Source organism: Pseudarthrobacter sp. C4D7 (genome assembly GCF_013359725.1).
Lineage (GTDB): Bacteria > Actinomycetota > Actinomycetes > Actinomycetales > Micrococcaceae > Arthrobacter.
Window position 1 is genome coordinate 113,817 of sequence record NZ_JABFMW010000007.1, and the last position, 41,035, is coordinate 154,851.

At 66.4% G+C, this 41,035-nt stretch carries 40 protein-coding genes, 4 tRNA genes and 1 other RNA gene (1 of these 45 running past the window's edge); 20 read left to right on the top strand and 25 right to left on the bottom strand.

What is annotated here, in order from left to right; translation table 11 throughout:
• The 3 genes from HNO81_RS07660 to HNO81_RS07670 all read right to left on the bottom strand — a co-directional run.
• Window positions 1–255: the 5' portion of an ATP-dependent Clp protease proteolytic subunit gene (locus HNO81_RS07660; RefSeq protein WP_305791421.1), read on the bottom strand. It extends 366 nt beyond the left edge of the window; only the first 255 of its 621 coding nucleotides appear in the window; its start codon is at window positions 253–255; its stop codon lies off the left edge, out of view.
• 233 nt (window positions 256–488) lie between these two features.
• Window positions 489–1,871, bottom strand: coding sequence for a trigger factor (gene tig, locus HNO81_RS07665; RefSeq protein ID WP_175317525.1), 1,383 nt, complete (start codon window positions 1,869–1,871; stop codon window positions 489–491).
• Between the two features lie 81 nt (window positions 1,872–1,952).
• Window positions 1,953–2,027, bottom strand: a tRNA-Pro gene (locus tag HNO81_RS07670).
• Window positions 2,028–2,159: 132 nt separating this feature from the next.
• Here HNO81_RS07670 and HNO81_RS07675 point away from each other — a divergent pair.
• Window positions 2,160–2,233: transfer RNA gene (locus HNO81_RS07675), tRNA-Gly, on the top strand.
• Window positions 2,234–2,283: 50 nt separating this feature from the next.
• Here the strand turns inward: HNO81_RS07675 and HNO81_RS07680 are convergent.
• From HNO81_RS07680 to HNO81_RS07690, 3 genes are all read right to left on the bottom strand, one after another.
• Complete coding sequence (locus tag HNO81_RS07680; protein ID WP_175317526.1) at window positions 2,284–3,243, bottom strand: Fpg/Nei family DNA glycosylase; 960 nt, start codon at window positions 3,241–3,243, stop codon at window positions 2,284–2,286.
• Entirely contained in the window at window positions 3,243–3,737 is a 495-nt protein-coding gene (locus tag HNO81_RS07685; RefSeq protein ID WP_175317527.1) for a ribose-5-phosphate isomerase, read from the bottom strand. The genes HNO81_RS07680 and HNO81_RS07685 overlap by 1 nt, the downstream gene beginning before the upstream one ends.
• A 71-nt stretch (window positions 3,738–3,808) precedes the next feature.
• Entirely contained in the window at window positions 3,809–4,843 is a 1,035-nt protein-coding gene (locus HNO81_RS07690) for a hypothetical protein (RefSeq protein WP_175317528.1), read from the bottom strand.
• Window positions 4,844–5,015: 172 nt separating this feature from the next.
• On the opposite strand from HNO81_RS07690, the gene pepN reads away from it, so the two are divergent.
• Together pepN and HNO81_RS07700 are read left to right on the top strand one after the other, a co-directional pair.
• Window positions 5,016–7,589 (top strand): aminopeptidase N, encoded by a 2,574-nt coding sequence (gene pepN, locus HNO81_RS07695; RefSeq protein ID WP_175317529.1) that lies wholly within the window; start codon window positions 5,016–5,018, stop codon window positions 7,587–7,589.
• The gene (locus HNO81_RS07700) at window positions 7,586–8,059 is read left to right on the top strand and encodes an OsmC family protein (protein ID WP_175317530.1); all 474 of its coding nucleotides are present in this window, start codon (window positions 7,586–7,588) and stop codon (window positions 8,057–8,059) included. Before pepN ends, HNO81_RS07700 begins: the two co-directional genes overlap by 4 nt.
• Window positions 8,060–8,075: 16 nt before the next feature.
• On the opposite strand, the gene HNO81_RS07705 is transcribed toward HNO81_RS07700, so the two are convergent.
• Window positions 8,076–9,065: an epimerase gene (locus HNO81_RS07705; RefSeq protein WP_175317531.1), complete on the bottom strand. Its 990-nt coding sequence runs from the start codon at window positions 9,063–9,065 to the stop codon at window positions 8,076–8,078.
• Between the two features lie 66 nt (window positions 9,066–9,131).
• Between HNO81_RS07705 and HNO81_RS07710 the strand changes: the two genes are divergently transcribed.
• The gene (locus HNO81_RS07710; protein WP_175317532.1) at window positions 9,132–9,812 is read left to right on the top strand and encodes a mechanosensitive ion channel family protein; all 681 of its coding nucleotides are present in this window, start codon (window positions 9,132–9,134) and stop codon (window positions 9,810–9,812) included.
• 1 nt (window position 9,813) lies between these two features.
• Complete coding sequence (locus HNO81_RS07715; protein WP_305791420.1) at window positions 9,814–10,272, top strand: globin; 459 nt, start codon at window positions 9,814–9,816, stop codon at window positions 10,270–10,272.
• A 27-nt stretch (window positions 10,273–10,299) separates the two neighbouring features.
• Here HNO81_RS07715 and HNO81_RS07720 read toward each other — a convergent pair whose 3' ends face one another.
• Window positions 10,300–10,959, bottom strand: a complete 660-nt coding sequence (locus HNO81_RS07720) for a hypothetical protein (RefSeq protein WP_175317533.1) — start codon at window positions 10,957–10,959, stop codon at window positions 10,300–10,302.
• 64 nt (window positions 10,960–11,023) lie between these two features.
• Here HNO81_RS07720 and HNO81_RS07725 point away from each other — a divergent pair, with 64 nt between their 5' ends.
• The gene (locus HNO81_RS07725; protein WP_175317534.1) at window positions 11,024–11,944 is read left to right on the top strand and encodes an acyl-CoA thioesterase II; all 921 of its coding nucleotides are present in this window, start codon (window positions 11,024–11,026) and stop codon (window positions 11,942–11,944) included.
• Between the two features lie 122 nt (window positions 11,945–12,066).
• Here the strand turns inward: HNO81_RS07725 and ettA are convergent, their stop codons facing one another.
• The 3 genes from ettA to HNO81_RS07740 all read right to left on the bottom strand — a co-directional run bounded on the left by ettA (window position 12,067) and on the right by HNO81_RS07740 (window position 15,091).
• Window positions 12,067–13,749: an energy-dependent translational throttle protein EttA gene (gene ettA, locus HNO81_RS07730; protein WP_175317535.1), complete on the bottom strand. Its 1,683-nt coding sequence runs from the start codon at window positions 13,747–13,749 to the stop codon at window positions 12,067–12,069.
• Between the two features lie 60 nt (window positions 13,750–13,809).
• Window positions 13,810–14,376 (bottom strand): hypothetical protein, encoded by a 567-nt coding sequence (locus HNO81_RS07735; RefSeq protein WP_175317536.1) that lies wholly within the window; start codon window positions 14,374–14,376, stop codon window positions 13,810–13,812.
• Between the two features lie 163 nt (window positions 14,377–14,539).
• Window positions 14,540–15,091 carry a single-stranded DNA-binding protein gene (locus tag HNO81_RS07740; protein WP_175317537.1) on the bottom strand — a complete coding sequence of 184 codons (552 nt, stop codon included), beginning with the start codon at window positions 15,089–15,091 and terminating at the stop codon, window positions 14,540–14,542.
• Window positions 15,092–15,298: 207 nt separating this feature from the next.
• Between HNO81_RS07740 and HNO81_RS07745 the strand changes: the two genes are divergently transcribed.
• A tRNA-Arg gene (locus tag HNO81_RS07745) sits at window positions 15,299–15,371 on the top strand.
• A 52-nt stretch (window positions 15,372–15,423) separates the two neighbouring features.
• Here HNO81_RS07745 and HNO81_RS07750 read toward each other — a convergent pair.
• Complete coding sequence (locus tag HNO81_RS07750; protein ID WP_175317538.1) at window positions 15,424–16,650, bottom strand: ROK family protein; 1,227 nt, start codon at window positions 16,648–16,650, stop codon at window positions 15,424–15,426.
• A 149-nt stretch (window positions 16,651–16,799) separates the two neighbouring features.
• Between HNO81_RS07750 and xylA the strand changes: the two genes are divergently transcribed.
• Together xylA and xylB are read left to right on the top strand one after the other, a co-directional pair.
• Entirely contained in the window at window positions 16,800–17,987 is a 1,188-nt protein-coding gene (xylA, locus tag HNO81_RS07755) for a xylose isomerase (protein ID WP_175317539.1), read from the top strand.
• 3 nt (window positions 17,988–17,990) lie between these two features.
• The gene (gene xylB / locus HNO81_RS07760; protein ID WP_175317540.1) at window positions 17,991–19,409 is read left to right on the top strand and encodes a xylulokinase; all 1,419 of its coding nucleotides are present in this window, start codon (window positions 17,991–17,993) and stop codon (window positions 19,407–19,409) included.
• Window positions 19,410–19,539: 130 nt separating this feature from the next.
• Here the strand turns inward: xylB and HNO81_RS07765 are convergent, their stop codons facing one another.
• The 3 genes from HNO81_RS07765 to HNO81_RS07775 are packed head-to-tail and all read right to left on the bottom strand — an operon-like array spanning window position 19,540 to window position 22,759.
• Entirely contained in the window at window positions 19,540–20,379 is an 840-nt protein-coding gene (locus tag HNO81_RS07765) for a sugar phosphate isomerase/epimerase (protein ID WP_175317541.1), read from the bottom strand.
• Window positions 20,376–21,590 (bottom strand): dihydrodipicolinate synthase family protein, encoded by a 1,215-nt coding sequence (locus HNO81_RS07770; RefSeq protein WP_175317542.1) that lies wholly within the window; start codon window positions 21,588–21,590, stop codon window positions 20,376–20,378. The genes HNO81_RS07765 and HNO81_RS07770 overlap by 4 nt, the downstream gene beginning before the upstream one ends.
• On the bottom strand, window positions 21,590–22,759 hold the full coding sequence (locus tag HNO81_RS07775; protein ID WP_175317543.1) for a Gfo/Idh/MocA family protein: 1,170 nt from the start codon (window positions 22,757–22,759) through the stop codon (window positions 21,590–21,592). The genes HNO81_RS07770 and HNO81_RS07775 overlap by 1 nt, the downstream gene beginning before the upstream one ends.
• Window positions 22,760–22,924: 165 nt before the next feature.
• Between HNO81_RS07775 and HNO81_RS07780 the strand changes: the two genes are divergently transcribed.
• Together HNO81_RS07780 and HNO81_RS07785 are read left to right on the top strand one after the other, a co-directional pair.
• On the top strand, window positions 22,925–24,010 hold the full coding sequence (locus tag HNO81_RS07780; RefSeq protein ID WP_175317544.1) for a LacI family DNA-binding transcriptional regulator: 1,086 nt from the start codon (window positions 22,925–22,927) through the stop codon (window positions 24,008–24,010).
• Entirely contained in the window at window positions 24,010–24,765 is a 756-nt protein-coding gene (locus HNO81_RS07785) for an alpha/beta hydrolase (protein WP_175317545.1), read from the top strand. Before HNO81_RS07780 ends, HNO81_RS07785 begins: the two co-directional genes overlap by 1 nt.
• On the opposite strand, the gene HNO81_RS07790 is transcribed toward HNO81_RS07785, so the two are convergent.
• Window positions 24,762–25,664 carry an aldose 1-epimerase family protein gene (locus tag HNO81_RS07790; RefSeq protein WP_175317546.1) on the bottom strand — a complete coding sequence of 301 codons (903 nt, stop codon included), beginning with the start codon at window positions 25,662–25,664 and terminating at the stop codon, window positions 24,762–24,764. The genes HNO81_RS07785 and HNO81_RS07790 overlap by 4 nt on opposite strands.
• Before the next feature lie 81 nt (window positions 25,665–25,745).
• Between HNO81_RS07790 and HNO81_RS07795 the strand changes: the two genes are divergently transcribed.
• Window positions 25,746–26,462, top strand: a complete 717-nt coding sequence (locus HNO81_RS07795) for a DNA alkylation repair protein (RefSeq protein ID WP_175317547.1) — start codon at window positions 25,746–25,748, stop codon at window positions 26,460–26,462.
• Here HNO81_RS07795 and mptB read toward each other — a convergent pair.
• Window positions 26,459–28,015, bottom strand: a complete 1,557-nt coding sequence (mptB, locus tag HNO81_RS07800; RefSeq protein ID WP_175317548.1) for a polyprenol phosphomannose-dependent alpha 1,6 mannosyltransferase MptB — start codon at window positions 28,013–28,015, stop codon at window positions 26,459–26,461. The two genes, HNO81_RS07795 and mptB, sit on opposite strands and share 4 nt — an antisense overlap.
• Before the next feature lie 155 nt (window positions 28,016–28,170).
• Here mptB and orn point away from each other — a divergent pair, with 155 nt between their 5' ends.
• From orn to def, 3 genes are all read left to right on the top strand, one after another.
• Window positions 28,171–28,800 (top strand): oligoribonuclease, encoded by a 630-nt coding sequence (orn, locus tag HNO81_RS07805; protein WP_175317549.1) that lies wholly within the window; start codon window positions 28,171–28,173, stop codon window positions 28,798–28,800.
• Between the two features lie 130 nt (window positions 28,801–28,930).
• Window positions 28,931–29,003 (top strand) — tRNA-His (locus tag HNO81_RS07810).
• A gap of 130 nt (window positions 29,004–29,133) precedes the next feature.
• Window positions 29,134–29,706 carry a peptide deformylase gene (gene def, locus HNO81_RS07815; protein ID WP_175317550.1) on the top strand — a complete coding sequence of 191 codons (573 nt, stop codon included), beginning with the start codon at window positions 29,134–29,136 and terminating at the stop codon, window positions 29,704–29,706.
• A 45-nt stretch (window positions 29,707–29,751) separates the two neighbouring features.
• Here the strand turns inward: def and HNO81_RS07820 are convergent, their stop codons facing one another.
• The 5 genes from HNO81_RS07820 to rnpB all read right to left on the bottom strand — a co-directional run bounded on the left by HNO81_RS07820 (window position 29,752) and on the right by rnpB (window position 33,664).
• Window positions 29,752–30,549, bottom strand: coding sequence for an HNH endonuclease family protein (locus HNO81_RS07820; RefSeq protein ID WP_175317551.1), 798 nt, complete (start codon window positions 30,547–30,549; stop codon window positions 29,752–29,754).
• 126 nt (window positions 30,550–30,675) lie between these two features.
• On the bottom strand, window positions 30,676–30,885 hold the full coding sequence (locus tag HNO81_RS07825) for a hypothetical protein (RefSeq protein ID WP_175317552.1): 210 nt from the start codon (window positions 30,883–30,885) through the stop codon (window positions 30,676–30,678).
• A gap of 74 nt (window positions 30,886–30,959) precedes the next feature.
• Window positions 30,960–32,438 (bottom strand): glyceraldehyde-3-phosphate dehydrogenase, encoded by a 1,479-nt coding sequence (locus tag HNO81_RS07830; protein WP_175317553.1) that lies wholly within the window; start codon window positions 32,436–32,438, stop codon window positions 30,960–30,962.
• Between the two features lie 259 nt (window positions 32,439–32,697).
• Entirely contained in the window at window positions 32,698–33,231 is a 534-nt protein-coding gene (locus HNO81_RS07835) for a TspO/MBR family protein (protein ID WP_175317554.1), read from the bottom strand.
• Window positions 33,232–33,276: 45 nt separating this feature from the next.
• Window positions 33,277–33,664: RNase P RNA component class A (gene rnpB / locus HNO81_RS07840), an RNA gene on the bottom strand.
• Between the two features lie 58 nt (window positions 33,665–33,722).
• Here rnpB and HNO81_RS07845 point away from each other — a divergent pair.
• Window positions 33,723–34,487 carry a peroxide stress protein YaaA gene (locus HNO81_RS07845; RefSeq protein WP_175317555.1) on the top strand — a complete coding sequence of 255 codons (765 nt, stop codon included), beginning with the start codon at window positions 33,723–33,725 and terminating at the stop codon, window positions 34,485–34,487.
• Window positions 34,488–34,514: 27 nt separating this feature from the next.
• Here the strand turns inward: HNO81_RS07845 and HNO81_RS07850 are convergent, their stop codons facing one another.
• Together HNO81_RS07850 and HNO81_RS07855 are read right to left on the bottom strand one after the other, a co-directional pair.
• Window positions 34,515–35,252 (bottom strand): C4-type zinc ribbon domain-containing protein, encoded by a 738-nt coding sequence (locus HNO81_RS07850; RefSeq protein ID WP_175317556.1) that lies wholly within the window; start codon window positions 35,250–35,252, stop codon window positions 34,515–34,517.
• A gap of 61 nt (window positions 35,253–35,313) precedes the next feature.
• Complete coding sequence (locus HNO81_RS07855) at window positions 35,314–36,237, bottom strand: Nif3-like dinuclear metal center hexameric protein (RefSeq protein ID WP_175317557.1); 924 nt, start codon at window positions 36,235–36,237, stop codon at window positions 35,314–35,316.
• A gap of 99 nt (window positions 36,238–36,336) precedes the next feature.
• Here HNO81_RS07855 and msrA point away from each other — a divergent pair, with 99 nt between their 5' ends.
• From msrA to epsC, 3 genes are all read left to right on the top strand, one after another.
• Window positions 36,337–36,861 carry a peptide-methionine (S)-S-oxide reductase MsrA gene (gene msrA / locus HNO81_RS07860; protein WP_175317558.1) on the top strand — a complete coding sequence of 175 codons (525 nt, stop codon included), beginning with the start codon at window positions 36,337–36,339 and terminating at the stop codon, window positions 36,859–36,861.
• 65 nt (window positions 36,862–36,926) lie between these two features.
• Window positions 36,927–37,862, top strand: a complete 936-nt coding sequence (cysK, locus tag HNO81_RS07865) for a cysteine synthase A (RefSeq protein ID WP_175317559.1) — start codon at window positions 36,927–36,929, stop codon at window positions 37,860–37,862.
• 39 nt (window positions 37,863–37,901) lie between these two features.
• Window positions 37,902–38,486: a serine O-acetyltransferase EpsC gene (epsC, locus tag HNO81_RS07870; RefSeq protein WP_175317560.1), complete on the top strand. Its 585-nt coding sequence runs from the start codon at window positions 37,902–37,904 to the stop codon at window positions 38,484–38,486.
• A gap of 80 nt (window positions 38,487–38,566) precedes the next feature.
• Here epsC and gndA read toward each other — a convergent pair whose 3' ends face one another.
• Window positions 38,567–40,003 carry an NADP-dependent phosphogluconate dehydrogenase gene (gndA, locus tag HNO81_RS07875; RefSeq protein WP_175317561.1) on the bottom strand — a complete coding sequence of 479 codons (1,437 nt, stop codon included), beginning with the start codon at window positions 40,001–40,003 and terminating at the stop codon, window positions 38,567–38,569.
• A gap of 199 nt (window positions 40,004–40,202) precedes the next feature.
• On the opposite strand from gndA, the gene HNO81_RS07880 reads away from it, so the two are divergent.
• Window positions 40,203–40,928 carry a FadR/GntR family transcriptional regulator gene (locus HNO81_RS07880; protein ID WP_175317562.1) on the top strand — a complete coding sequence of 242 codons (726 nt, stop codon included), beginning with the start codon at window positions 40,203–40,205 and terminating at the stop codon, window positions 40,926–40,928.
• Window positions 40,929–41,035 lie beyond the last annotated feature (107 nt).

The following is a 41,035-nucleotide window of genomic DNA, read 5'->3' on the forward strand; positions in this document are numbered from 1 at the left end:
GGCGACGGTGACGACGTCGTTGGGGATGAACTGCATGGTGTCATAGATGGCCATGCCCGCCGTGACGGAGCCGCCGGGCGAGTTGATGTAGAGGTAGATGTCCTTCTCGGGGTTCTCGGCCGAGAGCAGGAGCAGCTGCGAGCAGATCGCGTTGGCGTTGTCGTCACGCACCTCCGAGCCCAGCCAGATGATCCGCTCCTTGAGAAGGCGGTTGTAAATGTAGTTGTCCTGGGCTGCAGGATCGACGGTCGCCATCCGGGGGGCCTCTGAGTGCTGTGACATGTTTACTTACCTCTCACTGGTGACGGTGACATCACTGAAAATCACTACTTGGACACTAACCGGTTTCACGGGTGTTTTGTTCGCGCACCGACGGCTGTTCGCTGACGGCGCACGATCATCGAACCGGAAGCGGACAACTTCCGCTCCAACGCGAACGGCCCCCGGATCCAGGGGATCCAGGGGCCGTTGCTGCGGTTCAGTAAGGACTATGCCTTGGCGTCTTCGGCGTCGACAACCTCTGCCTCGGCGGCTTCGGTTGCGTCAGCGTCGGCTGCTTCCGCGGCGGGTGCTTCCTCGCCGGCGGGGCGGACGAAGTCGCTCAGGTCAACAGCCTTGCCGTCGGTGTCGGTCACGGTGGCCTGGCCCAGGACGACGGCCAGTGCCTTGCGGCGGCGGACCTCGGAAACCATCATGGGGACCTGGCCGCTCTGATCGATGATCTGGGCGAACTGGTTCGGGTCCATGCCGTACTGGCTGGCCGTGGTGACGATGTAGTCGATCAGCTCGTTCTGGCTGACGTTGACTTCTTCCTTCTCCGCGATGGCGTCGAGGATGATCTCGTTCTGGAAGGCGCGGGCCGTGTTGGCGCGGACCTCTTCGCGGTGCTCCTCGGTGTCGTGCTCGCCGTCGCCGTGGCCGTTGCCCTCCTGGAAGTGGGCTTCGAGCTGCTCTTCGACGACGGAGTCCGGAACGGGAACCTCGACGAGTTCCACCAGCTTGTCCAGGACCTTGTCGCGGGCTTCAACGCCCTGCTCCACGATCTTGGATTCAGCGGCCTGCTTGGCCAGGTCTTCGCGGAGTTCGGCGAGGGTGTCGAACTCGGAGGCCAGCTGGGCGAAGTCGTCGTTCGCTTCGGGCAGTTCGCGTTCCTTGACGGCCTTCACCACAACCTTGACCTGGGCGGCTTCGCCGGCGTGGTCGCCACCAACCAGGGTGGTGTCGAAGATGGCGTCCTCGTCGGCGCTGAGGCCGGTCACGGCTTCGTCCATGCCCTCAAGCATGGTGCCGGCGCCAACCTGGTAGGACAGGCCGGCAGCGGAGTCGACCTCTTCGCCGTCGATCGTGGCGGTGATGTCGATGGTGAGGAAGTCACCATCGGCGGCGGGACGGTCAACGGACTTCAGGGTGCCGAAGCGTCCGCGGAGTTCGTCCAGGGCCTTGTCCACGTCGGCGTCGGAGGATTCCGCAGCTGCAACCTGGACCTCGATGCCGGCGTAGTCCGGGAGTTCGATTTCGGGGCGGACGTCAACCTCGGCAGCGAACTTCAGGCCACCGTCGGTAGCGGAGGGATCGGGGACCTCGGTGATCTCCACCTCGGGACGGCTCAGCGGGCGGATGCCGGATTCCTGCACGGCAGCCTGGTACCAGCCATTGAGGCCGTCGTTGATCGCGGTTTCCAGGACGTAGCCACGGCCGACGCGCTGGTCGATCAGCTTGGCGGGAACCTTGCCCTTGCGGAACCCGGGGACCTGGATCTGCGACGCAACAGTCTTGTAGGCCGAGTCGATGCTGGGCTTCAGTTCCTCAAAGGGGACCTCAACATTGAGCTTGACCCGCGTGGGGGTGAGGTTCTCGACAGCGCTCTTCACGGTCTAAGTACTCCTGGGTTGTGGGATGGGGTTTTCTGCAAACGCAATGTGTGTCCAGGCCTGCTGGTCCTGGCCGCAGAGTCGGGGTGACAGGATTTGAACCTGCGACTTCCTGCTCCCAAAGCAGGCGCTCTAGCCAAGCTGAGCTACACCCCGTAAGTGCACAGGCAAGTCTACGGTGATACGCGCCGTGATTGCACATTTGACACGTAGGCCATGGATTAGGTTTAGTTGTATCCGGCTTGAACAGCCAGCCCGGAGTTTCCGCTGATAAACGGATCTTCCTTCGGGGACGTAGCTTAATGGTAAAGCCTCAGTCTTCCAAACTGATTACGCGGGTTCGATTCCCGTCGTCCCCTCCAGGACAACAAAAAAGGCCCCTCAGCTTGAGGGGCCTTTTTTGTCTGTCAGCCTAGGCCTGCGGTTGCTGGCAGAACGGGCACCAGTAGAGGTTCCGGCCGGCGAGGTCGGCCATGAGCACGATGGTGCGGCATACCCTGCAGGGCAGCCCGTGCCGTTTGTAGACGTAGTGGACGTCGTCGCGGCGCGGGAAACGGGCACTCTTGGCCGGCACCGGCTTCCCGGACGCGGCAGCCTTGGCGGCCGTGGTGCCACTGAGCGTCCAATACTTTGGCGGGGTGGTGATGATCCGGCCGTCCGCCAAGCCGTCGTTCATCACAGCAACAATGTCGCGCCACAGCTTCCGGGCATCACTGTCCGGAAGTGCGCTGCCCGGCAGCAACGGATCGAGCCGGCGGCGGAACAGGACCTCGGCGCGGTAGACATTCCCAACGCCGGCAATCACCTTCTGGTCCATGAGCAGCGCTGCCAGCGGCGTCTTCCGGGCCCGGATGTTGGCGGCGAACCGGCCGGCATCCCCGCGAAGGTTGCGCAGCGGATCAGGTCCCAGCCGGGCAAGGACGGCGTCCACCTCCGCGGCAGTAATGGTCTCGCAGGTGGTGGCCCCGCGAAGGTCCGCCCAGCCGTGGCTGCCTGCCAGCCGGACGCGCACGGCCCCGACGGGTGCCGGCGGACCCGCATAGGGCGTCCCGGCGTCGACGTCGCCGTCGGCGGACGTTTCCTGCTCCCCTACGCGCCGGGGAGCACCAATGCTGGACGCCCCGGCGAACGTGCTGTCACCCCCGAAGCTCCAGGCCCCATAGAGGCCAAGGTGCACATGCAGCACCAGCGCGTTGTCGAAGTGGAGGAACAGGTGCTTGCCGTGCGCCTCGGCGGCGACCATGGTGTGGCCGTCCAGCAGCGCCGCTCCCCCGGTGAACCGGCCCTGGGGACTGGACACAGCCAGCGCCTCGCCGGTGAACACATCGCCGAACTGGCGTGCGAGCCTGCGGACAGAATGGCCTTCGGGCACTACTCGATGACCTCGCCGGTTGCTTCAAAAAGGGCGATCTTTTCAATCCTGCGGATGTGGCGTTCATCGTTGCTGAAGGGTTCGGCCAGGAATGCCTCCACCAGCTCGGTGGCCTCTTCCACCGTGTGCTGGCGTCCGCCCAGTGCCACCACGTTGGCGTCATTGTGTTCGCGGGCGAGTGTTGCCGTGGAGAGGTTCCAGGCCAGGGCGGCGCGGATCCCCCGCACCTTGTTGGCGGCAATCTGTTCGCCGTTGCCGGACCCGCCCAGCACGATGCCCAGGGCGTGGACGCCGGCCTCCCGGTCCGCGACGACAGCGAGGGCGGCGTTGATGCAGAACGAGGGGTAGTCGTCTTGGGCGTCGTAGACCTTGGGCCCGTGGTCCACCACCTCGTACCCCTTCCCGGTCAGGTGGGACACCAGGTGGGCGCTGAGTTCCATGCCGGCGTGGTCGGTGGCGATGTGGACCCGCGGGAAGGCAGGGGTAGTGGTCACGTGCTAAGTCCGTTCGGTTGTGGGAGCTGGCGGCCACCGGGCTTGGGGCCGGAACGACACGGATAAGGATACTAGGGCGGCCCGGGGTCCGGGCTTCGGCCCTCCGCCGGGGGCTGGGGGTTGCTGCCGCGCCTGGCCCTGGCGGCTACTCGGGTGAGCACGTCGGCAAGCCGCGCGGCCGAGGCCTGGCTGCCGCCGCTGATGGCGAGGCGGCCCCCGTCGGTCCTGCTGACGACGACGGCGGGCCCGCTGCTGACGAGCATCGCTGCGGTTCCCTGGTGGTGGCGGTAGCCCCACCCGCCATAGTCGGCGGCCTTCACGTCGGCGGCGCTGGCCGCGGAAATGGCACCGGCGGGCACGTCCATGACGGGCACCACCCCGGCCAGCAGGACCCTCAACCCGCGCCGGTCCGCGCTGACGCGAGCGAACAGGAAACCGGCGCCAACGATGGCCAGGGCCACGAGGAGGATCCCGAGCCAGGGCACCACGACGGCAAGGAGTGCGGCCGGAAACAGGAACGCTATGCCGATCATGACGAACACCGAACTCCGGGCGTGGACCCAGAGCCTGATGGTGTCCCGGGCAAGGTCGGGGTCCAGCTCCGTCACGATGGCGGACCGGAGCGCGCGGTCGTCATCCGGCGACCATTGCCGGTCGGCTTTGTACACCATGGCCATGGTCACGCCGAGCGATACCGCGGCGCCGCTGCCGAGGGCCAGGACGGTCATGTCCACGTGCGACTGCCGGGCGTCGGCCAGTCCGGTCTGGCCGATCAGGCCCGCGGCGAGGACGGAGGTGATGAACAGGCTGAGGAAGAAACCGATGCCCATCATGATCCGGCGCATCAGGACGGGCCTGCCCAACGGCGCCGCCTGGAGCAGGACCAGCCAGCCGGTCAGGACGATCCCCGCTGCGCCGCCGCCCACGTAGGCCCAGAACGGGGCGAAGGCGGCACCGCCGTCGTTCGTCCAAAGAATCGCGAGCGGCTCCGGAAGGTCCGGGCGCAGCAGCGACGCGCAGTAAACGAAGGCGGCGGCCAGGAGAACGGGAAACCCGACAGCGAATCGCAGGGCCTTGACGTCCACCAAATCCAGCAGCTTTCCCATGCTTTTAACGCTACCCCTGTGGCTGCCCGGCGTGGCGGCCGGCCGGCTCCGGCCCGGCTGTGAGCTGCGCAACTTGCCAAGGCCGCGAGGGATGAAAGAATGCATCACAGTGCCGGAACCGGGACCACCGGCCGGCAGCCGCAACTTCTCTGGAGGCCCCCTTTTGCCAGGCATGAACCTGACGCGCGCCGAAGCCCGTGAGCGCGCCGAGCTGATTACCGTCGAGTCCTACGATGTCAGCCTGGACCTGACCCGCGGCGAAGACGTTTTCGGCAGCACCACCACCGTGAAGTTCACGGCATCGCCCGGATCTGCCACCTTCATCGACGCCGTCACCCGGACCGTGCACAGCGTGAGCCTGAACGGCCGCGCCCTTGATCCAGCGGCGGTGGCCGACGGCGTGCGGATCCAGCTGCCGGACCTCGCCGAGGACAACGAGCTGACGGTCGTGGCCGACATGCCCTACATGAACACGGGGGAAGGACTGCACCGGTTCGTGGATCCGGTGGACGGCGAGGTCTACCTGTATACGCAGTTCGAGGTTCCGGATTCCCGCAGGATGTTCTCCGTCTTTGAGCAGCCGGACCTGAAGGCCACCTTCGCCTTCACCGTAACGGCGCCTTCCCACTGGGATGTCATTTCCAACTCGCCCACTCCTGAACCGGCGCCGGCGCTGCCCGCCGGAGACGGTTCCGCCAGGTCTGTGTGGACCTTCGAGCCCACACCCCGGCTGTCCTCCTATGTCACGGCCCTGATCGCGGGGCCGTACCAGTCCGTCCGCAGCGAGGTCACCAGCTCGGACGGCCGGGTCATCCCGCTGGGCGTGTTCGCCCGCAAGTCCCTGATGCAGTATCTCGATGCGGACAACATCTTCGAGCTGACGCGCCAGGGGTTCGGGTTCTTTGAGGCGCAATTCGGCTGCCCGTACCCGTTCGCGAAGTACGACCAGCTGTTCGTTCCGGAATTCAACGCCGGCGCCATGGAGAACGCCGGGGCCGTGACCATCCTGGAAGGCTACGTCTTCCGCAGCAAGGTCACCGGCGCCCAGATCGAACGGCGTGCCATCACCGTGCTCCACGAACTGGCGCATATGTGGTTCGGCGACCTGGTAACCATGCGCTGGTGGAACGACCTGTGGCTTAATGAATCCTTCGCCGAGTACATGTCGCACCTGGCGGCGGTGGAGGCCACGTCCTTCACCAGCGCGTGGACCACCTTTGCCTCCGTGGAGAAGTCCTGGGCCTACCGGCAGGACCAGCTGCCCACCACGCACCCCATTTTCGCGGAGATCAACGACCTGCAGGACGTGGAGGTCAACTTCGACGGCATCACCTACGCCAAGGGCGCCTCGGTCCTGCGGCAGCTGGTGGCCTGGGTTGGACCTGAGCAGTTCATGGCCGGTGTCCGGGAGTACTTCGCCAAGCACTCCTGGCACAACACGGAGCTGCAGGATCTGCTGGTTGAGCTGGAAAAGGCCAGCGGCCGTGACCTGGACCGCTGGGGCCAGCAGTGGCTGGAGACCGCGGGCGTGAACACGCTTGCGCCCGAGCTGGACGTGGACGCCGACGGGACACTGCGCTCTTTCGCCATCCTGCAGTCCGCTGTTCCGGAGTGGCCCACCATCCGTCCGCACCGCCTGGCCGTCGGGTTCTACAACCTGGACGACGCCGGCAAGCTCACCCGGGTGCACCGCGAGGAGCTGGATGTCGACGGCGAACGCACCGAGGTGCCGGCGCTGGCCGGCCTGGCGCAGCCGGACCTGATCCTCATCAACGACGACGACCTTGCCTACGCGAAGGTGCGCCTCGATCCTAAGTCCCTGGCGACTGCCACCGCGCACCTGAAGGATTTCGGTGAGAGCCTGCCAAGGACACTCGTCTGGAACTCCGCGTGGGACGCTGCCCGCGACGGCGAGTCCCCGGCACGGACGTACGTGGATTTGATCCTTAGCAACGTCGGCGCGGAGACGGATTCCTCGGTGATCCTGGTCCAGCTCCGGCAGCTGGCCACCACCCTGAACTTCTACGTGGCCGAGGAACACCGCGAAGCCACCGCGGTCGCCGCCGTGGACCGGTTGTGGGAGCTGGCATCGACCGTGCCGGCCGGCTCCGACGGCCAGCTGCAGTTCATCAAGTCCTTCGCACTCCTGGCCCGCAGCAGCGGGCAGCTGGACCGGGTGGCGGCCCTGCTGGACGGGACGGTGGTGCTGGAGGGCCTGGTTGTTGACCAGGACCTCCGCTGGGAGCTGGTGGCCTCGCTGGTTTCCGGCGGCCGGATGGGGCAGGACGGCATCGACGCCGAACTGGAGCGGGACAACACCTCCAGCGGCCAGAACGCCGCCGCCCTGGCCCAGGCCGCCATTCCCACCCCCGAGGCGAAGGCCGCAGCCTGGGAATCCATCGTGGTCAAGGGAGAGCTGTCCAACGCGCTGCAGGGATCGGCGGTGGCCGGCTTCATGCGGGTGCTGGACCGTTCGCTGCTGGAGCCGTACGCCGAAAAGTACTTCGCGGCCGTGCCGGCCATCTCGGCAACGCGCACCCACGCACTCGCCCAGCAAATCGTCGTCGGCCTCTACCCGTCACTGCTGACCACGCAGGCAACCATCGACCGCACGGACACCTTCCTGGCGTCCCTGCCGGCCGAGAGCGCTGCGCTGCGGCGGATGATGCTGGAGAACCGTGACGGCGTGGCCCGCGCCCTGCGTGCCCGTGCCGCCGATGTCTTGCCGGAGGGCAGCCAGAAGTGAACCTGCACGAGCACCGGTACGCGCTGACGGTCCAGTGGACCGGCAACCTGGGGGCGGGGACGTCGTCCTACCGGGGCTACTCCCGGGACCACGACGTCACCATTCCCGGCCTGCCGGTCCTGAAAGGCTCGGCCGATCCCACGTTCCACGGCGACCGCGGCCGCTACAACCCCGAGCAGCTCCTCCTGGCTGCTCTGGCGCAGTGCCACATGCTGTCCTACCTGCACGTGACGGTGAAGCACGGCGTGGTGGTCACGGACTACCGGGATGAGGCCACCGGGCTGATGCGGCTGAACCGGGATGGCAGCGGTCAGTTCGAGCGGGTGCTCCTGAACCCGCACGTGACGGTGGCGGACCAGGCACAGGCGGAACTGGCGGCATCGCTGCACCGCGAGGCCAACCAGGTCTGCTTTATTGCCCGGAGCGTGAACTTCCCGGTAGAGCACCAGCCAGTCACCACGGCCGCCTAGCCATCCCCGCCCTGCCTTACCCGCCCTGGAGCAGCTTGAGGAGCCGTTGCTCCGTGGCGGGTGACAGGCCGGCCTTCCGGGGCCGGTCCAGTCCCCTGGCGCGTTCATCTGCCAGGGTGTCGGCCAGGGTTTCCTGCCAGGGCCGCAGCACCATGCCCGCCGCTTTGGCTGCCTGGTTGCTGCGGGCCATGAATCCCTCGTGGCGGGGCGGCAGCCAGAGCGGAAGGGAATCGGGCCCGGACCAATAGTTGACGCCCTGCTCCACCAGCCAGTCTTCGTTGGCAGGGATGGTGGTGGCGCTGGACCCGGACTCCTCGCGGCAGGAATCGAGGAGGTGGGTGAAGGGCACCGGATCACCTGTTGCGTTCAGCGGGCCCGTGGTTCCCTGTTCGGCTGCGCGCAGGATCCAGGCCGCCAGGTCCCGGACGTCTATGACCTGCGTGGGCTCCGGGCCGATATCCGGGACAAGCACCGGCGCCGGGGACCGCTCGAAGCGGCCAGGCCAGTAGCCGTAGCGGTCGGTGGGGTCCCCGGGGCCGCTGACCAGGCCGGCGCGGCACAGGTGGGCCGCGCCGTTCGTGGCCTCCAGGGTGGCCTCCTCAATGGCCGCCTTGGATTCGCCATAGTTTTCCGGGCTGAAGGGAACCCCTGCCGGCAGGGGCGGCAGCAGCGGGGCGTCCTCCGCCGCACCGGGCGTGGCGTGCTCTGCGTAGGCCGAGCTGCTGGAAACAAAGGTCCAGTGCCCGGCCCTGCCGGCCAGGGAGGCAAGGGCCTCCCGCGCGGGTTGGGGATCCCTCGCAACCTCGATCACGGCGTCCCATTCGCCCGTCAGCCCGGCGTAGGCCACGGTCCCGTTTGACCGGTCGGCTTTGACCCAGTCCGCGCCGGGAGGGGGCTCAGCCGCGGTTCCCCGCGCGAGGCAGGTGACAGCGTGCCCGGCCGCCAGTGCCTGGGCCGCGATGGTGCTGGAGAGGGAGGCCGTTCCGCCGAGGACGAGGATGCGCATTGGTCCACGCTACGGCGCTAGGGTTGAAAGAGAACAGAGCAATATCCCAAGGAGCTATTTCCACCCATGGTCAGCATGTTGTCCATCCTTCCCCCCGCCAGCCAGCCGAGCGGCGTGAGCGTCCCCGGCATCGCCATCAGCCTTGGCGTTGGCGTAACCGTTTGGCTCGTGGCCACGTTCATCATTTCCCGCATCACCAAGCGGGTGGCGTCCGGGAGCAACTTCTTCAAGAAGCCCACGTTCAGATGGGCAGCTCCTGCCTTCCGTGCCCTCGACCACGAACGCCGTGTCCAGCGTGCCGAAACCATCGGGTCGCTGCTTAACAGCGTGGTGGGCGTGCTGGTGGTGATCATTACCGGCATGTACGTGCTGCAGAACCTGGACATCAATATCGCCCCGCTGCTGACCAGTGTGGGTATCCTCGGTGTCGCCATCGGTTTTGGCGCCCAGCAGTTGATCCGCGACTTCCTGGCCGGCATCTTCATCACCATTGAAGACCAGTACGGGATCGGTGACGTGATCGAAACCAGTGAAGTGGTGGGTGTGGTGGAGTCCATGGGGCTGCGGATCACGCGGGTACGCTCCGACGACGGCGCCATCTGGTACCTGCGCAACGGCGAGATCCTGCGCGTGGGCAACCGGTCGCAAGGGCGGTACGTTCCACTGCACGAGTCCGACGACGGCACCACCGACCAGGGCTCGGTGCACGTCGAGGCCAAGAAGACCGACCAGAAAGCCGGGGACTAGCATGTCGCTTCCCATTGAGCCACGCCCGGGGCAGCGGCCCCAGTTGATGCAGAACGATCCGTTCAGCAAGCCGGACTACACCGACAGCTTCTATGACGCCGTGGGCGGCCACGACACCTTCGTGAAGCTCATCGACGTCTTCTACGACGGCGTGGCCGGCGATCCCGTGCTGCGCCCGATGTATCCGGAAGAGGACCTGGCCCCGGCGAAGCGCCGCTTCCTGATGTTCCTGGAACAGTACTGGGGCGGACCCACCACCTACAGCGAAGAGCGCGGGCACCCGCGCCTGCGCATGCGGCACATGCCCTTCAAAGTCACGCCGGAAGCCAAAGACCGGTGGCTGTTCCACATGCGCACTGCAGTGGATGCCCTGGAGCTGCCGCCGCTGTATGAGGGGACGTTGTGGGACTACATGGAGCGCGCTGCGCTGTCCATGATCAACAGCCCCGCGGGTTCCTGATCCGCTCTCCGGCCTGCCTCGCCTGACCTAGGGCAGGCCGCTGCCGGTCCGGGCGAGGACGTGGCCGCGGGGCCCTGACAACCGGAACCAGCGCCCGTTCCGGTAGAGCTTTTGGTCGCCGTCCCCCAGGAAGCCCAGCGCAAAGGCCGCGAAGGCAGCGCCGGCGGGCAGGCCGGCGTCGTCCAGTGCCCGTCCCCACACCGAGGCCCGCGCATTGTTCACGATCAGCGCTCCCGGCTTGTCCGGCACAATGCCCGCCACTTCGGCGATGCCCGCCTCGGCGGCCGCCCGCAACCGGTCATCACTGACGGACCCCAGCATCTCCCACCCGCCCCGGGGGGCGCCAACGCCGGTCCAGGACTCGGTGAGGGTGGTGGGTGGAACCGGCAACTCGACGTCGCCCTCCCCCGCCCGCGCCAGCCGGTCCAGGACGGACGACAACGCCACCGTGACATCGGTTCCGGACGGTTCTGCCAGTGCCATGGTCCGCAGGCCCAGGATGGTGGGGGTCCCTTCGCCCAGGAGCCGGGGCCGCAGGACGCACACATATGCGGCCAGGACGGAGCCGGCGGCCTGAAGCCGGATGGCGCCGTCGTCAATGGCCTTGGCCCGGGTGGCGAAAGTTTTCAGGTCGGCAAGGTCCCGCGGATCGGCGAAACGGAAGGAAGAGGTAAGAAGATCAGACACATCCAGAACACTACCGGCTGCGTCCCGGTTGAGTGGTTTGCGGGCCGCCGTCTAGAGTCGGACCATGACTGAAGCCGAAGCCGGATTGCTGGCGCCACCAGGGGGCGACCCCACCTCATCGCTGATCGAACTGCTGGACCTTGGTGAGCTGGAGGGAGCCCGGACGGATGAGGATATTTTCCTTGGCCCCTCGCAGCGGCAGCCGCACCACAGGGTGTTTGGCGGCCAGGTGCTGGCACAGTCACTCGTAGCGTCGATCCGGACCGTGGATCCCCAAAGGTTTGTCCACTCCATGCACGGTTATTTCCTGCGGCCCGGGGATGCCAACAAGCCCATTACGTTTGGCGTGCAGCGGCTGCGGGACGGCAGGTCGTTTTCAGCCAGGCGGGTGCACGCGTACCAGGACGGCGTGCCCATCCTTTCGATGATTGCCTCGTTCCAGGGTGAGGACGAAGGAATCGAACACTCCTCAGTGATGCCGGAAGGAATCCCGGACCCTGAATCGCTGCCCAGCACGGCGGACCTGCTGGGCAGGTTCGACCACCCGGTGGCACGGCACTGGGCGTACGAGCGGCCCTTCGACATCAGGCATGTGGACCCCGCACTCTACGTTTCCGCATCAGGGCCCCGCGAAGCCCGCAACGCCGTCTGGATGAAGACGTTCGGTCCGATGCCGGACGACTCCAACCTGCACCGTGCCGCGCTGGCCTACGCCAGCGATTACACCCTGCTTGAATCCGTTCTCCGGCGCCATGGGCTGAGCTGGATCACCCCTGGCATGAACGTCGCCAGCCTGGACCACGCGATGTGGTGGCACCGGCCCGCCCGGGTCGATGAGTGGCTGCTCTACGTCCAGGAATCCCCCAGTGCCCACGGTGCACGCGGCCTGGCAACCGGCAAGATCTTCAACCGCGACGGCCAGCATGTGGCGTCCGTTGCGCAGGAGGGGATGGTGCGCATTCCCACCGATCCCCCCGGCGCCTGATACCAACGCGCCCGTCACCGCGCAGGCAGGCTGACCTGGCATGACGAAGGCCGGCACCACGGGAATTCCCGGGGTGCCGGCCTTCGTTGTGAGGTCAGTCTTTAGGCGGTCTTTCCGCGATGTTAGTCGCGGGTCAGGCGCCGGTGGGTGACGCGGTGCGGCTTGGCGGCGTCGGGGCCGAGGCGGTCGACCTTGTTCTCCTCGTAGGATTCGAAGTTGCCCTCGAACCAGTACCACTTGGAGGGGTTCTCCTCGTCACCTTCGTAGGCCAGGATGTGGGTGGCTACCCGGTCCAGGAACCAGCGGTCGTGCGAGACCACCACGGCACAGCCGGGGAACTCGAGCAGCGCGTTTTCCAGGCTGCTGAGGGTTTCGACGTCGAGGTCGTTGGTGGGTTCGTCGAGGAGCAGCAGGTTTCCGCCCTGCTTAAGGGTCAGGGCCAGATTCAGGCGGTTGCGCTCACCGCCGGAGAGGACGCCTGCCTTCTTCTGCTGGTCCGGGCCCTTGAAGCCAAAGGCTGCCACGTAGGCGCGGGACGGCATTTCCACGTTGCCCACCTGGATGAAGTCGAGTCCGTCGGAGACGACTTCCCACAGGGTCTTGTTGGGGTCGATGCCGCCGCGGCTCTGGTCGGCGTAGGAGATCTTGACCGAGTCGCCGATCTTCAGTTCGCCGCCGTCGAGCGGTTCCAGGCCCACGATGGTCTTGAAGAGCGTGGACTTGCCCACACCGTTGGGACCGATGACGCCGACGATGCCGTTGCGCGGCAGGCTGAAGGAGAGTCCGTCGATCAGGACACGGTCCTCGAAGCCCTTCTGGAGGTTCTTGGCCTCCAGGACCAGGCCACCCAGGCGCGGTCCCGGCGGGATCTGGATTTCCTCGAAGTCGAGCTTGCGGGTGCGGTCAGCTTCCGCGGCCATTTCCTCGTACCGGGCCAAGCGGGCCTTCGACTTGGTCTGGCGGCCCTTGGCGTTGGAGCGGACCCATTCGAGTTCCTCGGCAAGGCGCTTGGCCTGCTTGGCGTCCTTCTTGCCCTGGATTTCAAGGCGGGCACGCTTCTTCTCCAGGTAGGTGGAGTAGTTGCCCTCGTAGGGGTACAGGTGGCCGCGGTCCACTTCGGCAATCCATTCCGCCACGTGGTCCAGGAAGTACCGGTCGTGGGTGACGGCGAGGACGGCGCCGGGGTAGCTGGAGAGGTGCTGCTCGAGCCACAGGACACTTTCGGCGTCCAGGTGGTTGGTGGGCTCGTCGAGGAGCAGCAGGTCAGGCTTCTGCAGGAGGAGCTTGCACAAAGCCACCCGGCGGCGTTCACCACCGGAAAGGTTGGTGACGTCGGCATCGGCCGGCGGGCAGCGGAGGGCGTCCATGGCCTGCTCCAGCTGGGAGTCGAGGTCCCAGGCGTCAGCGGCGTCGATCGCTTCCTGCAGCTTGCCCATTTCCTCAAGGAGGGTGTCGTAGTCAGCGTCGGGGCTGGCCATTTCCTCGGAGATCTCGTTGAAGCGCTGGATCTTGCCGTAGATCTCGCCCACGCCTTCCTGGACGTTGCCCAGGACCGTCTTTTCTTCATTAAGGGGCGGTTCCTGCAGCAGGATACCAACGCTGTAGCCGGGGCTGAGCCTGGCTTCACCGTTGGAGGGCGTGTCCAGCCCTGCCATGATCTTCAGGATGGTGGACTTACCGGCACCGTTCGGGCCCACAACACCAATCTTGGCGCCCGGGAAGAAGGACATGCTTACGTCATCAAGAATGAGTTTTTCGCCAACGGCCTTACGGGCCTTGGTCATTGTGTAGATAAATTCCGCCATGGTCTCAAATCTAGTGGGTTGGCGGGCATATCTCACATTTTCAGGCGAAAGCCGGCAGGCTCAGGAGCCCACGAAGCACTTGCCGCTGGCGAGGACGGGAAGGACGGTGACGGTTACTGCGCCTTCGCGCACCTGGCCAATGACGCAGTCCTTGCCCTGCAGGACCGCGGCCTCAATGGCATCAGCCTCCAACCCGGTGGGAGTCCGGCTCTGCGAGACCTGAAGCACCGCCGGTGCTATCCCGGCTCCGGTCAAGGCGTCACTGACCTGGGCCGTGGCCGGCTTGGGGGTTCCCGCAGCCAGCGCGGACAGGGTGTCGGTTACCTTCCGCTTGACGCCCTCCGTGGCTGCTGCTTCGGCCTGCGTCTGGGCCCCGGCCGACGTGTTGGCCAGCGGTTCCCCGCCGGAGGCACTGCTTTGCGTGGCAGGACCGGACGACTGGGCCCCCGTTTCCTGCGCGGCGGGCGCTGCCGGGGTTGATGTCGATGACCCTTCACCGGCGCCTTCGACCCGCGGGTTGTCCGCCGCATTACCGACGCTGCAGCCGTTCACGAGGACGGCCAGGACAGCGCACGTCAGCACGGCACCGGCCCGGTTTGACGGCCGGCGATGAGGGATGGGAGGCATGGTGCCATTGTGCCATGCACCAGGACGCTGGGCCTGGATGACCCGATGGCCTGGACCCGGCCCGGCTGCACCACGCGGTGTGGCGGGCGGACGGAAGGAAGCCGGGGGGTGCCTCCATCCGTCCGCCCGGGCTGGGCGGGAACGGATAACAGATCTGCGTTCCCTAGACTTCGGCAAGCTCCCCGGTTTCCAGGTCAAGGGAAGAGAGTTCGCCGTCGTTGTCCTCGATGACCACCGACGCATGTCCATGGTCATCCGGATGCTCGTCCTCACGATCCTCTGGTTCGTCCAGGGCCGGGTCCACCGCAGGGGCATCCTCCGGGGACTGCGGCGTCTCTACGAGGGAAAGCGCCGGCCTGGAAGCTGTCCGGATGAAGTTTGCCGATCCAAAGGAAAGGTCATGACCCACGGCGTCAGCATCGATGATGGTGGAGTGGTAGACCCGGCCTTCCTTTTCCCAGCTGCGGATCTTCAGCTTGCCCACCACAATGACAGGCTGGCCTTTCCGGATGCTGCAGCCAAGGGTCCCTGCCAGGTTGCGGTAGCCCTGCACCGTGAACCAGTTGGTGTGCCCGTCACCCCAGGTTTTGGATTCCCGGTCGAATCGGCGGGTGGTGGAACCGAGCCGGAAGGAGGCCGTTGCCACTCCCCCCGGTGTGGTGGAACTGGTGATCTCGGTGGCAACAAAACCCCGGATGGTAATCGTTTCGCTCATGTCGTTGTCCTGTCTGGATGGTGGCGCCTGGAGCAGGCATGACCAGCATCGCGCCGGACGACGCACGACTGGAGGCACGGGTTGCCGTATGTGGATAACAGACCCTTGACGGCACGTGTGGAGGACCAGTGGGGCCAGGATGACGCCGCCTGCAGCCCGGGCAATGTAAACTTTTTGAGGCGCCGGGCCCACAGGCCTGGCACCGATGCCTCAGTAGCTCAGGGGATAGAGCAGCGGCCTTCTAATCCGCCGGTCGGGGGTTCGATTCCCTCCTGGGGCACCTTGGTGGCTGACGCCCCGGTCTTCGGACCGGGGCGTTGACGCGTCTCCGGTTAGGGCTGCAGACGGTGCGGCGCTTCCACGAGTGAGCGGATCACACTGCCAGCGGCGCCCAGCAACGCGCCAAACTCCCCTACCGCGGACACTGTCACCTGCTCCGACGCATACTTTCCCGGCGCATACTTATGCAGGCTTTCCAGCAAAGGGGCACGCAGCCAAGGCTCGAGGACGGCGAAGTGGCCGCCCAGGACCACCGAATCGATGTCGACCACCCGCGCCGTTGACGCCAGTGCCATTCCCAGGAAATATCCTGCACGTTCAACGGCCGTGACGGCCTGGGGAACCCTGCTCTCCAGCGCCTGCAGGAGGGCGGACATGGTGGCAGAACGGGAGCCCACATCCGGGGCAAGTCCGGCAGCGATAAAAATGGCGTCCTGGCCGGCCACCGTTTCCAGGCATCCGGTACCTCCGCAGGAACAATGGCCGCCATCCGGGTCCACGACAATATGGCCGACTTCCCCGGCATGGCCTCCGGGGCCGGTGAACAGCTCGGAACCGATCACGATTCCGCCACCCACGCCCACTTCACCGGAGACGAAGAGGAAGGTGGAGCCCCGGTCCGCGCGGTGCCGGAGCTCAGCCAGGGCAGCAGCATTGGCTTCGTTGAAGAGTGCCACCCCCAAGGCGGTCCCGGGCAGCAGGGCGTCAAGATCGAGGTCCACGTCCACCCAGCCCAGGTTGGGAGCAGTCAGCACGCGGGCCCTGGCCGGATCCACCAGACCCGGCACCGCGAGTCCGCCGCCCAGGACTTCCACGCCCTGGTCCCTGGCAGCGCTGCGCACTTCTGCCGCCAAGGCTGCGAGCGCTGCCAGCACCGGCTTGTCCATGCTGTTCCGGTTATCGCGTTCCTCCACCTGGCGAAGCAATACGGTGCCGGAGAGGCCAACAACTGCCGCCGAGATGTAGTCGACGTTGATTTCCATCCCCATGACCGAACGGCTGGGACTGAGTTCCAGCCCCACGCCCGGACGGCCACGTCCCTGGGGGTTCAAACCGATTTCGCGGATCACACCGGCGTCCAAAAGGTCCAGGACCAGGCTGGACACGGAGGCTTTGGTCAAACCGGTGGCGCCGGCAACCTGGGCCCGGCTGGGGTGGATACCGGGCGGGAATTCGGCAATGGCGCCCAGGACCAGCGCCAGGTTGCTGCGCCTGACGTCTCCGACGCTTCCGGGGGCCGCCCCTCCGGGCCCCGCCGCTGCAGGCGCCGGCATCACCATCACATAGCTCCTCGGTCGGGCGCTTCCGCCACGTTTGTCCAGCCGTTCCACTGCCGGCCTATTGACCCAACCCTACGTCCGCTCATATAGTTCAGGCAATGAACTAATACTCCGCAACCCGGCGGAACGACCGATCGCAAGGACGCATCATGACTCTTTCCCCCACCCCCGCTGACAAGTTCACCTTCGGGCTCTGGACCGTCGGCTGGACCGGCGCCGACCCCTTCGGCGTGGCCACCCGATCCGCGCTGGACCCGGTGGAGGCTGTCCACCGCCTCGCCGAACTCGGTGCCTACGGCATCACGTTCCACGACAATGACCTCGTCCCCTTTGACGCCTCGGCGTCGGAGCGTGAGCTCATCCTGAAGAACTTCCGCACGGCCCTGGCTGAGACCGGGCTGAAGGTTCCCATGGTCACTACCAACCTCTTCAGCCACCCGGTGTTCAAGGACGGCGGCTTCACCTCCAACGACCGCTCGGTCCGGCGCTTCGCGCTGTCCAAGGTCCTGCGCAACATCGACCTCGCCGCAGAGCTCGGCGCCGAAACGTTCGTGATGTGGGGCGGCCGAGAAGGCAGCGAATACGACGGCTCCAAGGACCTGGCGGCAGCGTTGGACCGCATGAAGGAAGGCGTGGACACCGCGGCCGGCTACATCAAGGACAAGGCTTACAACCTGCGGATTGCCCTGGAGCCGAAGCCAAATGAGCCCCGCGGCGACATCTTCCTGCCCACCGTGGGCCACGGACTGGCCTTCATCGCCCAGCTGGAGCACGGCGACATCGTGGGACTGAACCCGGAAACCGGCCACGAACAGATGGCCGGCCTGAACTTCACCCACGGCATCGCCCAGGCCCTTTGGGCGGGCAAGCTCTTCCACATCGATCTCAACGGCCAGCGCGGCATCAAGTACGACCAGGACCTCGTCTTTGGCCACGGCGACCTCACCAGCGCCTTCTTCACGGTGGACCTGCTGGAGAACGGCTTCCCGGGCGGCGGCCCCAAGTACGACGGCCCCCGCCACTTTGACTACAAGCCTTCCCGCACCGACGGCTACGACGGCGTATGGGAATCCGCCAAGTCCAACATGGCCATGTACCTGCTCCTCAAGGAACGGGCACTGGCCTTCCGCGCGGATCCCCAGGTCCAGGAAGCACTCCAGGCTTCCGGTGTCTTTGAACTTGGCGAGCCCACCCTCGCAGCAGGCGAGAGCACCGCGGACCTGCTGGCTGACGCCGCTTCCTTCGAGGACTTCGACGCCGACAAGGCCGCCGAGCGCTCCTTCGCGTTCGTCCGCCTCAACCAGCTCGCCATCGAGCACCTTCTGGGCGCCCACTAGGCCATGGTGCTCGTCGCAGGCATCGACAGCTCCACCCAGTCATGCAAGGTGGTCATCCGGGACGCTGCCACCGGAGCGCTGGTCCGCCAGGGCCGGGCCCCGCATCCTGACGGCACCGAGGTCCACCCTGACCACTGGTGGACGGCGCTGCAGAAGGCTGCGGCGGACGCCGGCGGGCTGGATGACGTCAGCGCCGTATCTGTGGGGGGCCAGCAGCACGGCATGGTCTGCCTGGACAGCGACGGAGAGGTGATCCGGCCGGCGCTGCTGTGGAACGATACCCGCAGCGCCGGCGCTGCCACGGAACTCATCAACAATGCCGGCGGTGGCGATCCCGCCGCCGGCGCGGAGTACTGGGCACACGCCACCGGCACGGTGCCGGTAGCCTCCCTGACGCTGACCAAGCTGCGCTGGCTGGCCGAAAACGAGCCGGAAAACGCCGCCCGGGTGGCTGCGGTCTGCCTGCCGCATGACTGGCTCACCTGGCGGCTCGCCGGCTACGGGCTTGGCAGCGGCTCTGAGGGGCTGGCCGCGCTGGCCACCGACCGCTCCGACGCATCGGGCACGGGCTACTACTCGACGGCGGACGGCACGTACCTGCCGGATGTCCTCGCAGCGGCGCTCGGCCACGTACCGGTCCTCCCCCGTGTCCTCGGCCCCCTGGAATCAGCAGGAAGGACGCCGGCAGGCAGCCTCCTGGCCGCGGGCGCGGGAGACAACGCGGCGGCCGCGCTGGGCGCCGGGGCCGGTCTGGGCGATGTGGTGATGTCACTGGGCACGTCCGGGACCGTCTTCGCGGTCTCGGATACGCCGGCGGCCGACGCCTCGGGACTGGTGGCGGGCTTTGCGGACGCCGCGGGACACTACCTCCCGCTGGTGTGCACCCTGAATGCCACCCGCATTTTCGATGCCACTGCTGCCCTGCTGGATGTGGACCTGGCGGAGTTCAACCGGCTCGCTTTGTCCGCCGAACCCGGCGCGGGCGGACTCACCCTGGTCCCGTACTTCGATGGGGAAAGGACACCCAACCTGCCGGACGCCACCGGCTCCCTGCACGGCATCACACGTGCCAACTACACCCCTGCCAACCTGGCGCGCGCCGCCGTCGAAGGTGTTGTCTGCTCGCTGGCGGACGGCCTTGCGGCACTACAGGATCAAGGGGTCTCTGTCCGGCGGATCCTGCTGGTGGGCGGCGGCGCCCAGTCAGCAGCCGTGCAGTCAGTGGCGGCGGGCCTGCTGGGAGCGGACGTCACGGTGCCGCAGCCGGGCGAGTACGTGGCCGACGGCGCTGCACGCCAGGCTGCGGCGGCACTTACCGGACGCTTCCCGGCATGGGCGGCAGACGCCGTCGGGCTTCCCCCGGAGAAAGACGACGCCGGCGTCCTGGCGCGGTACCGCAGGTTCGCCTCCCTCTACGCCTAAGGCGGCGACGGGCGGGGACGTGAAAAAGGACCCGGCCCAGGGGTGGGACAACCTCCCCTGGGCCGGGTCCTTTCATGTGGGGCGCAGGCTCCTGCCGTGACGTAGCAGAAGCCCGCGGTCTTGGATCAGGTCAGGCGAACGGCTGGACGAGGTCCGCGTAGCGCTCCTTGACCGTGGCCAGGACGGTAGTGCCGTCCGTGTCCCAGATCTCCTGATTGAAAATCTCCACTTCGATGTCGCCGGTGTACCCGGCGTCGCGCACCCAGGTTCCGATCGTGGCGAAGTCCACCACGCCGTCGCCCATGTAGCCGCGGGAGAGCAGCGGATCGGCGGCGATGGGCATGTTGAAGTCGCACACCTGGTAGGAGGCGATCCGGTTCTCCCGGCCGGCCCGTTGGATCTGCGCCTTCAGTTCCGGGTCCCACCAGACATGGAAGGTGTCGACGGCGACCCCCACCGTGGCTGCGTCAAAAGGCGCGGCGAGGTCAAGGGCCTGCCTCAGCGTCGAGATCAGTGCGCGGTCCGCGGCGTACATGGGGTGCAGCGGTTCCAGGACCAGGCGGACGCCTTGTTCCTGTGCAAACGGGACCAGGTCCGCGAGCCGGTCGGCCACCCGCTGACGGGCTGCCACTACGTCCTTCTCCCCCGGCGCGAGACCGCCGACCACCAGGAACAGTTCCCTGGTGTCCAGCGCCACGGCTTCGAGGATGGCTGCACGGTTGTCGACGAGCGCGCTTGCCTGGCCTTCCGGGTCTGCGGCGGTGAGGAACCCGCCGCGGCAAAGCGAGGAGACACGCAGCCCCGCGTCCTTGATCAGGCGTGCGGCCTTGTCCAGGCCCGCCTCAGCCACCCGGTCACGCCAGGGCCCGATAGCGGGGATCCCTGCGTCCACGCAGCCTTCGACCACCTGGGCGAGGGTCCATTTCTTCGTGGTGGCGCTGTTAATGGACAGGCGGGAGAAGTCACTCATGCTCCCACCCCGTTGATCCGCAGGTAGTCGGACATCCGGAAGGCGGCCAGGGCGGGGTCCTTCAGCAGGCCTGCCTGGTCGGCGAGTTCAAAAGTCCTGGCGAGGTGGCGGACGGACCGGCCGGAATGGAGGCCGCCCACCATCTGGAAGCCCGGTTGTTTGCCGTTGAGCCAGGACATAAAGGCGATGCCGGTCTTGTAGTAGAACGTGGGGGCACTGAAAATATGCTTTCCCAGTTCACGGGTGGAGTCCAGGATTTCGCGCGCTTTCGCGGCGTTTCCTGCATCGTAGTTCTGCAGTGCCACGGAAGCAGCCGGGTAGATCGCAGCAAAGATGCCGAGTAGGGCGTCCGAGTGGTGGGTCCCGTCGCCGTCGATGAGCTCGGGGTAGTTGAAGTCGTCGCCGGTGTAGAGACGGACGCCTTCAGGCAGTGCGGCGCGGAGGGCAACTTCGTGGCTGGCATCGAGCAGGGAGACCTTGACGCCGTCCACTTTGTCCGCGTTGTCCCTGATCAGGCCCAGGAAGGTTTCGGTGGCGGTGGGGACGTCATCGGATCCCCAGTACCCTGCCAGTGCGGGATCGAACATGGTGCCCAGCCAATGCAGGATGACGGGCTGGTCCACTTCCTGCAGGAGGGTGGAATAGACCGCCAGGTAGTCCTCGGGGCCGCGGGCCGCCTTGGCGAGGGCCCGGGAGGCCATGATGATGACTTTGGGGCCTGCCTCGGCAATGACGGCGATCTGTTCACGGTAGGCCTCAAGGACAGCTTTGAGGCCGGCTTCGCCGGTGGGCAGCGTGGCAGGATCGAGCTGGTCGGTGCCGGCACCGCAGGAGACGAGGTCACGGACCGACTTGCCGGCGGTGGCCGGGTTGTTGGCCGCGACCACCGAGGCTGCTTCGACGCCGGTGCGCTTGATGAGCTGCTGCGTGGCAGCCCAGTCAAGGCCCATGCCCCGCTGGGCCGTGTCCATCGCGTCGGCAACGCCCAGGCCATACGACCACAGTTCGTGCCGGTAGGCCATGGTGGCGTCCCAGTCCAGGAGGGCCGGGGCTCCCGGGGTGTTGTCCGCGAGCACTTCAGGGATGACGTGGGCTGCGGCGTAGGCGCGCCGGGCGGTGAGCGGAGCAGTGGGGCGGGCCCAGGCCGTGGTGCCCTGGAGCCGGTACTCCCTGGTGCCGCCGTCGTCGGAGGGAAGGATGAGGGACGTCATTAGAGCGTGATCTCCGGGATGTCGATGGTGCGGCGTTCATCGTTGGACTGCAGGCCAAGTTCTGCGAGCTGGACGCCGCGGGCGGCGGAGAGCAGGCCGAAGCGGTGTTCCCGGCCGGCGACAACGTCGCGGAGGAACTCTTCCCACTGCAGCTTGAAGCCGTTGTCCAGGTCCGCGTTGGCGGGAACTTCCTGCCACTGGTCACGGAAGGACTCGGTCACGGGAAGGTCGGGGTTCCAGACCGGCTTCGGCGTGTGGGCGCGCTGCTGGGCCACGCACTTGTTCAGGCCGGCGACGGCGGAACCGTGGGTGCCGTCCACCTGGAATTCCACCAGTTCGTCGCGGTAGACACGCACTGCCCAGGAGGAGTTGATCTGGCCAATGACCTCGTCGCCGCCCGGGGTCTGGAGTTCGAAGATGCCGTAGGAGGCGTCGTCGGCGGTGGCTTTGTATTCCTTGCCTGCCTCGTCCCAGCGGGCGGGGATGTGGGTGGCGGTCTTGGCGTTGACGCTCTTAACCTTGCCAATGATGCCTTCGAGGACGTAGTTCCAGTGGCAGAACATGTCGGTGGTCATGCCACCGCCGTCTTCCTTCCGGTAGTTCCAGGACGGGCGCTGTGCTGCCTGGATATCGCCTTCGAAGACCCAGTAGCCGAATTCGCCGCGGATCGAGAGGATGCGGCCGAAGAATCCTTCGTCCACCAGGCGGCGCAGTTTGACCAGGCCCGGGAGATAGAGCTTGTCGTGCACAACGCCGGCCGTCACGCCTGCTTCCTTGCCAATGCGTGCCAGCTCGATGGCCTCTTCCAGCGTTTCGGCTGTGGGCTTCTCAGTAAAGATGTGCTTGCCGGCCAGCATGGCCTTCTTGAGGGTGGCCGCGCGGAGGCTGGTCATGGAGGCGTCGAAGATGATGTCCACGGAGGGATCGTTGATCACGGCATCCAGGTCCGTGGTCCACTCAGACACCTTGTGCTTTTCCGCCAGTTCCCGGATCTTGGCCTCATTGCGCCCCACCAGGATGGGTTCAACCTGGACCCGGGTGCCGTCCTCCAGCGTAAAGCCGCCCGCGTCGCGGATGGGCAGGATGGAGCGCAGCAGATGCTGGCGGTAGCCCATCCGGCCGGTGATGCCGTTCATGGCGATGCGGATCGTCTTTGTTTCGAAGCCCATGTGTCCTCCACGGTGAGTGAGCGTGTACTCAAGCTAATTGGGAAAGCGCATTCCCACTGCTTCTATGATGCACGGCGCGCTTCCTGTTGGCAAGCGCTTTCCGCAAGTAGTTTGAACTGCCATAATGTGCTTTACCTTTGAGCCCGTCCAAGACCAGGAGTTGCTGTGGCTGCAAGTACCCTTACCGAGGTGGCCCGCCTGGCCGGCGTGTCCCCCGCCACGGCCTCCCGCGTGTTGAACGGATCCGCCCGGAAGCCGGGAAAGGACATTGCCGACCGGGTGCGCCAGGCCGCCGAGTCACTCGGTTACGTCCCCAACGCCCAGGCACAGGGCCTGGCGAAATCCAGTTCCGGCCTGATCGGCCTGATCGTCCATGACATCGCCGACCCCTACTTCGCAGCCATTGCCCGCGGAGTGCAGGAGGCTGCCCGCGAACAGCGGAAGATGGTGCTGCTGGCCACCACCGGCGGCGGCCCCGCAGAGGAAAGGGAAGCAGTGGCCGCCTTCGCGGCCCGCCGGGCAGACTCCATCGTCATTGCCGGCTCCCGCTCCTGCCGGGAAGAGGACCACGATGGCAATACCGCGCTGGCCGCTGAACTTGACCGGTACTGCCGCAACGGCGGCCAGGTGGCCGTGGTGGGACACCCCGTCGTGGGTGCAACCGCGCCGGAGGGTTACCACGTCCTTCGGGTTCCCAACCGGGAGCTCGCCGACCGGCTCGCCACCGAGCTTGCAGGCAGCTGGGACGGGGACTTCGTGATTGTCGGCGGGCCCGAAGGCCTGCTGACCTCCGACGACCGGGTCAACGGTTTCCAGGAGGGCCTGGCGCGGGCGGGCCGCCGCCCTGCGGAGGTGCTCCGCAGCGCCTTCAACCGGTCCGGCGGATATGAGGCCGGCCTGGAACTGGCTGCCCGGATCAAGGCGGGACGTTCCGCTGAAGGGGCGGCCGATCCAAAACTGTGCATCTTCGCCGTGAACGATGTGATGGCGATTGGAGCCGCAGCAGCCCTGCGGTCCGAGGGCCTCCGCATCCCCCGCGACGCCGCGATTGCCGGATTCGATGACATTGAAACCCTCCGCGACTTCCGTCCGGCCCTTTCCACCGTCCGTCTGCCGCTGGAGGACATTGGGCGGCTGGCCACCCGGGCCACCGGACGCGGACCGGCCGCTGGCGACGCGGCGGAAGACGCTGCTCCGGCCGGCATCGCCGGCGAGGTAACTCTTCGGCGCAGCACCGAGACGGCCGCCTGATGGCGCCCCGGGGCCTGACGGCAGTTCCCGCGCGCCCGGAAGGTGCCGGCCCGCGGCCCGCTTTCCTGATCCTGCCTGGCGGTGGGTATGTCCGGCAGGCGGACCATGAGGCAGAGCCCGTGGCGGAATGGCTGGCATCCCTTGGAATCCATGCTTTCGTGCTCCGCTACCGGGTGGCCCCCCACCGGCACCCCGCCCCCTTGGAGGATGCAAAGGAGGCCATGCTGCACATCAGGAATGGCGGGCATGGCCTGGACGTGGACCCGGGGCGCGTCGGGGTGCTGGGATTCTCCGCCGGCGGCCACCTGGCCGCCACGCTCAGCACGGCGGCCGCCACGGGGAACCTGGACCTTGACGTATCTGAAGCAGTCCCGGATCTTTCGGTGCTCTGCTACCTCGTTGCATCAATGACGCACGAACCGCACCAGGGGTCGGTGGCCAGCCTCCTTGGCGATGCGCCGCCGTCGGACCTTCTTGCGGCGCTCTCCGCGGAGCTGAATGTCACTGCCCTGACGCCTCCGGCGTTCCTCTGGCATACGGCCGATGACGCCGCCGTTCCGGTCAGCAACAGCATGAACTATGCCAGGGCGCTCTTTGCCGCCGGCGTTCCTGCAGAGCTGCACATCTTCCCCGAGGGGCGGCACGGGCTGGGGCTGGCCACAGACCAGCCCGGCCCCGCGCAGTGGACGGCGTTGTGCGCGGCCTGGCTGGACCGGGCCGGGTGGACGGACACCCCTGCCGGGGCCGCCGGCTAACCCAGGGCGCGGATGGTCCAGCTTGCGGCCTGGGACTGGCCGGGCTGCAGGTGCACCAGGTCCGTGCCTGAATGAAAGGCGTCCGGCGGGCAGGTCATCGGCTCAACGGCCAGGCCCAGCCGGTCCGGCCCCACGGGCTTGTCGGCGGTGTGCACCTGGACCCAGGGCCATTCGGTGCCCCACTCGAGCTCCACACCGGTCCCCGACGGATCCATGACGCGTACCCGGGCCATGCCCGATGCCTCCCGGGCGATCTCGGTGAAGGCGTGGTCGATCTTCACCGGCCCCAGCCGCCGGGGCGACCTGAAGTCGAATGGATTCCCGTCCACCTGCCGCATGCCAACGGGCAGCAGCCGGTCCGGGGTTACGTCCAGGTAGGCCGCGGCCGGAAGTTCCAGCGACCAGTCATCCAGCGGGGCGGGACCGGCCACCAGGTAGGGGTGGGGGCATACGCCGTACGGTGCGGCAGCAGTGCCTGTGTTGACCGCCCGTACCGTGGCATGGAGGCCGTCGTCGGACAGCGAGTAAGTCACGGCAAGGTCCAGGTCCCCCGGGTAGGCGGGTCCGGCAGGGATGCGGCAGCCCAGCACGGCCCGGTCGGGCGCCGTTTCCAGCGCGTCCCATGACGCGTGGATGGCAAGCCCGTGCAGGGCAGCTCCGCGCTCGGGTTCATTGACGGCTGCGGCGTAGGACCTGCCCGCGTAGGCGTAGGTGCCGTCCGCCAGCCGGTTGGGCCAGGGCGCGCAGATGACGCCGCGGTAATCGGGGACGGCCCCCTCTGGACCAAAGCCCACCACCAGGTCCCTGCCGCCGTGGCGCAGCTCGCGGAGGGCCCCGCCGCGCAAGGTGACGACGGCGGAGTACGGTCCGTGGGCGAGGTGGACTTCGGTTCCGGGCATGGTTCCCTCCGCATCGAGATGTGTTAGCGCTCACCAGCGTACCGCACCGTTGATTCCGCACCCTTGGCTACAGTTGCCCCCATGGACACGCCCGCAGACCAGTTCCTTATTTCCTTCGTCAGGAGCGCGCTCCTGGAGCACGCCGATCCCGCGCGTGCGGCGGCCGCCCAGGCCTACATGAAGTCCCGGATCCCGTCGCTGGGCGTCCGCGTACCTGACGTCCGGCGGATCGCGGCGCGGGCAGTGCGGGAGCATCCGCCACTGTCAGCGGCGCAGCTCCGCTCCACCGTGCTGGACCTGTGGCGCACCTCCACATACCGGGAGGAAAAGTACGCCGCGATCGACCTGACGGCGCACCGGCTCCTGGCCGCCGATCCGGACATGCTTGCTGTTTACGAGGAGATCATTCGGACCGGCGCCTGGTGGGACCTCGTCGATGGCGTGTCCGGCCGGATCTGCAGCCTGCTGCAGGCGCACCCACGGGAAATGTCCGGGATCCTCCGGCAGTGGAGCCAGGATCCGGACCACTGGATCCGACGGGCGGCCATCACCTCGCAGCTGCGGGCAAAGAAGGACACCGATCCGCAACTGCTCGCCGATGTCATCGAGCCGAACCTTGCGGACCAGGAGTTCTTCATCCAAAAGGCGATCGGCTGGGCGCTGCGGGAGTACGGCAAGACGGCACCGGACTGGGTGGAAGCGTTCGCCACCCGGCACCGGGAGGCCATGAGTCCGTTGACGCGGCGGGAAGCCCTGCGCAGGATCAGCGGCGGGCCCCACGGCAGTAGCGGCTGCTAAATCACCGGACGTTCGACGACGGGCTGGTGCGACTTGCGGAACAGCCTGCGCGTGCCGGGGTCCCAGAAGATCAGGTACAGGGCGAAGAGGAGGGCTGTCAGGGCTGCCGCGATGCGGGCAAGCGCGAGGGCAAAGCCGAGGTCCTGGGTCTGCAGGTAGGGAAAAACATCCAGCTGGTCCGAGATGGCGTAGATCATGAAGAAGGACACCACGAAGTAGAGGGCCTTAACCTGCCAGTCATTGCGGATGCCCGTGACGGCGAACAGCGGAATCAGCCACACGACATACCAGGCCTGGATGATGGGGGCCAGCAGGACCACGGCGGCCAGGGCAAGCGTCAGGCGCCGCATGATGCGGTCGTAGTCCCCCTTGAAGATCTGCCAGGCGGCAACGCCCACCGCAAGCAGCTTCCCGGCGTCGAACACCCACCCGGCGGGCACCGAGCCATCGAACCCGAAAGCGTGCGCCAGGGACCCCACCACCATGCCGATCAGGCCCACAGGGGCATACCAGATGGAGATACTGCCCGGCGCGGAAAGTCCGTTGATCCAGCCGAAGCCAAAGCCGTTGACCATGCTCATGGCCGTCAGCAGCGCCAGGCTCAGGCCTCCCGTCAGCGCCCAGAAGGCAACTTTCCGGAGCCAGCCGGCATGCCGCCCGGCCCAGAGGAGCCCGATGAACGGCAGGAACACGATGGTGATGGGCTTCACGGCGATGGACAGGGTCACCAGGACGATGCCGCGGACCTGGCGCCGCGTCGCCGAATAGTAGAGGCCTGCGAGGGCCAGCCCGATCATCAGGGAGTCGTTGTGGACGCTGGCGATGAAGTTGGTGAGGAAGAGCGGGTTGGCCACGGTCAGCCAGAGGGCACGGTGCGGGTTCACGCCATGGAGTTCGGCGAGCCGGGGTACATAGATGACGCAGAGCACCACGCCGGCCAGTGCCACCAGCCGGAAGAGCATGACGCATGCCTCCGGCTGGACGTTGGTGGCCCAGACAACGAACTGCTCGATCCACAGGAACAGCTGCCCGTAGGGAACCGGCGCCTCGGTCCACATTTTGTCGGCGCCCAGCTGGAAGTAGTTGGACAGGGCGGAGATACCGTTTTCGTACGGGTTGAAGCCCTCCACCATCAGGCGCCCCTGCCCGATGTAGGCGTAGACATCCCGGCTGAACAACGGCACGCTGAACATCATGGGCAGCCCCCATGCCACCACTGCGGACAGGGTTGCCCTGCGTGCCTGTTCGCCCCACACACGCACTTTCTGGCCCAGCCGCAGCCAGGCACGCACCAGGAGCATCCCGCCGGCGGCCACCAAAACAATGGACAGCGCCACGCCCGGAGCCTCGGTCCGCATCCAGATGAAAACGGGCATGCGGCGCAGTTCGGAGACCGGGGCCAGCCATCCCACGCCAATGGAGCCGATCATCATAAACATGGAGCCCAGGAAGCCGGCAATCAGGGGCGACAGCGGATTGTCCACCTGGGCGCTGCCCGTTCCGGCACTGCCGGCCGCCGCCATCTCCCCCGTTGCGGGCACAGGCGCCGTCATCTCAGGATCGTCCAATCTTTATGCGTTTTGCGCGGTCCACCCGGCGGGCCGCGCAGGCCGGCCGGGACACGTTTAAGGGCGGAAGGGCGACCCGCCGCATACCCGAAATCCTAGCATCGGCAGGGTGCCCGGACGTGTAACGGTAGGCTGGTCCGGTGCCTATATCTAACGAACGAATCGTCTGGATCGACTGCGAAATGACCGGCCTGGACATCAAAAACGATGCACTGATAGAGGTGGCAGCACTGGTCACCGATTCGGAGCTGAACATCCTGGGCGACGGTGTTGACGTCGTCATCAAACCCGACGACGCGGCCGTGGCCCAGATGTCCGACTTCGTGCGCGACATGCACACCAAATCAGGGCTGCTCGCGGAGCTGCCGCACGGCAGGACCATGGCGGAAGCAGAAGCCGCCGTCATGGAGTACATCTCCGCCTGGGTCCCGGACCCGCGCAAAGCGCCGCTGGGCGGCAACTCGGTGGGCACCGACCGCGTGTTCCTGTCCCGCGACATGCCTGCCGTCGTGGAGCACCTGCACTACCGGGTCATCGACGTCAGCACCATCAAGGAGCTCTCGCGGCGCTGGTTCGCCCGGGCGTATTTCCAGTCGCCGGCCAAAAAGGGCGGCCACCGCGCGCTGGGAGACATCAAGGATTCCATCGATGAGCTCCGGTACTACCGGGAGGCAGTGTTCGTCCCCGCACCCGGGCCGGACAGCGCCACCGCCCAAAAAATCGCCCGCGGCATCGCCAACGAGGACGCGGCGGACCAGCCCGGAAAGTAATCTGCGCCACGTTTGACCGAAATTTTGGGTCAAATCGCAGAAAGTGGACAAAGCACCCCTTCGGAGCAGGTAAGCTGTTTGAGTTGCGTTTCCAGGGAGCCACTCCGGTGGAAGTCCCTTGAGGCACATGGTGGGCGTAGCTCAGTTGGCAGAGCGCCTGGTTGTGGTCCAGGAGGTCGCGGGTTCAACCCCCGTCGCTCACCCTCACGGGGCGGCTTATGCAGCCGTCAATGAAGGAGGCCGCACCGGATATCCGGTGCGGCCTCCTTTTTCGTGCCCTACCGGGTACGTGCACCGCAGCCGGGGACACCGCGAAGCCGAAGGACTACTGATATGACCGTTCTGCCGATCACCATCTGGGGCGAGCCTGTCCTCCACCGCCGCGCCGCCGAGGTGGAGGTGTTCGACGACGGGCTCCGCACCCTGATTGCCGACATGTTTGAAACCAATGACGCCGCCAACGGGGTTGGGCTGGCCGCCCCGCAGGTGGGCGTCGGCAAGCGGCTGTTTGTCTACAAGTACGCCAATGAGGATGGCGCTCCCCCCACCGGCGTCGTGGTCAATCCCGTCCTGACCCTGTCCAAGGTCTCCGGCGCTGCGCCCGACCCCGACGAGGAAGAAGAGGGTTGCCTGTCCTTCCCGGGCGAGCAGTACCCGCTCAAACGGGCCGAATGGGCCCGCGTGGAGGGTTTCGACGGATTCGGTGAACCGGTGCGGTTCGAAGCCACCGGCTGGTTTGCCAGGGTGATCCAGCACGAGTACGACCACCTCGATGGAAAGCTGTACGTCAACCGACTCCTGGACCGGTATTCCCGCAAGGCCATGAAGCAGGTCAAGAAAAACGGTTGGGGCGTGCCGGGACTGACCTGGATGCCCGGCGTTGATCCGGACCCGTTCGGCCACTGACCGTATCGGCTTCCGACCGCAAAGGTCTGGGGCCGGCGGATCCGGTCAGCCTGCGCTGATGGTCTGCTGCTGGGGACAGGAGGCCAGGACGCGCGTCATGGCATCCTTCTCTGCCGCCGTCACCCACAGCCCGTAGGCAGTCTTCACGGAAATCTGCCTGGCCACGTAATGGCAGCGGATCGCCGTGTTCTTCGGGAGCCAGGTGGCGGCGTCGCCGGCGCTCTTTTGCTGGTTTGCGGCTCCGTCCGCCGCGATGAGGTTCAGCGGATCGTTGGCCAGGCTCTGGCGTTCCTTGAGGTCCAGCCGCTGGGCGCCCTTTTGCCACGCATCGCCGAGCGCCACGACGTGGTCGATCTGGACCGCCCGGCTGCTCTCGGAACCGCGCCGGAAATCGATGGCCTGTCCCGTATAGGGTTCCCGGAAGTGCCCGGCCGTCACCTTGCAGGTAGAACCCTCGGAAAAGACAACATCGGCGAGGTCCCGGCGGAGGATGTCATTGCGGGTATCGCAGCCGTTGCGGTCAACATCCAGCCAGGCCTGGCCGAAGGCTTCCCGGCTGTAGTCGGTGGCGGGTGCACGGCCTTTGACTGCCAGGCCGTCCAGGGCCGCAAGGGCGCTGCCGGCCGGGACCGTGTTGGGTTCGTGGACCGGTTTCATGAATGCGGGATCGAAGACCGGCGCCTCCGTGGGTCCTTCCGCCGCGGGACCGGCTGCCGCGAACTGCCCGGCGGTGAAGAACCAGAAAAGCGCCGCAATGATTGACACTGCGGCCGTCGCGAGGATTGCCCAGGCTTGCCGGGAACGGCGGCGGGCGCGGCGGTAGGCAGACCAGCTGACGGTCATGGGGATGACGCCGGGAAGGGAAAGTCAGGCACCCCAAGAGACTAGGACAGAGGGCACGTCCGTCCGGCGATATCCACAGTGTTGAGGACGAGTGATGGGTCACAGCGCCGGTTGGTGGCCGACGGATTACTGTTCCCTGGTGACCCTTCGGAGGTCTTCTTCCGCAACGGCCAGCAGGTTCTCGAGCTGACTCACCCGCTCGTCGGTGACGTCGCCGGTCTTCTGGGCGGCACGGGCGTGCTCAAGCAGCCGCACGGCTTCCTTATGGTTGGCTTTCGCCACGTCCAGGGCGTGCTCAAGGGTGGTCTCGTGCTGAAGCGTCGATTCGTTGTCCATGGCACCAGTGTGGTCCCGATTCCCGGCTGATTCCAGAGAACCAGCCGGGAATTCGCTGGATGCGAAAAAATTGGCTAGACGGCGATCGCGGCCAGGGCGGCTGCGCTTTCCTTGGCCGGGAACGATGGCGGGTTCACGCCTGCCATCTCTTCCATGACGCGGACCACCTGGCAGCTGTAGCCGAACTCGTTGTCGTACCAGACGTAGAGGACCAGGTTCTTGTCCGTGGACACGGTGGCCAGGCCGTCCACGATCCCGGCGCGGCGGGATCCCACGAAGTCGGTGGAGACAACCTCGGGCGAGTCGATGTAGTCGATCTGCTTGCGCAGGTCCGAGTGCAGCGACATTTCGCGCAGGTAGTTGTTGACCTCGTCCTTGGTGGTGCCGTTTTCAAGGGTGAGGTTCAGGATGGCCAGGGACACGTCCGGGGTAGGGACGCGGATGGAGCTGCCGGTGAGCTTGCCCAGGAGTTCGGGCAGGGCCTTGGCTACTGCCTTGGCGGCACCGGTTTCCGTGATAACCATGTTCAGCGCAGCGGAGCGGCCGCGGCGGTCGCCCTTGTGGAAGTTGTCGATCAGGTTCTGGTCGTTGGTGAAGGAGTGGACGGTTTCCACGTGGCCGTGGACCACGCCGAACTTGTCGTTGATGGCCTTCAGGACCGGGGTGATGGCGTTGGTGGTGCAGGACGCAGCAGAAACGATCTTGTCCGAGTCCGTAATGTCCCGATGGTTGATGCCGTGGACGATGTTCTTCAGTTCGCCCTTGCCCGGCGCGGTCAGCAGGACCCGTGCAACGCCCTTGCTCTGGAGGTGCTGGGACAGGCCCTCGGCGTCGCGCCAGCGGCCGGTGTTGTCCACTACCAGGGCATTGTTGATGCCGTAGGCGGTGTAGTCGATCGTGGCGGGGTCGTTCGAGTAGATGACCTGGATCTGGACGCCATTGGCCGTGATGGTGTTGGCGTCCTCGTCGATCCGGATGGTGCCTTCGAAGGAGCCGTGGACGGAGTCGCGGCGCAGCAGGCTGGCACGCTTGGAGAGGTCGTTGTCGGACCCGCGGCGCACCACGATGGCACGCAGGCGCAGCCCGTGGCCACCGCCTGCCTTCTCGATGAGGATGCGGGCCAGGAGGCGGCCGATGCGGCCAAAACCGTACAGGACGACGTCGGTGCTGGTGCGGTCATCGCCGCCGCGCTTGCCGACGATCTCGGCGAGCTCTGCGCGGAGGAACTCCTCCAGGGTGGCGCCGTTTCCCTCTTCCTTGAACTTCTGGTTCAGGCGGGCGATGTCGATCGCGGCGGCACCAAGCTCAAGGCCGGCCAGTGTGTCCAGCAGGGGCGCCGTGTCCTCCAGGAGCAGTTCGTCCTTGCTCATCCGGCGTGCGAAGCGGTGTGCCTTGAGGATGTTCATGGTGGACTTGTTGATCAGGCTCCGGCCGTGGATGCTGGTCACCACGTTGTTTTCGCGGTACAGCCTGCCGATCACCGGGATCATGGCCTCGGCGAGGGCCTCCCGGCCCATCCACGTATCAAGACAAGAATCAGACGTCTGGCTCACAGAAATACCTTCCTCGGTTCAGCCGTGTACGTCTTCGTACACGGATGTAGGCCACCTGATGATGTCCAGGGGCACCGGCGCCTGCAGGGATGGCCCCCAGGCGCCCGGATCGCGTGAAAAGAAAAACCGCCGGCTGCTGACGCAACTTTCGGCGGTAGAACTCCTGCGTCCGGGATCCATTCTAATTTGGCCCGCTGCAGGGAACACGCTTGCGCTGCGTGAAATCACTCACATGGACAGCGGAGGCGGTTCCGGAGCCTTAGTTGTGGATCGCCGCATAGAGGTTAAGGCTGGCGGAGAACACCAGCCAGGAAAAGTACGGCAATACAAGGTATCCGGCGGTGGCGTCCACCGGCCCGAAACGCAGGATCAGGAATGCCAGGGTGGCGGTGAGCAGGCAGATGACCGCAAAGGCAGCCCAGAGGGCGGACACTCCCAGCAGCGGGTACAGGGCGAAGAAGGTCAGCGGCCATGCGGTGTTGAGCAACAGCTGCACCACGTAACCGGCACGGGTAACCCCGGACAGGCCCCCTTTGCGCCACACCAGCCAGGCCGCCAGCGCTACCCCGGCATAGAGCACAACCCACGCACTGCGGAACATCCACGACGGCGGCATCCACGGCGCCTTCAGCGAACCGGCGTACCAGCCGCCGGAATTCAGGATGATGGGAACAGAGGCGGCCACCCATGCAAGGGCTGAGAGGGCCAGGAAACCGGCGAGGGCGATGCCTTGGGAGCGGATGCCGGGAATGCCCGCTGCGGATGCGGGTCTTGTTTCAGGAATTACGGGCACGGTTCAGGATCCCCGACGCATAGCGCGTGGTCAAACGCGGTTTTGTGGATGGGACAGCCGATACGCCGGGTTCTGTTCTCCCCTGCCGTTACCGGCAAGGGAGCGACGGCCATCCATCTACGAGTACCGTTGCCGGCACCCTCCAGCGGCCTACCCGGACACTCGGGCGGGCAGCCCTCGAACGTGTCCTGTCTGGCCTTGCTCCGGGTGGGGTTTACCTAGCCTTCCCGGTCACCCGGGAAGCTGGTGGTCTCTTACACCACCGTTTCACCCTTACCTGCGCTCCCCGGCCGGGGCCGGAAATGCAGGCGGTCTGTTTTCTGTGGCACTGGCCTGCGGGTTACCCCGAGTGGGCGTTACCCACCACCCTGCCCTGCGGAGCCCGGACGTTCCTCGAGCTACTTGCGTGGCGCGCGGCCGTCTGGCTGTCCCATCCAGGACCCAGTCTACCGGCGCTGCGTGCCCCCGTTTGCCGCCGGTAGGATCGGACGGTGCTGATTCTGCTTCCCCCTTCCGAAGGCAAGACACCCGCGCTCCGCGGCCCCGCCGTCGACTGGACCGCCCTGGGCTTCCCGGAGCTCAACCCGTACCGCGCCAAGGTCCTCGAAGCGCTCGGCACAGTCAGCGCACACCATGACGCCCTCGCCCTGCTGGGCGTAGGGGCATCGCTGCGGGACGACGTCGAGCGCAACACCCGCCTGCACGCCGAACCGGCGGCCCCTGCCCACAGCATCTACTCGGGTGTCCTGTACGACGCCCTGGGCTACCGGACCCTGACACCGGTGCAGCGCCGCAAGGCCGATGAGTCCGTCCTGGTGATCTCGGCGTTGTGGGGAGCCCTTCGCTTTGGCGACAGCGTTCCCGCCTACCGGCTGTCGATGGGAACTGCCCTGCCCGACGTCGGGCGGCTGGCTCCGTTCTGGAAGGCACAGCTTGGGGATACGCTGGGCGCCGCAGCGCGGGGGCACCTGCTGGTGGACTGCCGGTCCAGCACCTATGCGGCGGCGTGGGCTCCGCCGGCGGAGCAGACTGTCACGGTCAACGTCTTCACCGAAAGCGGCGGTGTCCGGAAAGTGGTGAGCCACTTCGCCAAGCACACCCGCGGCGAACTGGCGCGGCACCTGCTGGTGCGCCGCGGAAAGGCCCCCGGGGCGCCGTCGGACCTCCAGAAGGCTGCCCGCGAAAAGTGGGACGCCGAACTCGTGCCGGGCACGGCGCGCAAACCGCACGCCCTGAACATCATCCTGCCGGGCTGACCGCCCGGACGGACGCCCGCCGGCTGCCTAGTTCCAGTCGTCGGAACGGACCAGGATGGCGCCGGAGTCCGGGCAGAAAACAATGTCATCGGCAGCGGCTGCCTTGATCTCGGCGAGGTCGCCGGGGCTGAGCTTCATGCCTGAGGCTTCCGATGTGCCGTGGAAAAGCCGCGCCGCGCCCACTCCCCGCTTTGCCAACGTCTTTTCGTACACCGACACCAGGCCAGCGTCCACGCCCTGCGCAAATTCGGTGCGCTGGCCACGCAGCCCGGACGCTTCGGCTTCCACGTCAGCGAGGGCCGCATCGAGTTCGGCCCTGATGGTTCCAAAGGAGCCCTGGATGTCATCGACGATCTGCTGCTGGGCCGCCTGCCGCTCCCGCAGCGAGTCGAGCCGTTCCATGACTTCGAGTTCCACGTCTTCAAGGTCGGAGCGCCGCTTGTTCAGTGACACGATGTCTTTTTGCAGCGCCACCAGGTCCTTGGACAGGCCGGTGCCGCTGTTAAGCCTGGCTTCGTCCCGTTCAATGCGCGTGGCGACCTGCTCGACGTCGGCCTCGGCCCGCTTCAGCGCGGCCTCGGCGTCGTGCACGGCCACCTTGGCCGCGCCCAGTTCACCATTGGCGACGGACAGCGCAGCCTCCAGGTCCTTGATGCGGGGATCATTTTCCAGCGTGCGGCGGCGGTTGGTGAGGCCCTTCAGCCGGGCATCAAGGCCCTGCAGTTCGAGCAACTTCAACTGTTCCGCCGGTGCTGCCTTAGCCACGTTTACCTCCGCTGGATCCCATCCGGCCGGGGCCGGGCGCCGAACCGGCGCTTCCTAGACTCTAGCCCGGAGTGAGGATGAAGTCCCACGGATCGGTGTTGGTGGTGCTGACCAGGATCTCCACGTCATGGCCCTGATCGGCCAGGACGTTGCCCAGGGCAGCCGATGCGGCCGGCAGCCAGAGCCATTCGCTGGCGAAGTGCGAGACATCCACCAGGTAGGGCCGCCCGTTGTGCGCGGCTTCGCGGGCTTCCGACGCCGGGTGGTGGCGGAGGTCCGCGGTGACGTAGACGTCGGCCTCGCTGGCCCGGACTTCGTTGAACAGCGAGTCGCCGGCACCTCCGCAGACGGCGATGCGCCGCACCAGCCCGTCCTTGTCGCCGGAAACGCGCACTCCCCCGGCCACAGACGGAAGGATTCCGAACACGCGCGCGGCGAAGTCGCCCAGGCTCACCGCATCCGGAAGATCGCCGACACGCCCGATGCCTTCCTCCGGCAGGCCGTTCGCGGCAACGGTAAGGGGGGCCACGTCCTGGAGCCCCAGTGCGTCCGCCAGGACGTCGGAGACCCCTCCGACGGCGGAGTCCCCGTTGGTGTGCACGGTCAACAGTGCCGTTCCCGACTCAATCAGCCGGTGGACGGCCCGGCCCTTGGCCGACGTGGCGGCCACCGACGTGACGCCCTTCAGCAACAAGGGATGGTGGGTGATCAGCAGCTCCGCTCCCCACTCAACCGCCTCCTCGATGACCTCGAGGGTGGGATCCACCGCAAACATCACTTTTGTGACCGGGGCGGACGGGTGGCCTGCCACGAGGCCTACCTCATCCCAGTTCTCCGCCAGGGATTCGGGCCACAGCTCCTCAACCGCGAGGAGCACCTCGGCAAGCGTGGGTGCCTCCGCGGAACCGGCCGGAGCCGGCGTGTCGGAGGAGGCCTCGCCGTCGTGATCTGCCTGGCCGGTAACGTCGGTGTCCACAGGTTCCATAGTCTTAGTTTTACCCCATCGGCTTCCCGCCTCCGCAGTTTGCGGCACGGCAGCGGACGGCCGGGGAATCTTCCGGCGCCGTCAACCATTGAAGAGGTCATGAAAACTTTTGTTCTGGGCGGAGGGTGCTTCTGGTGCCTTGACGCCGTCTACCAGAAAACCAGGGGCGTCACCTCCGTGGTGTCCGGCTACACCGGCGGCCACGATCCCCAGCCTGACTACTACTCGGTCTGCAGCGGGACCACCGGCCACGCCGAAGTTGTGGCGGTGAGCTTCGACGAGGACATCATCCCGGCGGAGGTCATCCTGGACATGTTCTTCGCGCTGCATGACCCCACCACGCTGAACCGGCAGGGGTATGACGTGGGCACCCAGTACCGCTCCTCGATGTTCTACGCAACGGATGAGGAAAAGATCCTGTTCGAGGAAGCGATCGACCGGAACCAGGCCTTATGGTCCCACCCGATCGTTACCGAGGTCAGCCGGCTTCCGCGTTTCCATGTCGCCGAGGAATTCCACCAGGATTACTACGCAAAGCACCCCGAGCAGGGATACTGCCAGGTGATCATCAACCCCAAGCTCGCCAAGGCCCGGAAATATTACTCTTCATGGCTTAACGCTTAGCCCACCATTACGCGGCCTCGTTAGGCTGACCTCAGTATCCACCCCTTAGAGATAGGCGTATGTACATGGCACGGATCTATGACGATGTAACGCAGCTGGTCGGCGGGACCCCGCTGGTTCGGTTGAACCGGCTCAGCGAGGGCCTGGATGCCACCGTTGCCGTGAAGCTGGAGTTCTACAACCCGGCCAACAGCGTCAAGGACCGCATTGGCGTGGCCATCATCGACGCCGCGGAGAAGTCGGGGGCTTTGAAGCCCGGCGGCACCATCGTTGAGGGCACCTCCGGCAACACGGGCATCGCCCTGGCCATGGTGGGCGCCGCCCGCGGGTACAAGGTCATCCTCACCATGCCCGAGACCATGTCCACGGAACGCCGCGTCATGCTGCGCGCGTTCGGGGCCGAGATCGTGCTCACGCCCGGCTCAGAGGGCATGCGCGGCGCCGTGGAGAAGGCCCAGGAAATCGTGGCCAACACCGAAAACTCCATCTGGGCCCAGCAGTTCGCCAACGAAGCCAACCCGGAGATCCACCGCAGGACCACCGCGGAGGAAGTCTGGGAGGACACCGACGGCGCCGTGGACATTTTCGTGGCAGGCGTAGGCACCGGTGGTACCGTCACCGGCGTCGGGCAGGTCCTGAAGGAGCGCAAGCCCGGCGTGCAGATCGTCGCCGTCGAACCCAAGGACTCCCCCATCCTCAATGGCGGGGCACCCGGCCCGCACAAGATCCAGGGCCTGGGCGCCAACTTCATCCCGGAGCTGCTGGACACCAACGTCTATGACGAAGTCATCGACGCCACCCTTGAGGATTCAGTCCGGGTAGCCCGCGAGCTGGGCGTCAAGGAGGGAATCCTGGGCGGCATCTCCTCGGGCGCCATCGTGTGGGCAGCCCTGGAGCTGGCCAAGCGGCCGGAGAACGCCGGCAAGCTGATCGTCGCCATCGTGTGCGACTTCGGCGAGCGTTACATCTCCACGGTGCTCTATGACGACATCCGCGGCTAAGCAGTCCGCATTCCGCCCGTTTCCTGTAGAAAGAACTTTGTGGGCTTTTTCGCAAGACTAAAAGAAGACCTCGACGCCGCCCGGTCACATGACCCGGCGGCCCGGGGTTCTTTTGAGAACTTTTTCGCCTACTCCGGCCTGCATGCCATCTGGATCCACCGGCTGACGCACCGCATGTGGCAGAAGCCGGAGCTGCGGTTTCCTGCCCGCCTTCTTTCGCAGCTGGGCAGGTCCTGGACCGGAATCGAAATCCATCCGGGTGCCACCGTTGGCCGCCGTTTCTTCATCGACCATGGCATGGGCGTGGTGATCGGTGAAACCGCCGAGATCGGTGAGGACGTGATGATCTACCACGGGGTGACCCTGGGTGGCCGTTCCCTGGCCCGGATCAAGCGGCACCCCACCATCGGCGACCGCGTCACCATCGGCGCCGGAGCCAAAATCCTGGGGCCCATCACCATCGGCCGTGACAGCGCCGTGGGCGCAAACGCCGTGGTGGTCAAGGACGCGCCGCCGGAGTCCATCATCACCGGGGTGCCCGCCAAGTGGCGGCACCGGGATGCGCAGCGGGAAACCACGCCCGCGGTGGACCCGGCGGAATACGACATCGAATACCGGATCTAGCGCTCCGACAGGATACGCAAAAGGCGGGCAGGACCCCGGATCACCGGGAACCTGCCCGCCTTTGTCATGCGGTGCAGGTGCTAGTGCGTGTCAACCGCTTCAACCTCGGACTTGTCCTCGCCCCAGAGGGTGTGGAAAGTGCCTTCAGTGTCGACGCGGCCGTACGTGTGGGCGCCGAACAGGTCGCGCTGCCCCTGGATCAGGGCGGCGGCCACCCGCTTGCGCCGCAGGCCGTCGTAGTAGGCCAGCGACGAGGAGAACACCGGAACCGGGATGCCAAGCTGGACGGCGGTGGCTACCACTCGGCGCCAGGCCGGCAGGGCGTCGGCAATGGCCTTGGTGAACGCCGGGGCGAAAAGCAGGTTGGCAGGCTTTTCATCGGCGGCGTAGGCCTTGGTGATGTCCTTGAGCAGTTCGGCACGGATGATGCAGCCTGCGCGCCACAGCGAAGCGATTTCGTCGAGCTTCAGGTCCCAGCCGTATTCTTTGGCGGCGGAGGTGAGCATGTCCAGGCCCTGGGCGTAGGAAACCAGCTTGGAGGCGTAGAGCGCCTGGCGGACGTCCTCAACGAACGTCTCGGGGATTTCCACCGTGGCCTCGTTGCCGGCCAGCAGTTCCTGGCCCAGCTTGCGCTGTGCGGCCTGGGAAGAGAGGGCGCGGGCAAAAACGGACTCGGCGATGCCGGAGACCGGTGAGCCCAGTTCCAGGGCGGAGATGACGGTCCAGCGGCCCGTGCCCTTCTGGCCGGCAGCATCAACGACGACGTCGACGAACGGCTTGCCCGTCTTGGCGTCAACGTGGCCCAGGACCTCAGCGGAGATCTCGATCAGGAACGACGAGAGATCACCCTTGTTCCATTCGGAGAAGATCTTTGCCTGCTCGGCCGGCTCGATGCCTGCACCGGAGCGGAGCAGGTCGAAGGCCTCGCCGATGACCTGCATGTCGGCGTATTCGATGCCGTTGTGGACCATCTTGACGAAGTGGCCCGCGCCGTCGGTGCCGATCCAGGCGCAGCAGGGCTCGCCGTCGACCTTTGCGGAGATCTTTTCCAGCAGCGGGCCGAGTGCCTTGTAGGACTCCTTGGAGCCGCCGGGCATGATGGACGGGCCGTTCAGCGCGCCTTCCTCGCCGCCGGATACGCCGACGCCCACGAAGTGCAGGTCCTTCTTGGCCAGGGCCGCTTCACGGCGGCGCGTGTCCTCGTAGTGGGAGTTGCCGGCGTCGATGATGATGTCGCCCGGCTCCAGCAGCGGCTCCAGCTGTTCAATCACGGAGTCCACCGGCTTGCCGGCCTTGACCATGATGAGGACGCGGCGCGGCTTCTCCAGGGAGTCAACCAGTTCCTGCAGGGTTTCGGTGCGGATGAAGTCACCTTCAGAGCCGTGCTTTTCCAGCAGCGCGTCCGTCTTCTCCACGGACCTGTTGTGGAGCGCAACGGTAAAGCCGTTGCGGGCCAGGTTGCGGGCAAGGTTGGCGCCCATGACGGCGAGGCCGGTGACACCGATGTGTGCGGACATCAATAACTCCAATTCGTAGTTCGCCTCGGCTGCGGAGTTCCGCGGGCGGAAGCCACCGGGGCAGATCAGGGGGTCGGAATAAAGCATATATATTCTTGGTGCGTGGCGAAAGTGGCGGCCCTCTGTCCGGACCATTTGTGTCGGTGCCGGTCACGGCCCGCTGCCGGCCAGGTGTTTGCCAACAACTAGGCTTATCAGCATGACCAGCAGCCTCCACCACCGTGCCATCGATAGTCTGGGTACCCGGATCATCTCAGGCGATCTCCCTGCGGGCCACATTATGCTCGCAGAGCAGCTGGAGGTTGAACTCAAGGTGTCCCGGTCCGTGGTCCGCGAAGCTGTCCGCGTGTTGCAGTCCCTGGGGCTGGTGGAAACCACCAAGCGGGTGGGTATCCGGGTGCTGCCTGCCAGCCGGTGGAATCCCTTTGATCCGCAGGTCATCCGCTGGCGGCTGGCCAGCGGTGCGCGCGGCGCCCAGCTGCGCTCCCTGGCCGAACTTCGCGCGGCCGTTGAGCCGGCAGCTGCCGAACTGGCCGCTCAAAACGCTCCGGCCGCGCTGCGCATGGAGCTCGTGGACGTGGCCCGCGCCATGCGTGAGGCCGGCAACAACGGCGAGGTGGCGCGGTTCCTGGAGCTGGACATTCGCTTCCACTCGCTGCTGCTCTCCGGCTCCGGAAACGAGATGTTCGCCAACCTCATGGGCCAGGTTGCCGAAACACTGACGGGGCGCACCGTCCACGGACTGATGCCCGACCATCCCCATCAGGCTGCCCTGCAGTGGCACCAGGATGTGGCGGAGGCGATCGCGCGTGGTGACGCTGCCTCGGCGCGTGAGGCCTCAGACCGCATCATGCGGCGCACTATGACGCAAATGGCGGATACCTGGACGGAACAGCCGCGCGTATTTATTCCCGTGCGGCACTAGGGCGTGTCTCCTAAACCTGGGTTGGTTTAGGCGGGATGCTTGATGGGTGTCGCGTACTTCTGTTTTGACTGATGGGCAGTGGGCCCGCATCCAGCCGTTGTTGCCGT

Excerpts from the sequence above, each read along its gene's own strand:
- cysK (WP_175317559.1), top strand. The coding sequence starts at position 36,927 with ATGGCACGGATCTATGACGATGTAACGCAGCTGGTCGGCGGGACCCCG.
- HNO81_RS07785 (WP_175317545.1), top strand. The coding sequence starts at position 24,010 with ATGGCGCCCCGGGGCCTGACGGCAGTTCCCGCGCGCCCGGAAGGTGCC.
- xylB (WP_175317540.1), top strand. The coding sequence starts at position 17,991 with ATGGTGCTCGTCGCAGGCATCGACAGCTCCACCCAGTCATGCAAGGTG.
- HNO81_RS07710 (WP_175317532.1), top strand. The coding sequence starts at position 9,132 with ATGGTCAGCATGTTGTCCATCCTTCCCCCCGCCAGCCAGCCGAGCGGC.
- HNO81_RS07795 (WP_175317547.1), top strand. The coding sequence starts at position 25,746 with ATGGACACGCCCGCAGACCAGTTCCTTATTTCCTTCGTCAGGAGCGCG.
- HNO81_RS07740 (WP_175317537.1), bottom strand. The coding sequence starts at position 15,091 with ATGAGCGAAACGATTACCATCCGGGGTTTTGTTGCCACCGAGATCACC.
- HNO81_RS07715 (WP_305791420.1), top strand. The coding sequence starts at position 9,814 with ATGTCGCTTCCCATTGAGCCACGCCCGGGGCAGCGGCCCCAGTTGATG.
- HNO81_RS07880 (WP_175317562.1), top strand. The coding sequence starts at position 40,203 with ATGACCAGCAGCCTCCACCACCGTGCCATCGATAGTCTGGGTACCCGG.
- HNO81_RS07690 (WP_175317528.1), bottom strand. The coding sequence starts at position 4,843 with ATGGGAAAGCTGCTGGATTTGGTGGACGTCAAGGCCCTGCGATTCGCT.
- HNO81_RS07775 (WP_175317543.1), bottom strand. The coding sequence starts at position 22,759 with ATGGGCTTCGAAACAAAGACGATCCGCATCGCCATGAACGGCATCACC.
- HNO81_RS07750 (WP_175317538.1), bottom strand. The coding sequence starts at position 16,650 with ATGGTGATGCCGGCGCCTGCAGCGGCGGGGCCCGGAGGGGCGGCCCCC.
- HNO81_RS07735 (WP_175317536.1), bottom strand. The coding sequence starts at position 14,376 with ATGCCTCCCATCCCTCATCGCCGGCCGTCAAACCGGGCCGGTGCCGTG.
- pepN (WP_175317529.1), top strand. The coding sequence starts at position 5,016 with ATGAACCTGACGCGCGCCGAAGCCCGTGAGCGCGCCGAGCTGATTACC.
- HNO81_RS07770 (WP_175317542.1), bottom strand. The coding sequence starts at position 21,590 with ATGACGTCCCTCATCCTTCCCTCCGACGACGGCGGCACCAGGGAGTAC.
- msrA (WP_175317558.1), top strand. The coding sequence starts at position 36,337 with ATGAAAACTTTTGTTCTGGGCGGAGGGTGCTTCTGGTGCCTTGACGCC.
- HNO81_RS07705 (WP_175317531.1), bottom strand. The coding sequence starts at position 9,065 with ATGCGCATCCTCGTCCTCGGCGGAACGGCCTCCCTCTCCAGCACCATC.
- HNO81_RS07790 (WP_175317546.1), bottom strand. The coding sequence starts at position 25,664 with ATGCCCGGAACCGAAGTCCACCTCGCCCACGGACCGTACTCCGCCGTC.
- ettA (WP_175317535.1), bottom strand. The coding sequence starts at position 13,749 with ATGGCGGAATTTATCTACACAATGACCAAGGCCCGTAAGGCCGTTGGC.
- HNO81_RS07820 (WP_175317551.1), bottom strand. The coding sequence starts at position 30,549 with ATGACCGTCAGCTGGTCTGCCTACCGCCGCGCCCGCCGCCGTTCCCGG.
- HNO81_RS07825 (WP_175317552.1), bottom strand. The coding sequence starts at position 30,885 with ATGGACAACGAATCGACGCTTCAGCACGAGACCACCCTTGAGCACGCC.
- HNO81_RS07725 (WP_175317534.1), top strand. The coding sequence starts at position 11,024 with ATGACTGAAGCCGAAGCCGGATTGCTGGCGCCACCAGGGGGCGACCCC.
- mptB (WP_175317548.1), bottom strand. The coding sequence starts at position 28,015 with ATGACGGCGCCTGTGCCCGCAACGGGGGAGATGGCGGCGGCCGGCAGT.
- xylA (WP_175317539.1), top strand. The coding sequence starts at position 16,800 with ATGACTCTTTCCCCCACCCCCGCTGACAAGTTCACCTTCGGGCTCTGG.
- HNO81_RS07765 (WP_175317541.1), bottom strand. The coding sequence starts at position 20,379 with ATGAGTGACTTCTCCCGCCTGTCCATTAACAGCGCCACCACGAAGAAA.
- gndA (WP_175317561.1), bottom strand. The coding sequence starts at position 40,003 with ATGTCCGCACACATCGGTGTCACCGGCCTCGCCGTCATGGGCGCCAAC.
- def (WP_175317550.1), top strand. The coding sequence starts at position 29,134 with ATGACCGTTCTGCCGATCACCATCTGGGGCGAGCCTGTCCTCCACCGC.
- HNO81_RS07855 (WP_175317557.1), bottom strand. The coding sequence starts at position 36,237 with ATGGAACCTGTGGACACCGACGTTACCGGCCAGGCAGATCACGACGGC.